Source organism: Acinetobacter sp. 1130196 (assembly GCF_000588095.1).
GTDB lineage: Bacteria > Pseudomonadota > Gammaproteobacteria > Pseudomonadales > Moraxellaceae > Acinetobacter > Acinetobacter nosocomialis.
In genome coordinates this window covers 1-57,671 of record NZ_JFWX01000003.1, presented here as the reverse complement: position 1 = coordinate 57,671, position 57,671 = coordinate 1, and the positions used below count along the sequence as shown (strand labels likewise).

50 protein-coding genes, 1 pseudogene and 1 riboswitch (1 of these 52 running past the window's edge) are annotated in these 57,671 nt (G+C 40.3%); of the genes and pseudogenes, 26 read left to right on the top strand and 25 right to left on the bottom strand.

The window, feature by feature from the left end; genetic code table 11:
• The 5 genes from J671_RS07630 to J671_RS07610 form a co-directional block, all read right to left on the bottom strand.
• On the bottom strand, window positions 1-427 hold the start of the coding sequence (locus J671_RS07630; protein ID WP_031981880.1) for an FAD-dependent oxidoreductase. 887 nt of this gene lie to the left of the window's left edge; the window shows 427 of its 1,314 coding nt (coding positions 1-427); it begins with the start codon at window positions 425-427; the stop codon falls past the left edge of the window.
• A 121-nt stretch (window positions 428-548) separates the two neighbouring features.
• Entirely contained in the window at window positions 549-2,168 is a 1,620-nt protein-coding gene (locus tag J671_RS07625; protein WP_031981879.1) for an ABC1 kinase family protein, read from the bottom strand.
• A gap of 12 nt (window positions 2,169-2,180) precedes the next feature.
• The gene (locus J671_RS07620; protein ID WP_016803966.1) at window positions 2,181-2,849 is read right to left on the bottom strand and encodes a ubiquinone biosynthesis accessory factor UbiJ; all 669 of its coding nucleotides are present in this window, start codon (window positions 2,847-2,849) and stop codon (window positions 2,181-2,183) included.
• 11 nt (window positions 2,850-2,860) lie between these two features.
• Window positions 2,861-3,808, bottom strand: a complete 948-nt coding sequence (ubiE, locus tag J671_RS07615; protein ID WP_031981876.1) for a bifunctional demethylmenaquinone methyltransferase/2-methoxy-6-polyprenyl-1,4-benzoquinol methylase UbiE — start codon at window positions 3,806-3,808, stop codon at window positions 2,861-2,863.
• Between the two features lie 148 nt (window positions 3,809-3,956).
• The gene (locus tag J671_RS07610) at window positions 3,957-4,664 is read right to left on the bottom strand and encodes an FFLEELY motif protein (RefSeq protein WP_002157018.1); all 708 of its coding nucleotides are present in this window, start codon (window positions 4,662-4,664) and stop codon (window positions 3,957-3,959) included.
• Between the two features lie 209 nt (window positions 4,665-4,873).
• On the opposite strand from J671_RS07610, the gene J671_RS07605 reads away from it, so the two are divergent.
• On the top strand, window positions 4,874-6,292 hold the full coding sequence (locus J671_RS07605) for a phosphate--AMP phosphotransferase (RefSeq protein WP_031981875.1): 1,419 nt from the start codon (window positions 4,874-4,876) through the stop codon (window positions 6,290-6,292).
• Between the two features lie 23 nt (window positions 6,293-6,315).
• On the opposite strand, the gene J671_RS07600 is transcribed toward J671_RS07605, so the two are convergent.
• Both J671_RS07600 and J671_RS07595 read right to left on the bottom strand, forming a co-directional pair.
• Window positions 6,316-7,635: an MFS transporter gene (locus tag J671_RS07600; protein ID WP_031981874.1), complete on the bottom strand. Its 1,320-nt coding sequence runs from the start codon at window positions 7,633-7,635 to the stop codon at window positions 6,316-6,318.
• Window positions 7,636-7,814: 179 nt separating this feature from the next.
• The gene (locus J671_RS07595) at window positions 7,815-8,327 is read right to left on the bottom strand and encodes a hypothetical protein (RefSeq protein WP_004710796.1); all 513 of its coding nucleotides are present in this window, start codon (window positions 8,325-8,327) and stop codon (window positions 7,815-7,817) included.
• 171 nt (window positions 8,328-8,498) lie between these two features.
• Between J671_RS07595 and J671_RS07590 the strand changes: the two genes are divergently transcribed.
• The 3 genes from J671_RS07590 (at window position 8,499) to recD (ending at window position 17,696) form a co-directional block, all read left to right on the top strand.
• Window positions 8,499-12,134 (top strand): exodeoxyribonuclease V subunit gamma, encoded by a 3,636-nt coding sequence (locus tag J671_RS07590; RefSeq protein ID WP_031981872.1) that lies wholly within the window; start codon window positions 8,499-8,501, stop codon window positions 12,132-12,134.
• 3 nt (window positions 12,135-12,137) lie between these two features.
• Window positions 12,138-15,836, top strand: coding sequence for a UvrD-helicase domain-containing protein (locus J671_RS07585; RefSeq protein WP_031981871.1), 3,699 nt, complete (start codon window positions 12,138-12,140; stop codon window positions 15,834-15,836).
• Between the two features lie 108 nt (window positions 15,837-15,944).
• Window positions 15,945-17,696: an exodeoxyribonuclease V subunit alpha gene (gene recD / locus J671_RS07580; RefSeq protein WP_031981870.1), complete on the top strand. Its 1,752-nt coding sequence runs from the start codon at window positions 15,945-15,947 to the stop codon at window positions 17,694-17,696.
• 717 nt (window positions 17,697-18,413) lie between these two features.
• Here the strand turns inward: recD and J671_RS07575 are convergent.
• Window positions 18,414-19,712 carry an EstA family serine hydrolase gene (locus J671_RS07575; RefSeq protein ID WP_031981869.1) on the bottom strand — a complete coding sequence of 433 codons (1,299 nt, stop codon included), beginning with the start codon at window positions 19,710-19,712 and terminating at the stop codon, window positions 18,414-18,416.
• A gap of 212 nt (window positions 19,713-19,924) precedes the next feature.
• Between J671_RS07575 and rpsO the strand changes: the two genes are divergently transcribed.
• The 3 genes from rpsO to J671_RS07560 all read left to right on the top strand — a co-directional run bounded on the left by rpsO (window position 19,925) and on the right by J671_RS07560 (window position 23,835).
• Window positions 19,925-20,194 (top strand): 30S ribosomal protein S15, encoded by a 270-nt coding sequence (gene rpsO / locus J671_RS07570; RefSeq protein ID WP_001229357.1) that lies wholly within the window; start codon window positions 19,925-19,927, stop codon window positions 20,192-20,194.
• Between the two features lie 257 nt (window positions 20,195-20,451).
• On the top strand, window positions 20,452-22,539 hold the full coding sequence (gene pnp / locus J671_RS07565; protein WP_170318156.1) for a polyribonucleotide nucleotidyltransferase: 2,088 nt from the start codon (window positions 20,452-20,454) through the stop codon (window positions 22,537-22,539).
• 84 nt (window positions 22,540-22,623) lie between these two features.
• The gene (locus J671_RS07560; RefSeq protein WP_031981868.1) at window positions 22,624-23,835 is read left to right on the top strand and encodes a magnesium transporter CorA family protein; all 1,212 of its coding nucleotides are present in this window, start codon (window positions 22,624-22,626) and stop codon (window positions 23,833-23,835) included.
• A 230-nt stretch (window positions 23,836-24,065) separates the two neighbouring features.
• Here the strand turns inward: J671_RS07560 and J671_RS07555 are convergent, their stop codons facing one another.
• From J671_RS07555 to J671_RS07530, 6 genes are all read right to left on the bottom strand, one after another.
• Window positions 24,066-24,395 carry a chaperone modulator CbpM gene (locus tag J671_RS07555; protein WP_002157040.1) on the bottom strand — a complete coding sequence of 110 codons (330 nt, stop codon included), beginning with the start codon at window positions 24,393-24,395 and terminating at the stop codon, window positions 24,066-24,068.
• Between the two features lie 11 nt (window positions 24,396-24,406).
• Window positions 24,407-25,369, bottom strand: coding sequence for a DnaJ C-terminal domain-containing protein (locus J671_RS07550; RefSeq protein ID WP_031981866.1), 963 nt, complete (start codon window positions 25,367-25,369; stop codon window positions 24,407-24,409).
• Between the two features lie 149 nt (window positions 25,370-25,518).
• The gene (locus J671_RS07545) at window positions 25,519-26,130 is read right to left on the bottom strand and encodes a LysE family translocator (RefSeq protein ID WP_031981865.1); all 612 of its coding nucleotides are present in this window, start codon (window positions 26,128-26,130) and stop codon (window positions 25,519-25,521) included.
• A 136-nt stretch (window positions 26,131-26,266) separates the two neighbouring features.
• Window positions 26,267-27,142, bottom strand: a complete 876-nt coding sequence (locus J671_RS07540) for an Hsp33 family molecular chaperone HslO (protein WP_004710781.1) — start codon at window positions 27,140-27,142, stop codon at window positions 26,267-26,269.
• 165 nt (window positions 27,143-27,307) lie between these two features.
• Complete coding sequence (locus J671_RS07535; RefSeq protein ID WP_004710778.1) at window positions 27,308-29,149, bottom strand: monovalent cation:proton antiporter-2 (CPA2) family protein; 1,842 nt, start codon at window positions 29,147-29,149, stop codon at window positions 27,308-27,310.
• 75 nt (window positions 29,150-29,224) lie between these two features.
• A complete protein-coding gene (locus J671_RS07530) occupies window positions 29,225-31,453 on the bottom strand; it encodes a primosomal protein N' (protein WP_031981864.1) in 2,229 nt (742 codons plus the stop codon).
• Window positions 31,454-31,601: 148 nt separating this feature from the next.
• On the opposite strand from J671_RS07530, the gene gspF reads away from it, so the two are divergent.
• The 3 genes from gspF to J671_RS07515 all read left to right on the top strand — a co-directional run bounded on the left by gspF (window position 31,602) and on the right by J671_RS07515 (window position 33,956).
• A complete protein-coding gene (gene gspF, locus J671_RS07525) occupies window positions 31,602-32,807 on the top strand; it encodes a type II secretion system inner membrane protein GspF (protein ID WP_004699003.1) in 1,206 nt (401 codons plus the stop codon).
• A gap of 23 nt (window positions 32,808-32,830) precedes the next feature.
• Window positions 32,831-33,346 carry a type II secretion system major pseudopilin GspG gene (gspG, locus tag J671_RS07520; protein ID WP_017393987.1) on the top strand — a complete coding sequence of 172 codons (516 nt, stop codon included), beginning with the start codon at window positions 32,831-32,833 and terminating at the stop codon, window positions 33,344-33,346.
• Window positions 33,347-33,611: 265 nt separating this feature from the next.
• The gene (locus J671_RS07515) at window positions 33,612-33,956 is read left to right on the top strand and encodes a hypothetical protein (RefSeq protein WP_016803955.1); all 345 of its coding nucleotides are present in this window, start codon (window positions 33,612-33,614) and stop codon (window positions 33,954-33,956) included.
• Window positions 33,957-34,016: 60 nt separating this feature from the next.
• On the opposite strand, the gene J671_RS07510 is transcribed toward J671_RS07515, so the two are convergent.
• The gene (locus tag J671_RS07510; RefSeq protein WP_004710772.1) at window positions 34,017-34,277 is read right to left on the bottom strand and encodes a DUF2798 domain-containing protein; all 261 of its coding nucleotides are present in this window, start codon (window positions 34,275-34,277) and stop codon (window positions 34,017-34,019) included.
• Window positions 34,278-34,517: 240 nt separating this feature from the next.
• Between J671_RS07510 and J671_RS07505 the strand changes: the two genes are divergently transcribed.
• On the top strand, window positions 34,518-34,856 hold the full coding sequence (locus tag J671_RS07505) for a tRNA-binding protein (RefSeq protein WP_000434938.1): 339 nt from the start codon (window positions 34,518-34,520) through the stop codon (window positions 34,854-34,856).
• 1 nt (window position 34,857) lies between these two features.
• Here the strand turns inward: J671_RS07505 and lnt are convergent, their stop codons facing one another.
• Window positions 34,858-36,417 (bottom strand): apolipoprotein N-acyltransferase, encoded by a 1,560-nt coding sequence (gene lnt, locus J671_RS07500; protein WP_002156963.1) that lies wholly within the window; start codon window positions 36,415-36,417, stop codon window positions 34,858-34,860.
• Window positions 36,414-37,253, bottom strand: coding sequence for an HlyC/CorC family transporter (locus tag J671_RS07495; protein WP_004883488.1), 840 nt, complete (start codon window positions 37,251-37,253; stop codon window positions 36,414-36,416). The genes lnt and J671_RS07495 overlap by 4 nt, the downstream gene beginning before the upstream one ends.
• 184 nt (window positions 37,254-37,437) lie before the next feature.
• Between J671_RS07495 and tusA the strand changes: the two genes are divergently transcribed.
• Together tusA and J671_RS26055 are read left to right on the top strand one after the other, a co-directional pair.
• The gene (gene tusA / locus J671_RS07490; protein WP_002053527.1) at window positions 37,438-37,695 is read left to right on the top strand and encodes a sulfurtransferase TusA; all 258 of its coding nucleotides are present in this window, start codon (window positions 37,438-37,440) and stop codon (window positions 37,693-37,695) included.
• 132 nt (window positions 37,696-37,827) lie between these two features.
• Window positions 37,828-38,208 (top strand): hypothetical protein, encoded by a 381-nt coding sequence (locus J671_RS26055; protein WP_004710769.1) that lies wholly within the window; start codon window positions 37,828-37,830, stop codon window positions 38,206-38,208.
• Between the two features lie 43 nt (window positions 38,209-38,251).
• Here the strand turns inward: J671_RS26055 and J671_RS07485 are convergent, their stop codons facing one another.
• Entirely contained in the window at window positions 38,252-39,964 is a 1,713-nt protein-coding gene (locus tag J671_RS07485) for an electron transfer flavoprotein-ubiquinone oxidoreductase (protein WP_002053275.1), read from the bottom strand.
• 184 nt (window positions 39,965-40,148) lie between these two features.
• On the opposite strand from J671_RS07485, the gene J671_RS07480 reads away from it, so the two are divergent.
• The 5 genes and pseudogenes from J671_RS07480 (at window position 40,149) to J671_RS07465 (ending at window position 44,557) form a co-directional block, all read left to right on the top strand.
• The gene (locus J671_RS07480; protein WP_031981861.1) at window positions 40,149-40,760 is read left to right on the top strand and encodes a DUF1285 domain-containing protein; all 612 of its coding nucleotides are present in this window, start codon (window positions 40,149-40,151) and stop codon (window positions 40,758-40,760) included.
• A 48-nt stretch (window positions 40,761-40,808) separates the two neighbouring features.
• Window positions 40,809-41,675, top strand: a complete 867-nt coding sequence (gene murI / locus J671_RS07475) for a glutamate racemase (RefSeq protein WP_031959255.1) — start codon at window positions 40,809-40,811, stop codon at window positions 41,673-41,675.
• 119 nt (window positions 41,676-41,794) lie between these two features.
• A pseudogene (locus tag J671_RS0104240) lies at window positions 41,795-42,799 on the top strand (DUF4062 domain-containing protein).
• Window positions 42,800-42,872: 73 nt separating this feature from the next.
• A complete protein-coding gene (gene hemH / locus J671_RS07470; protein WP_031981860.1) occupies window positions 42,873-43,889 on the top strand; it encodes a ferrochelatase in 1,017 nt (338 codons plus the stop codon).
• Between the two features lie 23 nt (window positions 43,890-43,912).
• Complete coding sequence (locus J671_RS07465; RefSeq protein WP_031981859.1) at window positions 43,913-44,557, top strand: MBL fold metallo-hydrolase; 645 nt, start codon at window positions 43,913-43,915, stop codon at window positions 44,555-44,557.
• On the opposite strand, the gene J671_RS07460 is transcribed toward J671_RS07465, so the two are convergent.
• Window positions 44,554-44,748, bottom strand: a complete 195-nt coding sequence (locus J671_RS07460; RefSeq protein WP_001138289.1) for a DNA gyrase inhibitor YacG — start codon at window positions 44,746-44,748, stop codon at window positions 44,554-44,556. The two genes, J671_RS07465 and J671_RS07460, sit on opposite strands and share 4 nt — an antisense overlap.
• A gap of 87 nt (window positions 44,749-44,835) precedes the next feature.
• Between J671_RS07460 and J671_RS07455 the strand changes: the two genes are divergently transcribed.
• From J671_RS07455 to crcB, 4 genes are all read left to right on the top strand, one after another.
• Window positions 44,836-45,474, top strand: coding sequence for an SAM-dependent methyltransferase (locus J671_RS07455; RefSeq protein WP_081404840.1), 639 nt, complete (start codon window positions 44,836-44,838; stop codon window positions 45,472-45,474).
• On the top strand, window positions 45,464-46,669 hold the full coding sequence (locus J671_RS07450; RefSeq protein WP_031981855.1) for a TIGR03862 family flavoprotein: 1,206 nt from the start codon (window positions 45,464-45,466) through the stop codon (window positions 46,667-46,669). The genes J671_RS07455 and J671_RS07450 overlap by 11 nt, the downstream gene beginning before the upstream one ends.
• Window positions 46,670-46,746: 77 nt before the next feature.
• Complete coding sequence (locus J671_RS07445; RefSeq protein ID WP_004883467.1) at window positions 46,747-47,157, top strand: GFA family protein; 411 nt, start codon at window positions 46,747-46,749, stop codon at window positions 47,155-47,157.
• Window positions 47,158-47,201: 44 nt separating this feature from the next.
• A riboswitch (Fluoride riboswitch) is annotated at window positions 47,202-47,268 on the top strand.
• Window positions 47,269-47,392: 124 nt separating this feature from the next.
• Window positions 47,393-47,773 carry a fluoride efflux transporter CrcB gene (crcB, locus tag J671_RS07440; protein ID WP_031981854.1) on the top strand — a complete coding sequence of 127 codons (381 nt, stop codon included), beginning with the start codon at window positions 47,393-47,395 and terminating at the stop codon, window positions 47,771-47,773.
• 456 nt (window positions 47,774-48,229) lie between these two features.
• Here the strand turns inward: crcB and J671_RS07435 are convergent, their stop codons facing one another.
• The 3 genes from J671_RS07435 to J671_RS07425 all read right to left on the bottom strand — a co-directional run bounded on the left by J671_RS07435 (window position 48,230) and on the right by J671_RS07425 (window position 50,470).
• Complete coding sequence (locus J671_RS07435; protein ID WP_002114866.1) at window positions 48,230-48,562, bottom strand: HopJ type III effector protein; 333 nt, start codon at window positions 48,560-48,562, stop codon at window positions 48,230-48,232.
• 253 nt (window positions 48,563-48,815) lie between these two features.
• Window positions 48,816-49,070, bottom strand: a complete 255-nt coding sequence (locus tag J671_RS07430) for a type B 50S ribosomal protein L31 (protein ID WP_001224256.1) — start codon at window positions 49,068-49,070, stop codon at window positions 48,816-48,818.
• 101 nt (window positions 49,071-49,171) lie between these two features.
• Complete coding sequence (locus tag J671_RS07425; protein ID WP_002053487.1) at window positions 49,172-50,470, bottom strand: ABC1 kinase family protein; 1,299 nt, start codon at window positions 50,468-50,470, stop codon at window positions 49,172-49,174.
• 257 nt (window positions 50,471-50,727) lie between these two features.
• On the opposite strand from J671_RS07425, the gene J671_RS07420 reads away from it, so the two are divergent.
• Entirely contained in the window at window positions 50,728-51,975 is a 1,248-nt protein-coding gene (locus J671_RS07420) for an SfnB family sulfur acquisition oxidoreductase (protein WP_002053477.1), read from the top strand.
• Between the two features lie 32 nt (window positions 51,976-52,007).
• Entirely contained in the window at window positions 52,008-53,258 is a 1,251-nt protein-coding gene (locus J671_RS07415) for an acyl-CoA dehydrogenase family protein (RefSeq protein WP_002053386.1), read from the top strand.
• 33 nt (window positions 53,259-53,291) lie between these two features.
• Here J671_RS07415 and abeM read toward each other — a convergent pair whose 3' ends face one another.
• Window positions 53,292-54,638: a multidrug efflux MATE transporter AbeM gene (gene abeM / locus J671_RS07410; RefSeq protein WP_004710751.1), complete on the bottom strand. Its 1,347-nt coding sequence runs from the start codon at window positions 54,636-54,638 to the stop codon at window positions 53,292-53,294.
• A 32-nt stretch (window positions 54,639-54,670) separates the two neighbouring features.
• Window positions 54,671-55,132: a DMT family transporter gene (locus tag J671_RS07405; RefSeq protein ID WP_001984522.1), complete on the bottom strand. Its 462-nt coding sequence runs from the start codon at window positions 55,130-55,132 to the stop codon at window positions 54,671-54,673.
• A gap of 117 nt (window positions 55,133-55,249) precedes the next feature.
• Here J671_RS07405 and hemW point away from each other — a divergent pair, with 117 nt between their 5' ends.
• Entirely contained in the window at window positions 55,250-56,404 is a 1,155-nt protein-coding gene (hemW, locus tag J671_RS07400; protein WP_031981852.1) for a radical SAM family heme chaperone HemW, read from the top strand.
• 51 nt (window positions 56,405-56,455) lie between these two features.
• On the opposite strand, the gene J671_RS07395 is transcribed toward hemW, so the two are convergent.
• The gene (locus J671_RS07395) at window positions 56,456-57,211 is read right to left on the bottom strand and encodes an SDR family oxidoreductase (RefSeq protein ID WP_031981851.1); all 756 of its coding nucleotides are present in this window, start codon (window positions 57,209-57,211) and stop codon (window positions 56,456-56,458) included.
• A 112-nt stretch (window positions 57,212-57,323) separates the two neighbouring features.
• Between J671_RS07395 and J671_RS07390 the strand changes: the two genes are divergently transcribed.
• A partial coding sequence (locus J671_RS07390) for a LysR family transcriptional regulator (RefSeq protein ID WP_031981850.1) occupies window positions 57,324-57,671 on the top strand: 348 nt, incomplete at its 3' end.

Below are 57,671 nucleotides of genomic sequence, written 5' to 3'. Positions count from 1 at the left end.
CGAATATCCGAACTTCATCGTTATGTTCTTCAAATCTTTCAACAGAATGGTTCATATACCAAGTAATCTGGCTTGAATACTCGTTAAGTTTTTGAGTGAGAACGTGACACAAAGTGGCTCGGGGTATACCTAAACCATAAAGATCTGCTGATGCTTCGTGATAGTGACTGTTAACTAAAAGACGCTTGTCCGGAAGTTGCCCTTCTAGGCCTGTGACTCTCGCACCTAAGGTTAAGGCTTTGTCGAGTACACCTAAATGTTGAAATACAGCTAAGCCCGCGGGTTGTAGTAATAACCCAGCACCTACTGGCGATAACTCATCAACTTGTTCAAAAATAGTAACGTGGTTGCCTTCACGGGCAAGCAAAATTGCGGTGGCTAAACCTGCTGTACCTGCACCAACAATGGCAAAATGAGGTGTTTTCATTGTTTGTTCTTTTCAAGCATTTACAGCTTCAATTTAGCAATGAACGAATAAACGATCTATATTTTTTTAAATTAAAGTTTAGGCATAAAAAAATCCCTTGCGAGGGCAAGGGACTTGGAAGTTATTTCAACACACGCCAAAGCGCTAGTAAACTACTCAGCACAATTAAAATAATGGAAACAAACCAAGGGCTAATAATGGCAATGGTTAGTAAAATCAGCATAGTACTGCCAAACATCCAGCTACGACGCTGTTGATGTTCCATTTGCAAACGAAGTTGCTGAATTTCACGTAACTGACGGTCCTGCCAAGCAGATTGGTTCTTTAAACCATTTAAGCTATCAATAATTAAGCTTGGGAAATCTTGAGCGCCTAAAAGCAGGTCAGGTAATTGCTGGCCAAGTTCTTTTACATTTTTGACTGGGTTCATGTTGGACTTAACCCATTCTGTCAAAATAGGTTTTGCCAATTTCCATATGTCGAGCTGCGGATAAAGGTCCGTACCTAGGCCTTCTACATGCACCAGAGTTTTGAGTAGTAGCATGAGCTGTGGCGGGATTTCTAAATGGAAGCGACGGGCAATATCCATCACTTGAATTAAGATACCCGCAAAATCAAGTTGATCCATTGGTTTAGACACCATTGGCCCAACAGTACGGCGCATCTCACGTGCTAAAGCATCTTGATCGGTACCCGGTGGAATCCAGCCAGCTTGATGCACAATTTGAATAAGCTGCATAAAGTTGCTATTCATTACGGCAAGCAACATGCGGGCAACCGTCATCTGGTCGTGCTTAGAGAGCTCACCCATGATCGCACAATCCAGTGCAATAAAGCGTGGATTGCTTGGGTTGATGGTTTCTACAAAGACATTGCCGGGGTGCATGTCGGCATGGAAAAAGTTATCGCGGAATACTTGCGTAAAGAAAATCGTTAAGCCTTTTTCTGCAAGTTGTGCGCGGTCCATGCCTAAACGGTCAAAGGTTGCGGTGTCTGAAATAGGCACACCAGTAATACGTTCAGCCACCATAACATCTTTGGTGTCCATGTAGACTTCTGGCACATACATCATGGTTGAGCCAGTAAAGTAATGGCGCATACGACGAGTGTTATCTGCCTCAATACTCAAGTCCAGCTCATTTAAAATGATCTGGCGGTAGTCTTGAATAATTTCAGATAAATGTAATGCACGAGCAGCTTCAAGGCGGCTTTCTAGTGTATTCCCTAGCCATGCCAAAATTTCAAAGTCTTGTAAAATCTGGCTACGAATATCTGGACGAGTGACTTTTACAACAACTTCTCGGCCATCATGTAGTGCTGCTGTATGAACTTGTGCAATTGAGGCAGCAGCAAGGGGTTGGTCATCAAAGCGAGCAAATAGTGTATTTACGTCTGCTTTTAAAGAGTCTTGAATACGTTGTTTGGCAACATTGCTATCAAAAGGTTTCACCTGATCTTGAAGTAAAACCAATTGAGCGAGTATTTCAGGTGGAATTATGTCGCGTCGAGTTGACAGTAACTGCCCAAGCTTAATTGCAAGTGGTCCCATGTCTTCTAAAGCTTCTTTAAGCTTTAAAGGATTCTTGCGCTCACGACTCGACCATGCTGCCGGATGCATTTTAATAATATTTAATGCATGTTTAGCTTTAACTGGTAGTTCATCCGCAGGGAACAACGTATCGAGTCTATAGTGCGCTGCAATACGCCAAAGTTCGAGTAAACGTGAAACGTGCGGAATCATATACGGTCTTACCTAGTCTTGAGTGGGTTGTAGTTGTGCATTGAGCTGCTGTAATTTAGCTTCTAGACGGTCAATATCTTGATTAAGCTTACGCGTAGCTTGATTTAAATCGTCCATTTCCCAACGTGGGGCAAATAAACCACTGTCTTCTTTTAAAGCATCTTCAGCGAAAAATAGATGGCTTTGAAGAGAGCGTTTTAGATGCTTGGGTGCAAGTTGAATCTTGCCAATTTCATGAGCGAGTTGAGGACCAACCCATTTTGATAAATGCGCAGCTAAATCAGGTTCAGCCTGCTGCATAATTTTTTGAATATCCTGTAATAGATGATAGTCACCTTGTAGCGGGATATTACCAATCTGGTCGGGATCGCTCACCAATAGTTTGATGAGTTCAACAACATCTTTGACATGTAAAGTAGCTGTTGCTTCAGAAATTTTAAATTGCGGATCAAAAGGGCGTTGTTCAAAAATAGAAGGTTTTTCGCTGTGCCCAGTTGCAGTAGGTTCAAGACGTACTTTTTCTTGGTCAAAGAATACATCGACAGAAAGCTGCGGGCTATCGATGACAACACGCAACATTTTGCCCTGTAACTGATTGAGCTGAATGCGGGTTAATGCATCCAGATCGATCAGATGATGAATGATACGTTCGACTGCACCGAGTGCTAGAATCGACCACATATCGCTATCCCTTACAGTTTGAAACCGCGGTGAACAGCAACAATACCGCCAGTCAGGTTGTGATAGTCACAGTTCTGGAAGCCAGCATTTTCCATCATGCCTTTTAAGGTGCGTTGGTCTGGATGCATACGAATTGATTCAGCCAAATACTTATAACTTTCTGAGTCATTGGCAACTAATTTACCCATAATCGGTAAAGCGGTGAACGAGTAGAGATCATAAAGTTTTGAAAAAGGCTCAAATACTGGTTTAGAAAACTCAAGAATCAGTAAACGACCACCTGGTTTAAGTACACGGAACATAGAAGCAAGCGCAGCATCTTTATCCGTTACGTTGCGTAGACCAAAGCTAATGGTAACAAGGTCAAAGCTGTTATCTGCAAAAGGTTCTAAAGTTTCAGCATTGGCAAGTACGAAATCGACATTGGTACAGCCTGCATCAATCAGACGGTCACGGCCAACATTCAGCATAGATTCGTTAATGTCTGAAAGTACCACATGACCTTGAGGACCAACTTCACGGCTAAATACTTTTGCTAAGTCGCCTGTACCACCAGCAATGTCTAACACGTGTTGACCACGGCGAACACCAGACATGTTAATTGCAAAGCGTTTCCATAAACGGTGAATACCAAATGACATCAAGTCATTCATAAGGTCATATTTGCTTGCAACCGAGTGAAAAACTTCAGCAACTTTTTGAGCTTTATCTTCGGTTCGAACTGTTGAATAACCAAAGTGAGTTGTTTCACCAACGTTGCCAGTGTTGCCTGCACCACGTGGTAAATTATATTTTGGTACAGAACCGCTAGCAGGCGTATCTGTTAAGGTTTGCTGTAAAGTTTGTTGTTGCCCTTGAGGGGTACCTTGCGGTAAAGGTGAGCTTAGGAATGGGCTAACTTTGTCTGAACTTTGTGCCTGCTCAGTTGGAGATGTTGGCTTTTGGTTTTCGTTAGACATATTGTCTCTCCTAGACTCAAACTCAAGTGAAACGGAATAAGTTCTGCATGATGACAGATTTTGTCTATTTTTACAGGCATCATCATGCAAATATAATGAATAAAATCTCAACTTCGCGAGGTTGAGTTTTTTCTATGTGCCGACCTTATCACACTCTAAACGGATTCGGATGTCCTGAATGTACTTTTTCAACAATCTGACGTTCTTTTTCCGTAAAAGTCTTAATAAAAGCCTCTGCTGATTTTAATGGTTTCATTGCGGTAAAACCATCTTGAATAAAATCATACATCAATTCGAAGTGATATTTTTGTGCAATACCTTTACACATTTTAAAAGCAGTGAACATCATAAATGAACGCATGTATTTATCGAGTGCTATCCCTAAGTCATCAAGAAGGGCAAGCTGTTGGTAACGGGCTTCGGCCTGATCAAGCTTGATTAAGGTTAAACGCATGATCTCATCAGTGAGTACTGTATCTGCTGGGTAGTCTTCAAGAAGCTGCATAGCCACTTGTTCATCAAGTTGCGTGGCAAGTACAGCCAAACTTACCGACTTTGTTCCTGTTTTAATTGCGTTTTCAGGTAGGACTTTTTCTGCTTTATGGGCATATTTCAATAATCGTTCAATTTGTGCAGCAAGCGCATCAAACTCTGGGCCACCATATAAACGGTTTAAAAAATACTCTGACATGAGCTTGTGCTCTGGCAGATTAAAAAAGTCGTGATGCGTTTCTTTCATCCGCTCTTTTAACCATGTTTGTACATCTTGCAAACGCTGGGCAAGCACTGGATTATCGTGATAATTAAATGTTTTATATTGTTGTAAAAGATCATCAAAAGCAGCGAGTTTAGACATTTAAGGCTCTAATATTGGGCTATTTGCAAAAAATCATAAAAGGCATTGTAACCTTCTACTATGGCGAGTAGATGTAAAAAAAATGATTTATGCGTCAATTTTTAGACAGAATTTTGCTGCAATGACATAATTTGTATAGCAATTCATCATCTAAGCGCATAAGTTAAATAACAACGAAATTAAACAATAAAAGATTAGAGCAGTGGACTATGAGTGAACAACAACCAAAATTTGAAATTCGAGACGAAGAACAGCTTTCGGTCGACTTGATTGAAGCACAATATGCTTTAAAAGATAGTCGCGGTAAAAAAAATGCTAAAAGTACGCTCATTTTAATGAGTGGTATCGAACTGGCCGGAAAAGGTGAGGCTGTTAAACAGCTTCGAGAATGGTTAGATCCGAGATATTTAAGGGTAAAAGCAGATGCATCGCGTGTGCTGACAGATACAGAAGCTTTTTGGCAGTCATATTCAGAGTTTATTCCGACTGAAGGCCAAATTGTGGTGATGTTTGGCAATTGGTATAGCGACTTGTTGGTTACCGCGACGCATGTGTCAGAGCCTTTGGATGAGGCCCGTTTTGATGCATATGTGGAAAATATGCGTTCATTTGAACAAGACTTAAAAAATAATTATGTCGATGTGATTAAAGTTTGGTTTGATCTTTCTTGGAAATCATTGCAAAAACGTTTAGATAAAATAGACCCTTCTGAACAACATTGGCATAAACTCCACGGCCTAGACTGGCGTAATAAAAAACAATATGACACTTTGCAAAAGTTACGCCGCCGCTTCACTGACGATTGGTACATTATTGATGGGGAAGATGAAAAACAGCGCGATCAATTTTTTGCTCAGTATCTTTTACAACATATGCGTCAGCTACCTGAACATGAAAGTGAAGTCAAAGGGAAATGGCAGCAGGCCAAGATTCCCGAGAGTTTATTAAAACCTGCTCAAGAACAGCTTGATAAAGCTGAGTACAAAAAAGAGCTCGATAAACTCAGCAAAAAAATTGCCGATACCATGCGTTTTGATAAACGTAATTTTGTGATTGCTTTTGAAGGAATGGATGCTTCGGGCAAAGGGGGTGCCATTAAGCGAATTGTGAAAAACTTAGACCCACGTGAATATGATATTCATTGTATTGGAGCACCTGAACGTTTCGAAGCAAGGCATCCTTATTTGTGGCGTTTTTGGAACCGCATTAATGAAGCCGAAAAAATTACGATTTTTGACCGTACTTGGTATGGCCGAGTGCTAGTAGAACGTGTTGAAGGTTTTGCGTCACCTTTGGAATGGCAAAGGGCGTACGACGAAATTAATCGCTTTGAAAAAGATTTATTTGATAGCCAAACGATTGTGGTAAAAATTTGGCTAGCGATTAGTAAAGATGAGCAAGAACAACGTTTTAAAGCCAGAGAAGAGACACCGCATAAACGCTTTAAAATTACCGCAGAAGACTGGCGTAATCGTGACAAATGGGATGATTATTTAAAAGCAGCAGCAGATATGTTTGAACGAACCAGTACCGAATATGCTCCTTGGCATATTGTTGCCACTGATGATAAATATACTGCGCGTTTAGAAGTGTTAAGAGCGATTTTAAAACAGTTAAAGGCAGACTAACGTCTCCTTTAACTGTTTGAATATTATTGAACTGTTGGTTGTACAAATTGATCCTCAATTGAAGAGGATTTTGTAGCAAGAGTTTGTCGATTGCGAAATACAATAAGCGTTGCAATCAAACTGATGATTGCGGCAAACATTAACCAGAAAGCAGGCATACTTTTGCTGCCAGATTCTTGTACAAGATATGTGGCAATCATAGGTGTTAACCCACCAAATATAGAAGTGGCAAGACTATACGCTACAGAAAAACCAGCAATTCTTACGGAGCTTGGCATCATTTCAGTTAGGGAAACAACCAATGCGCCGTTATAGAAACTATAGAGCAGAGATAGCCATAGTAGTGAAAGTAACATGTGTGCCAAACTAATGTTTTGAGTTAGCCAACTTAATAAAGGATAAGCACTTACAAAAATTAAAATGGTTGTGGTGATTAATAATGGCTTTCGGCCAATTTTATCTGATAAATAACCACCTATAGGTAATAAAATAAAATTACTTGCTCCCACCATCACTGTTGCAAATAAGCTTTCTGTGCTTGTTAAGTGTAGGACTTCTTTTCCATAAGTTGGGGTATAAACTGTAATGAAATAGAACATGGTTGTGGTTGTTGCAACCATACACATTCCAACAACTACAATTTTCCAATTCGCTGCAAGCGTTGACATAATTTGTCTAGTAGTTGGATCCTCTTTTCGAGATGAAAAAGCTTCAGTTTCGGCTAAGGATTTACGTAACCAGAATATAAACGGAATAATTGCACAGCCGACAAAAAATGGAATACGCCAAGCCCAAGCATCAACTTGAGCTTTTGTAAAGGCTAGACTGACTAAATAGCCTAATGTAGCAGCAAAAATTACAGCAACTTGTTGGCTGGCAGATTGCCAACTGGTAATAAAACCACGGTTATGTGGTTCCGCAATTTCAGATAAGTAAACCGAAACACCACCTAACTCAACGCCAGCTGAGAAACCTTGGGCTAAACGGCCAACAAATATTAAGACAGTGGCTGCAAAGCCGATAGTGGCATATCCTGGTGTTAGTGCAATTAACAATGAGCCAATTGCCATAATACTTAAGGTGACCATCAATCCTTTCCGGCGTCCAATACGATCGACATATGGACCTAAGACGAGTGCACCAATTGGACGCATTAAAAAACTAACGGCAAATACCAAAAAAGTTTTCATTAGCGCGGCATAGCTGCTATCAGAATGGAAAAAAGTTTCACCTATGGCTTTTGCATATAGACCGAAGAGAAAAAAGTCATATTGTTCTAGGAAGTTGCCACTGGTCACATTAAAAATGGCACGTAAACGGGATGTTGATTGTCCATATTCCACAATGGCTCTCCGTATTTCATTTGGCATTGTAAACTGAATAATAGACTTTTAAACTTTAGTAAAACTTAAAAAAATAAGTGAAGATTAAAGTTTTTAATATATCTTTTGTTTTATTGTGTAAATTTTAAAAGTAAAAAATAAGGCACAGTCATGTGCCTTAAAATTATGATAGGACTATATTAATGCTCAAGTACTGTTGAGTTGCGTCCTTTTTGTTGGATACGTTTAGCAAGATTGTAGCTGTCATTTAAGTGAGTTTGGGCTATTTTTTTCATCATAAAATAACCTAAACTTGCTGCAACAATTTGTCCGCCTAACGGAATAAATTTCGTCACTTGTTTCGTTACGATTTTGCCAAAGAAACCGTTAAAGGTTTTTTTAACGGTTGTACGCGCGACCACAAAACCTGAAAATTGAAAGCCACGTTTACGCAATTCATCCCAATGAATGGTTTTTGTTTTTGGATCATAGACGCTGACATGTTCAGGCGCTAAACCAAAACGGGAATTAATATCGGGAATAAGCTGTGACAAAATTCCCAAATCTACTACCACGTCAAAAAAAGGAATGGGTACAATTGCTGCACCAGCAGAGACGTAAGCTCTTTTTTGAATGAGATCGTGGCACTCATCGCGAATTTGTTCCAGATTTAGGCTAGGATCAATATAGTCAGGAATGTTATCAATTTTCATAATGTTTTACCTGTAATGTGTTCCTTAAAGGTGTCTTGCCAACATAAGGTAAGTGACACCTAAAATGAGATTATGCTGTGTTTAAACCAACGTGACATAGTCAGATTCAGTTGTATAGTAATGAATGTTTATGATTTTGTGCATAAATTATGCGAGTAGGATATGAAATAAATGGGCATCCATGTTATTCAAAGTCAACGTATTGATGTGTTGTTGCAGGGCGTACTAGCGTCTACGTCCCAACCTTCAACGCATCCTTTACAGGTTTTGAAAGCCCAGCATTTTATTGTGCCAAGTCCTGCCATCGAGCAATGGCTGATACAAAAACTTGCAGAACAACAAGGAATGAGCGCCAACTACCAGTTCCACCAACGTGTGCGCGGGTTTCAGTGGTATGCCTATCAACAGGTCCTCACGGCGCATAAGGAACAGGTTCGTAAGGCCAATATTCCACGCTTGATTTTTAAATGGCGTGTACATCAAGCCTTACAAGAATTTATTCAGCCTGATGAAATGAGTATAGATAGCTCTCATCCACTACATTCTATTGTTCAACGTATTTATGACAGCGCAGATCGGCTTGAACAAGGGATTGAAAAGCAGCTAAAAAAACAAAAAATGTTGTATTGGGTTGCCGAGCAGGTTGCCGATTTATTTAGTAACTACATGGTCTATCGGGGACAGTGCCAGCGTGGTTGTGAAAATACCTGTACTTGTCCAAATAACTGGTTAGCAGCGTGGGGACAAGGTCGAGCGCTGGATATCGAAAAGTATATTGCGCAGAAAGATAAAGAAATTTCTGCTTTTACTTTACAGCAAACACAAGAGTTAGAGCGTTGGCAGCGCTGGTTATGGCAGCAGCATTTTCATGATGATTTTATGCAAATGCAGCAAATTGATGAGTTGTTTTGGCAAGAGTTAGAGCATCCTGAGCGCCAGAAGAAGGCACTGTCTCGTTTGCCGGAGCAAATAGTCATTTTTACTTTGCTAGACTTACCGCCTAGCCAGCTTCAGTTTTTGCGCCGTTTAGGGCAATACATTGATGTGTTGATTTTGCACTATAACCCTTCGCAAGAATATTGGGCCGATAGTGTCGACCCACTCTGGAAACAGCGCTATGACTTAGGGGTAAAAGAGCGTTTTATAGCAAAGAATCCCCAAGCGACCGATGCGGAAATTGCCGATTTCTTTAATAAATTTACGCTTAACTTTAATGCTGAGGCGCGTGAGTCAAGACATCCCCTTTTAACCAGATTAGGGAAACAAGCCCGCGACCACTTCTCATTACTCTCAAACTTGTCTACAGGTGAGGAAGGTAAGTGGGTGGATGCCTTTGTAGATGATTTTCCTGAAAGTTTACTTGGTAAAGTTCAGTCAGATATTTTGCACTTGGTGGAACCCCAAGCCAAGCAATATGAACTTGCCCCTAATGATGATTCAATCCAAATTCATGTTTGCCACTCGACACTACGGCAACTTGAAGTATTGAAAGAACAATTGATTGGCTGGTTGGCGAAACCGTATGAACAGCCACGTCGTCCAAATGATATTTTGGTTTTAGTTCCTAATTTGGCTGAGGTAGAACCTTTAATACGAAGTGTTTTCCCTGCTACAGCGACTGAGCAAGGCGTGCATTTGCCTGTCAAAATAGCAGGAATTGCCTCACTCGATGCACTTAATGCATGGCGTGCCGTGATTGGGCGTATTCACCTTATGCAAGGACGATTTAGCTTTGATGAGTTTGCTGACTGGCTTGGTTTACACGCGACTCAACAGCGTTATGCACTTGAATATGCTCAAGTAGAGCGAATTTTAAACTTACTTGCCGATGCAGGGTTTAAACGTGGGCTTGATGCAGAGCATCTGAAACGTAGCTTATGTGACGGCGATGATGATTATCGATATAGCTTTAAATTTGCTTTAGAGCGGTTAGCACTCGGCATAGCAATTCCTGAACATGCTACATTTAATCAGGTGCTGAGTTACGCTAAGGTTCAACCAGGCGATTTTGAGCTTATTGGTACGCTCATTCAGATTTATCAAGATTTAAATGAACGCCGTGACTGGCTCATTATGCATGAGCAGAAAAAAAGTCATACGGTGGAATACTGGCTGCAAATACTCTCGCAAGATATTATCGAGTTTGAGCAGGCCGGTGTGGCCGCTTTAAAAACTGCGCGAGAAATTGTAAAAAAACAAGAGCGTATGTTAACGCTTGCAAGCTACTATGCCGAGACAGAAACAGGCGCCTTACGTAAAATCACCTTGCCTTTGCCTTATATTCTGGATGAGATTCAGCGAACTTTAGAAAATCAGACCGCCCAAGCTGAACCGACCGGACAGATTACCTTTGCCCAGATTGGACAAATTCGTCCCTTACCTTATCGCTTAATTGTGATGTTGAACGTTGATGCAGGGCAGTTTCCAAACCGTGATACCCACGTGCCATTTGATTTGATGGATGCATTACGTCAACAACTAGGTGACCGTTCCCGTCTTGAGGATGATCAAGGCGCTTTCTTAGACGCCTTGCTTTTAGCCCAAGAAAACTTATGGCTGTTTTATAACGGTTTTGATGTTAATGACGGTGAGGTGAGAGATCCTTCTAGTATTCTTCAAGAGTTCCGTGAGCATCTTGCGCTTATTGTAAAACTGGAACCAAATGCCCCCGATCGAGAAGTGATTGAAGGCATTGAAATTCCGTCTCAATTAAAACAGCTCTATCATTTACATTATTTACAGCCGTTTGACCCGAAGGGTTTTATGGCCGAGAAAAGTTATATTCGCTACCAAGATCACTGGTTTAACGTGGCGATGCAAATTCAGCAAGCTTCCGGTGTTCTTAAGCCTTGGGCAAATATATCTTATCCTTTAGAAATACCTGACATGTTGGTTTTAGACAGTCATCAGTGGATACAAGATGTGACTTTCCCCGCACGCCTATATTTAAAAACTTTAGGCGTAGAAAACTTGGGAAGTGTTGGGGAGCTAGATCAGAATGAACCTCTGCTTTTAGATGGTTTGGGCCGCTATACCATTCGACATTTTTTACAACAAAATGAACAGCAGGCACAGCCAGAAGCTCTACTTGATCAGTTGCCTGTAGGCAAAGTTCAATACAGCGCATGGCAACAGGGCATTTTTGAGCAGGAATGTTTGCTTGAGCGCCTTCATCATTACGCGCCAGCTGTGACACAAACGACTCAGCGTGTGTGGCGAATTGCTAAACAGCTACATATGAATATTACGGTGCCAAAATCTGAAACTCAGGATTGGGTCAGTATGGAAGCATCAAGTGCTCGCGCAAAAAGACGTGCAAAAGTCTGGTTAGAGTACCTGCTTTGGTTGGCCTATTTAAATGAAGGAAGTGCAGGAACTGAAAGACGCCGTATTGTGGTTTTTAGTGACCAAACCGTCATCTGTAAAGGTATTAGTTCGGAACAAGCTCGGCAGTATTTACAGCCGTGGTTTAAAATCTGGCGTTATGCTCAACAGCAGCCACTCGTGTTACCAGCAGCTTTATTATTAAAGCCACTTGAAAAAGCTAAGGCATATCAGTGGGAAACAACAAATCCGACAGAAAAAATAAAACTCGATGAGAAGAGCTATGCGGAGCTGTTAAAATACTGGAATGAAACAGGGTCATTTACTTCTATCGATATGACACAAAATGAAGCGTGCAAGTTACATCAAGACTGGCGTTTCATTTTGCAAGAACAAGATGCACAAACATTACTTCAACATGCTTGTGATGAGTTTGCCTATGACCTGTATCATCCGGTTTTTCAATTTCAACATTCGGAGTAAGACATGAACTCAAGAGTACAGGTGTCTTATCAACCTATTATTGATATTGAATTTAGTGGACTGCATTTAATTGAGGCTTCGGCGGGTACTGGAAAAACCTATACACTGTCGAGTTTAATGGTCCGTATTTTTCTTGAGAAATATTTACCGGGCCAAGTCATTGCAACAACATTCACCCGTGCTGCCGCTGCCGAGTTAAAAAGCCGAATTCGTGCGCGTTTGGTCGAAATCTACCGTTACTTAGATGCCAAGCGGAGCTTGACTGAAAAAGAAATTCTTTTGCAGGCCGAGCAAGAATCTGACTTATTACTCCAACATGTTCTCAAGCATTTTGCGACACGTATTGCCTATGCCTGTGAGCGTTTAAAGCTCGTTATCGATCAGCTAGATGAGCTATTTGTCGGAACACTCGATAGCTTTAGCCAAAAACTATTACGTGAGTTTGCCTTTGAAAGTGGCAAAATTGAACGTGCTCAAATTACCGATGATGCCAAAACCTATAGCCGACAACTGATTCATGATGTTTTACGTGAATGGATACAGTCTCAGCCTCAAACTGTAATTGATGCATTGTATCTGGCAGGTGAGTTAAAAAGTGTCGACAGTTTTGTCAAACTGGTCGAAGACTCACTGAATTTTAGTTCGGCTCATTTTAAACTTCCCGAAAAGCCTACCATTCAGTTTGAACAGCTTGCTCAGCTCAAACAGTTGGCAGCAGAAATTGATATCAGTCTTCTAGAACCGTATTACTTGTTTGATGGCGAACACTATAAACATGTAAGCGGCACAATATTTCGTAATGGCGCATTTAATAAGTTATTTAGTGAATGTGTGCCACAGTTATTACAGGTTTTAAAGCAAAGCGACAGTATTTTAGTTTTTGATGGGTCTTTAGCGGTACAACGCGAACTCATTTTTAAGTTTTTAGGCCAACTTGCCGATCAGAAAGTTTTCAAGAAATGTCCCGCCGAAATTTCGGATGGATTTTATCAGCATCCTTGTATTCAGCAGATTCAGCAGTTATTTGGTGTGCTGAAAAACTACGCTGAACAGTTCGATCAGCTTCATATTTATTTAAAAGCTTATTTGTGTGTAGAGGTTAAAAAACGTTTACCACAGGTTTTACAAAACAAGGGCGAGACGACTTTTTCTCAGCAAATTCGCACTTTGTCAGAAGCTTTAAAGGGCGAGCAAGGGCAACGTTTCGCCGTATTTGTGCAGGCTCGATACCCCTTAATCTTGGTTGATGAGTTTCAAGACACCAACCAAGACCAAGATGACATGCTCGCCAGCATTTGGCGTCATCCAGAACGTTACCAAAAAGGTTGCATGATTATGGTGGGTGACCGTAAGCAGGCAATTTACGGTTTCCGTGGTGGGGATATGCTCACCTTTTTAAATGCCTACAAAGATATTCAGGCAAAGCATGGTCGCGAATATAAGTTAATTCATAACCACCGTTCAGTCGCTGACTTGGTTGAAGTGGTTGATGCCTTATTTCAAAGGCAAATCGACTTTGGTGAACAGGTTCAATATGACCCGATTCGGGCAGGGACTCGACCTCACCCGGTTTTAATCGATCAAAACCAGCCTAATCCGCATCCTTTACGTTGGCTCATGCTAAAAGACAAGGAAACGGAGGCACAGCAAGTTGCGTGGAAAATACGTGATTTACTCAATCAGTCACATGCTGGACAACTTTATTTTCAAAAAGATGCCCAGACTCAAACCTTAAATGAAGATGATATTGCGGTCTTGTCGCGTAATCATGATGGTCTTGATAAAGTTCAATTTGAATTAGAACGTTTAGGAATACGAGTTAACCGGCCATCAAAACGAAGTGTTTTTGATTGCACAATTGCTCAGGATGTTGGGGCCTTACTCACAGCGATACTCCATCCTTACGATGAGGCCAAAGTGAAACGAGCTTTGATTAGCCGTTTATTTGCTATGGACCTTAAACAGCTGTTGCAACTCGAACAAACGGCCGAAGGTTTAAGCCAGTTTATGACGGGTTTTGATGCTATTCGTGAGCTTTGGTCAGCTCAGGGCTTTTTAGTAGCATGGCAGCAATGTTTAAACCAATTTGATATTTGGAAAAATCTGGTTGCTGTCCAGAGTAAAGATAATGAGCGAGTTGTGGTGAACTTACGTCATTTGACCGAAATTTTGAGCCAACATAGCGAGAAATATCAGGGTGCGCAAAATCTCTATCATTGGTATCTCAAGCAACTACAGTCACCGCTTGATCGTGAATGGGAGTTAGAGCGTAGGTTGTCGAGTGAAGCTGGTGTGCAGCTCATGACTATTCACCAGTCAAAAGGTCTTGAGTTTAAAATTGTCTTTTTGCTCGGGGCCGACAAGCCATTTCGGGAAAATAACAAGACACTTAACTTCTCGACCCAAGATATAACGGTTCCGGAGTCGGCTCAAACTCTAACACAACGTGTTGTTGCGATTGCCGATAAAACATATTTAAACGAAACCGAGCTGAAGCAGCATGAAGAACGGGCTTTGGCGGAACAAAACCGTCTATGGTACGTGGCTTTAACTCGGGCAAGTCATCGTGTTTATGCGCTCTTACAAGATACGGATGGCAAGTCTGTTTCAGGTTTGGCATTTTGGAAAAATAGAACTGAACCTTTCCAGCACCGTTGTTGTACCGATGAAATAATTTTGGAGCAACCACCTGCTGCCATGCATTTAAATCAGCACATCAATATTATTGAGATACAGGCACAGCATTTTCCTGATCAGCGCTTTTATTCAAGAGGTAAAACCAGTTTTAGTTATCTCGCACAGCATTTAAGACATAAAGTAGGTACAGATTTACTCGCGAGCCAGAGCCATGAAGCTGTTTTAGCCGAAGATGAACTCGATCAGGTTATTTCTGTTGAGGCGGCCACAGCACAGCCGATTAGCTGGATCAAAAGCAATTTTCCGAGAGGCACACTCGCAGGTAATTTCTTACATGAAATTTTTGAACATATTGATTTTCAATGTTCAGATGAGTGGGTAAGTGAAATACGCCGTCGTTTTAAAAATGACTACAGTAGTTTGTGGCAAGATTTATTAATCAAATACCAAGAAAGCTTTCCCGAAGAACAAGAAGCGGAATATTCACTTTATCACGCTGTGGCCGAATGGTTGCAAGAGATTCTAAGCACGCCGTTATATCAAGGCTTTCGCTTAAATCAGTTACAGCCAGAGCACTATTTATCAGAGTGTCCTTTTTATTTGGCACTGTCAGATCGTGTGTTAGCCATGAAACGTATTCAGCAGTTGTTTGCTGAATATGGTATGGAAATGCCTGAGTTATTAGAGGCTCGTTCCGCACGCTATTTAAATGGTTCGATAGACTTGGTTTATTTTGATGGGCAGCGTTATCACATTGCTGACTATAAGAGTAACTATTTAGGTGAAAACCTTGTCGATTACAGTGTAGAAAGTATTGCTCAAAGTATGTCTTTAGCCAGTTATTGGTTGCAAGCAGGCTTATATTTGGTTGCGCTACATCGTTATTTAAAAGTCAAAATGCAGAATTATGATATTGAGCAACATTTAGGTGGGGCGACTTATCTTTATTTGCGTGGTATGAATGGCGAAGCTGAGCAGGGTTATTATTATTGGCAGCCAAGTACAGAATTTGTTCTACGACTCGATGCTATTTTAGGGTACTTTGCTGAGGATAAAATTGCATAAAAAATGCTGATAAATGATCTAATTTTAGAATTAACAAATACTTGGGGTGTGGATAAGCCTGTCTATAACCATGTGGACAAGCGTGTGGAAAACTAGGTGGATAAGTGTGTGGACAATCTAAACAGCCCTGAACAAAGCGATTTAAGCTGGTTAACGACTTGGAGTACCTTTTTAAATCAAGCCCCGTTTACTGCACAGACACAAGCTCCAGAGGCAGCTTATTTTTTGCAGCAGCTGATTGAAGCGAGCTTGCAGGGTGACAGTTGTATTGAGATTAGCCCAGAGCAAATAGAAACACTTGGTCAACTGGCGATATCTGCTGAACAAGCGATGTCTCAAGTTGCCCCTTGTGTCCACGACGGGCAGGGGTTGGCATTATACCGATATTGGAACCTAGAGCAACGTCTAGCTGAGCAAATTCGCCGATTAAAGCAACAACCAATTCAACCTGTTTCATGTGAAGAGCATTTAGACTTATTAACTGATCCTCATCAGCAAGCTGCTTTGCAAATGGTGACTCGGCAGAGCTTAAGTATTATTACAGGTGGACCGGGTACAGGTAAGACTTATACGCTGGCTCGTATTATTGCTGTGCTTAGTCAGGCAATTCCGCATATTCGTGTGGCAATGGCTGCTCCGACGGGTAAAGCTGCACAGCGTATGCAAGAAGCCTTACAAAACTCGTTTAATGATCCCAAACTGCTTGAGTCGGGGCTAATGAGTGATGAGCTAAGAAACCAAAGTACCCAAACTATCCATCGGTTATTAGGTATGGGGCATAGTCAAACTCCACGGTTTAATCAAAAACAGCCGTTGCCTTATGACGTTATTGTGGTGGATGAAGCCTCTATGCTGGATTTAAATCTGGCAACGTTATTATTTGAAGCTGTCCCTGAGTCTTGTCGAATTATTTTATTAGGCGATGCCAACCAGCTTGCTTCAGTAGATGTTGGAGCAGTACTTGCAGATTTACAGCAAATCGAGGCGTTGTCTGAAAACCGTGTTCACCTTCAAACCAGCCGTCGTTTTGCGGAAGGGGCTTTGATTGGTCAGGTTGCCCGATTTATTCAAATGCAAACCAGTCAAATCAACCATGAGCAAGTTTTACAACAATTTGAAGTCGATATTGTTCAAGTTTCAGAGTTACGTTCAATACCTTTAGAAGCCGACATGCCCGATGTGGTTCAGCTTGAATACTTACCCGCAGAGTCATCTCTAGCAATAGAAACTTACTACCAAAAATTGATGGCGGGTTTTCAAGGTTATGCGCAAAGCTTAAAAGCTTATTTACAAGATGATCGATCACTTGAGCATATTGAAAATATCGTTAAGTCATTCGATGACTACCGTATTTTAACGGCAGTTCGTCATGGGCCATTTGGCTTGCAGCAACTTAATCAATATGCCGAACGCTGGTTACAACAACAGCTAGGTATTGTGACTTTAGGAGGATGGTATGTAGGCCGTCCGGTCATGATGACTTATAACGATTACCAGCTTGGTATTTCAAATGGTGACATTGGTTTATGTTTTGAGCATAGAACCCAGCCTCAACAGTTTGAAGTCTATTTCCCAAGTTTAAATAAGTGGGTTGCTGCAAACCGATTACCTAAAAGTATTCAAAGTGCATTTGCTTTAACCATTCACAAATCGCAAGGGTCTGAATTTACACATACTGCTGTTGTTCTCGATCAGGCCGCTAAGAATTTGTTAAGCCAAGAGTTAATTTACACTGCGATTACACGAGCGAAAAAAGTGGTCAGTCTGTTGGTTCACCCAGAGGCTTTATTACAATCTTTTACAGTTCGTACGACCAGAAAAAGCGGTTTAGTTGAAAAAGTTAATCGGTTAGTTCGTTAAGGCAAACTTAATATTTTTACCCTTGTAAGAAAAAGCTTACATGGATTCGAGATATTTGCTGCTAGAGAACATACCCTGTTTTTGAGATTATAAACGCACAACGAGCTTGGCAAGGAATGTCGGGCAAAATCGCACAATAATAACAACTTAAGTCGAGAGACTGCGAACTTACAATGAAGTAGGTGAATAAAGAGGAAACTTACAGCCGCTAAGCCTTGTAGTTTTGGGAGAGACTACAGGGCTTTTTTATATTCTGAGTTTTTATCACGTTAAATAAATTAAATAACCCCTGGTTTGCGTCGTGCTATTTCTTATTCTGATTATCAATAATTTAACTCAAGCATATCAATATATTTATTTGTAATATGATTCTTAAATGGGCATTTTTCGCGTGAATTGTTAAGTTAAATGTTATACAGAACCGTACGTTATTTAGCTGTTACAGATAAACGCTAAATATTAGACAGACCTGTACGTTTTCGCTTACATGATGATAAGAAAAATACTACTTTTCTTCATAATTGGATATGACAAAATACATCACATAAGGAAATAGAAATAAAAACAACGGAAGTGAGTAAAACGAGAAGAAGGATGTGGAAAGCATCTCACACATAACAATAAGAACAGCGATAAACACGATAAACAAGAACTACAGCGCCAAAAACCCAAGCAGAAATGCTTGGGTTTTTTATTTTAGCGCTAAGTTATTACGATTTAGACTAGATCTGTTTCATGTGAATCGCTACCAAACAATGAGCGACGCTGATCTCTAGGAATTCGTGGGCATTGGCTAGAAATTTGATAGAGCAAGCTGGCTAGAGCCGGAAGGTGAGTGCCTACTACGGACTTTCCAGTGGTTAACAGTGAAACGCTAATATCTCGCTCTGGGTCGGCCCAACATAAAATATTAGAAAAGCCGAGATGATCAAAAGCTTGTCCAGTCATTGGACCAAATAAACCTACTGGATTGCTACCGAGCATGGGACCTAGTGCATAACGCATCGGTATTAATAAGGTTCGGTCAATGTTAACTCCTGTGGTCGGTAGAGTTGCTCTAAAAATTGTTTTCTCACTTAAAATTTGTTTGCCTTGGTAACTTCCTCCACTTAAAAGCATTTCAAAGAAGCGTCCAGCTTGTTCGGCACTGGTATAAATGTTGCCAGCAGGGCAGATGGTATCCATAAAGCGGCTATCATTGGTCACATCTACAGCGAGTTGTAAGCCGCCACCTAGTACATGATTTAAATAATGATCTGTTCCTAAGCGAGGATGTAAACCTGTTGCACAATTGAGTGCAACTTTGGAGCGATACTCTGGCTTCAAACCATAGTTGAAATAAGGCATGTCCATCGGCTTCTCGGTGGTCTCCTGCACAAATTGGCGAAGGTCTTGCCCTGTGACTCGCTCAATAATTTCACCTAAAATATACCCTGCCGTTACTGCATGATAGGCGAGGTGATTTCCTGCTGGAGAAACAGGTCTTGCTGCATATAGGCGCTTTAAAATTTCATCTTTATCAAAAAGCAGTTCAGGAGTGACTTCTCCATCAACATAAGGAATGCCTCCCCGATGTGCTAACAAATGAAAGATGGTCGCACGGCGCTTCCCATTTACACCATATTCAGGAATGTAATAACTGACGGGGTCAAGTAAGTTGATTTCACCTTTTTCATCTAAAAGATGAATCAACATAGCAGTAATCATTTTGGATGCTGAAAATAAGCAAACAGGAGTATCCGGCGTTGCGATGAGGGCATTATTTTGCAAACCTTCTGGAGAGTTCCCTTGAGCATAGCCAATGCTTCGATTTAATAAAATTTTCCCTTGTCTACGTAAACAAAAAGTAATGAGCGGATAGTTCCCGGTTTTATAGAGCGACTCAATACTCTTCCAGATCTTTTGAACCTGACGTTCACTCATTCCACCTTGTTCAGCAGGTACCTCATCTTTGTGATGAATGACCGATCCAATATCGTCTGGTACTGGACAGGTGTTGGTCGAAAATATTTTCACACGTCCCTCGCGTTTCTTTCTTTTTATTGACGGTCAAGTGTGCAGGGTTCGGATGCGTATGTCAGTGTCTAAAATGACAGGTAACTGAAAACAATTTTGCAATCCATATATAGATACCTTAAAATAGGCAACTTGCTGTAGTGATGCACGGCAGTCAGTTGCGCTCAACTGATTCATATCATTTTATTTTTTAAGCATCTCGGAGAAATCGAATGGCTTTAACTAATGCAGACCGCGCAGAGATCATTGCTAAATTTGCTCGCGCTGAAAACGACACTGGTTCACCAGAAGTACAAGTAGCTTTATTGACTGCTCAAATCAATGATTTACAAGGTCACTTTAAAGCTCACAAACACGACCACCATAGCCGTCGCGGTTTGATCCGTATGGTTAACCAACGTCGTAAATTACTTGACTACTTAAATGGTAAAGACCACGAGCGTTACACTGCTTTGATCGGTGCTTTAGGTCTACGTCGTTAATTCGATTTTGCTTTGTTTTCGGTTTATCGCATGTTGCTATGCTTTGTTTCTGGAAAGAAAGTTTCGCCTAATCAACCGTTAGGCGATTTATAGAAGGGGCGCTTGTGCGCTCCTTCTTTGCGTTTAATATTATTTAAAATTTTTGGTCTAGTGTGATGGCTTCTAAGCTTTGTCATTTATCTACCAATAGTTGTAGTCTGAATGCCAAACCTTAGGGGTCTCACTAGAATAAAATTAGGAAAATACAATACATGTCAATGTTTAACATCGTTCGTAAAGAATTCCAGTTCGGTCAACATCAAGTCGTTTTAGAAACGGGTCGCGTTGCACGTCAAGCAAATACAGTTTTAATTACAATGGGCGGCGTAACTGTTTTAGTTGCGGTTGTTGCTCAATCTAAAGCAAAAGCGGGTCAAGACTTTTTCCCGTTAACAGTTAACTATCAAGAAAAACAATATGCAGCTGGTCGTATCCCTGGTGGTTACGGTAAGCGTGAAGGTCGTGCTTCTGAAGCTGAAACTTTAATTTCACGTCTTATTGACCGTCCAATTCGTCCATTGTTCCCAGAAGGTTACTTCAACGAAATTCAAGTAACAGCAACAGTTGTTTCTTCTGACAAAACTATGGAAGCTGATATTGCTGCAATGTTAGGTACTTCTGCTGCATTAGCAATTGCAGGTACACCATTCCGTGGCCCAATCGGTGCAGCTCGTGTTGGTTTAATTAACGGCGAATATGTTTTAAACCCGAATTTTGAACAAATGGCTCAGTCTGACCTTGACCTTGTGGTTGCTGGTACAGAAGCGGCTGTATTAATGGTTGAATCTGAAGCAAAAGAACTTTCAGAAGACCAAATGCTTGGTGCAGTGCTTTTCGGTCATGACGAAATGCAAATCGCGATTCAAGCAATTAAAGAATTTGCTGCTGCTGCCGGTGCAGTGGAATCAACTTGGGTTGCTCCAGCTAAAAATGAAACACTTCGTGAGCAATTAAAAGCAGCTTTCGAAGCTAAAATTTCTGAAGCGTATACGATTGCGGTTAAACAAGATCGTTATGCAGCATTAGATGCACTTTATGCAGAAGCTGTAGCTCAGTTCGTTCCTGAAAATGACGAAACAGGTCTTGCTGACGAAGTAAACGAATTATTTGAAGACCTTAAATACCGTACAGTACGTGACAACATCTTGTCTGGTAAGCCACGTATTGATGGTCGTGATACTAAAACTGTTCGTGCGATCGACGTTCAAGTTGGCGTATTAGACCGTGCACACGGTTCTGCATTATTTACACGTGGTGAAACTCAGGCGTTAGTAACAACAACATTGGGTAATACTCGTGATGCGTTAATGGTTGATACGCTTTCTGGCACTAAAACTGACAACTTCATGTTGCACTACAACTTCCCTGCATACTCTGTAGGTGAAACAGGTCGTGAGTCTGGTCCTAAACGTCGTGAAATTGGTCATGGTCGTTTAGCACGTCGTGGTGTTCAAGCTGTTCTTCCTGCTGCTGACCGCTTCCCATACGTTATTCGTATTGTATCTGACATTACTGAATCTAACGGTTCATCTTCAATGGCTTCTGTATGTGGTGCGTCATTATCTCTTATGGATGCAGGTGTTCCACTTAAAGCGCCAGTTGCGGGTATCGCAATGGGCTTAGTGAAAGAAGGCGATCGTTTTGCGGTACTTTCAGACATCTTAGGTGATGAAGACCACCTTGGTGACATGGACTTTAAAGTAGCAGGTTCTGCAAACGGTATTACTGCACTTCAAATGGACATCAAGATCGAAGGTATTACTGAAGAAATTATGGAAGTTGCGTTAAACCAAGCATTTGCTGGTCGTATGCACATCCTTAATGAAATGAACAAAGTAATTTCACGCGCTCGTCCTGAAATTTCAATGCATGCTCCAACATTTGAAGTAATTACTATTAATCCGGACAAAATCCGTGACGTAATTGGTAAAGGTGGTGCAACTATCCGTCAAATTACTGAAGAAACTAAAGCTGCTATTGATATTGAAGATAACGGTACAGTTCGCGTATTTGGTGAAACTAAAGCTGCTGCTAAAGCTGCAATTGCAAAAATCCAAGCGATTACTGCTGAAGTTGAACCAGGTAAAATCTACGACGGTAAAGTTATCCGTATTGTAGAATTTGGTGCATTCGTAAACATTATGCCAGGTACTGATGGTCTTCTTCATATTTCGCAAATCTCTAATGAGCGTATTGCGAACGTAACTGATGTTCTTAAAGAAGGTCAGGAAGTGAAAGTACAAGTTGCTGATGTTGACAACCGTGGTCGTATCAAATTGACTATGAAAGATATTGAGCAAGCATAATTGCTTAACTCACTAAAAAAGTCCGCTTGATGCGGGCTTTTTTTATGGCATGATGCAAGTAACACACAAATAGATCGACGTGGTATGCAGGTTTATTATTTTTATCGTCATCAAAAGGATGGCTATGTTTTTTTGAGCCGAGAAAAGCACACTGAACATGTTCTGGAATTTTTCTGGATTGATAGTGTGAGATCTGACGTTGTTAACCATAATGAAGAGTGGCAACAAAAAATTCAGCAGCTTTCAGATGTCGCAATTAATGAATTTCATATGCGAGATATTGCCAATATCGAGCCCCCCTGTGCCTTTGATACACTTGAAGAATATGACCTGCTCATTTTCAAAAAGCTTGTTACACCTGATGATGAAATTAAAAATGGAGAAACACATGAGAGTGTGTTTGGCTTAGCTACCACACCAATTAGTTTTATTTTTACCCCTAAAGTTCTGATTAGTGTACGTGAGCAGGGCAACAAGTCGATTGAAAATTATATTCAGCGTCTTGAAAATATTTTATGTAAAACCTTAGAAGAACAAAATAAAACCCGTAAGTTGCCTAATTCGCCTGTAGATTTATGTTTACGTCTGCTCAATAGCATGGTGGATGGTTATCTTGATATTCGTTCGCCTTTAACCAGAAGGGTCGAGCACTGGCAACAACAACTATTACAGGGCAATCGTCGTTTTAAACAATGGCATCAACTGTTTCATGAAAACATGGCCTTTCAGCAGGTCGAAAACTTGTGTGAAGAACAAATCGAAACCCTACAAGAGTTTCGGGATGAAATTGTAGAAAATTATCATCATGTGATTGGTGAGCGTACGCATAGTTCTCAAGATCTTCTGTTAGTTCGTTTGAATGATTTAATGAGTCATGTAGAACGTATTCAAAAACATACTTTACGCTTACGGAGTGCGATTCAATCGGCAATAGATTTGCATTTCTCAGCGATTGCAAACCAGACCAATGAAAATATGCGTATTCTTGCCATTATTACCGCTGTATTTGCACCACTTACGCTTTTAACTGGTATTTACGGAATGAACTTTGAGTTTATTCCGGGGCTTAAGTCGCCAGTGGGTTTCTGGATTATGCTCGGTGTCATGTTGCTCAGTACGGTTTTATTGTTGTACTACTTCTATAGACAGCATTTAGTGGGGCGTGGTGAGAAAAGCGTTATTGATTTATTGGCTCAGCAGCACCGCCAAGAGCGTATGAATTTGTTCTGGTTTTTGGAATATGAACCGATTAAGCAGACTTTGAAGGAAGTGGAGAAGATTACTCGGTTGAAGTAATAGGAATTTTCAAAGATCAGTAAAGTTGATTTGTTAGTACTGCCTCAAATATATGGATTAATTAGATATTTTTTGTATAGGCATATCCTTACTTTTGACTGGGCAAAAGTAACAAAACCCCTTTATTGGACTGACGGTACATCCATGTTACCGCAGTCCAAAAGGCGGCATCCATGCCGCCCATCACGTTAGTTCATACCTACTTTAAAGATTATTTAGAAGAAAAAATCTTAATGAAAATGCTTCAACTGTTTTCTAAGTTGTTGCACTTCATCAATCAAATCTAACATCACCGCAACTGCTGCCAAACTTGCATCAAAGTCACGTTGTAAACGATACGCTTTACGAGCACGAATAACATCTTCACCCAAAAACTGATGTTTTTCAGGCGGAGTATCAATCGCTAAAATATCGTACTCAATGAGCTCTAGAATCCAGTCCGGGCTTTGACCACAGGCTTGAGCAAATTGTTGCAGATCAAATGTACATTGTTCATCAACGACTTCAGCACTAAAGGTGTGGCCGTCACATACAATTTCTCGATAATGGATGGTTGTCATGATCTTGCTCCCTAATGAGATGAACGAGGTTCGAATGAAGCAAAGGCTTCTGCCAATTGCTGATAGGCTTCTTTTTCTTTTTCAGAATGCACAGGTGGGAATACAATATTTAAAATTAAATAAAGATGGCCTGGCGTTTTATTTGGTATCCCTTTGTCTTTTAAACGTAGCTGTTGTCCCTGTTTTGCATTTTTTGGTAAATTGACATGTAAAGGTCCTGCAGGTGTTTTTACTTCAATACCTTGACCTAATGCGGCCTCCCAAGGCGCTACATCTACAGTTAAATATACATCACTGCCTTCTACATGAACACGATCTGTATCTTTATATTGAATCTCGATATAAAGATCGCCGTTGGCACCACCATTGATGCCACTTTGTCCTTGTCCGCTTAGACGAATTTGTTGGCCTTCCTTCATCCCTTTAGGTATTTTCACCTGTAGGGTTTTGCGTTGTACCTCAGGCTCACCATAAACATTCACAGTCGGAATTTGCAAGGTAATCTGTTGTGTTGACCCATGATAGGCAATATCAAGATCGACCTCTATGCTGGCATGTTGATCTTCACCTCGGTAACTACGTTGTTGTCTTTGGTATTGTTGCTGTCCACCACCAAAGCCTGCACCAAAACGACCAAATAAGTCTTCAAAACCGCTAAAGTCAGCTTGTTCACCACCGCCGCCTGTAAAGCCTTGTCGATAAAAGCGTGCACCATCAAATCCACCTTGAGCTGCACCTTGACCGAAGCCATTGAAGCCTTGTGGGTGGTCTAACATTTGGTCATATTCAGCCTTTTTTTCGGCATTGCTTAAGGTGTCGTAGGCAACATTAATCGCCTGCATCTTTTCTTCTGCATCTTTTTCTTTGCTGATATCAGGATGATATTTACGAGCTAATTTGCGATATGCTTTTTTAATTTCATCAGCAGAGGCATCTCGTTTAACCCCTAATTCTTCATAATAATTTTTTGCCATAATGTTTTATCACGATGGTGTTGTTTATTTCATTATGAAACAATTTTTAAGGCTTTCAATGAGCTAGATTGTATAAGAGTTGTTCTCTTACAAAAATGGGAGACTAGGTGGAAGAGACATAAGTCAATTAGGACTATGCCTCTAATTCTTTATATGAAAGTTTGATATAAACCGTATAGGGCAATTAATAAAAGCAATAGGCCGCATAAGCCGAGTATTTTAGGGTATAAGTGGCTGTTAGAAAGGCGACGGAAGAATACATAAACTAAAGATAGGGTTAAAAAATCTAAAACAATCCATGTCAGTGTAAGAAGGGTCAAACTGAAATTTAGGTTAGGTGAAATAGAGACAAATTGAGGAAAGAAAGCCGAAAAGAAAATAATATCTTTAGGGTTTGAAATACCCACTAAAAAGCCTTTTTTAAAACCACCATTTTGGGCAGAAACGGTTTGTATTGCTTCCGGATGAGGGGCTTGGATGACTTCTTTGAGAATATTAAATCCTAAATAGCCAATATAGAGACAACCTAAAACACGAATAATATTTAAATAGCTTTCATTAATACCGAGTACTCCTTTAAGTACGAGTACCGAAATAAAAATTAAAACCAGTGAGGCGAGATTTGTACCAAAAATGGTTTCCAGTGCTTTTTTATATCCGCCTTTTAGTCCGGCGCTTGCCACCAAAATCATGACAGGGCCAGGGGTCGCAATCATAATAATGACACTGAAAATAAAGAGAAAATAATCAAAATAATTCATGAAATATAAGCATCTTATTTATTGGGTTATAAAGTAAGCTCATATTAACTGATTTAAAATAACATGCTGAAAATTCTCATCAAAAATTATAGATAAATAAAAAGGCGGTTTGACCGCCTTTTTATAAATTAAGGGATTAACTCAAGTGTTCACCAAATAAACCCAATGCTTCTTCGGCAGTGAATTCATAACGAGTATTACAGAACTGGCAATCCATTTGAATCGGGTTTTGTGCTTCCAGTGTTTCATGAACAGCATCAACACCAATTTGAATGAGTGCTTTAGCACAGCGCTCTTTAGAGCAAGTACAGCCAAATTTTAAGTGTTCAACTTCTGGCAAGCGTACTTCTTCTTCATTATAAAGACGATACAAAATTTCATTCGCTGAAAGCTCAGTTAGTTCTTCAGGCTTGAGCGTTTCAGTCAGCATGGTTAAACGTGGCCATAGGTCTTCATCAACCAGTTTTTGCTCTTCTTCATCATGACGAGGTAATAACTGAATGAGTAAACCACCAGAACGTTTAGCTGTACTTGCCAATACAATACGAGTTGGAATTTGAGCAGATAAATCATAATACTGCATCAAACAACCCGCTAGATTTGTTTGGTCAAGAGGTACGATCCCTTGATAACGCTCACCATGCTCAGGTTCGATGTTAATAAATAAAATTGGATTAACTAAAGCACCAAGGACTGTACTGCTGTCAGTTGCTTCAACAAAACGTGGATCTGTTTCGTAGTCTGCTAAAGCGCGAACTTCGCCTAAATGGTTACATTCAGCCATAGCCCATTTAAAAGAGCCGCTAGCCTGGATTTGCAAGCTGATACGGCCTTTGATTTTTAAAGTACTTGCAAGTAATGCAGTCGCACTCAACATCTCGCCTAGTAGAATTTTAACCGCAGGCATGTAGTCGCGTTGAGCTAAAATAGTTTGTAATGCTTCTTCTAGATGAACTACTTCACCGCGAACAGGAAAGTCCTCTATATAAAAGCGTTGGCGTAAATCAGACATAATATTCTCCAGGGCCCTAAGCAGATTATAACAACTTCGGTTTAATCAAGCTTAGGGAATGCAGCGTGGCTGCAAGCAGGACATCGGTAACTCTTGTACCGATTGTCGCAATCATTTAGGCAATGTGAATAAGTCCTTAATATAGCCATTTTACGAAATCTCAAGTTATTCTTCGTGATCTCGTGTAATGTCGATACGATTTGGTTGTAAATGACGCTTTAAATTCACGTCATGTCTTGATGTGGCTTGCTGTGCATCGCTTTCAAAGAGATGTTCAAGTTCAGCCAGCGCATTACGATGAGTTTCAAAAACCTTTTGTTCATCGGTATAAATGCTTTGCTGCTGAATGAGTAATTTCTCATCATAATCTCGAAAGATTTCGATATTGTTATAGGCTTGTTCATCGGAAATACCAAGTTCGCGTAAAGCGCGATAAGCCATACCTAATGATGATAAATAGGTTTCACGCCAAATATGTTCAACACCTAAGTCTCTTAATAGATGTACATGATGTCGGTCACGTGCACGTGCTAGTAACTTTATGTGTGGATAGTTCAATCTTAGATGCCGTGCAACGTTCATAGAGTCTTCGACATCGTCTATTGCGAGAATAAATACTTGGGCTTTTTCAATGCCTGCCGAGCGAAGTAAGTCAGGTTGGGTGACATCTCCATAGTAGAGTTTACCGCCGTATCGACGCACAAAGTCCACTTGGTGAAGGTTGTTGTCGATGGCAGTAAAGCCTAAGTGCTGCAAACGGGCAATACGCGCAATAATTTGTCCAAAGCGACCAAACCCAGCAATGATAATTGGATTATCTTGTTGCGGAATTTCATCATATTCAGGTGGGCGTTCTTTATTAAACAAAGGAATGATTTTAGTTGCCATAATCCAGTAAATGACTGGGGTAAGGACCATCGACAACGTCACAATCAGGGTAACAGGTTCTAATAAAGCATCAGTCAAAACTTTTTCACTTTTGGCAAGGCTTAAAATGACAAATGCAAATTCACCACCTTGCGCTAAACATGTTCCAAGCAGCAGGCTATTGTTCCAACTATATTTTTTATAGCGGGCAATAGCGGTCAACACGAGGGTTTTTATAACGAGTAAGCCAATCGCTCCGCCAATAATGAGCCAAGGCATTTCAATAAATAAAGACAGTTGTGTGGTCATGCCCACAGTCATAAAGAACAAACCAAGTAATAGCCCTTTAAACGGAGCAATACTTGCTTCAAGTTCATGACGAAATTCTGAGTCGGCTAAAAGCACCCCAGTAAGAAAAGCGCCTAGTGTCGTGCTAATTCCTAAAGTGTCCATAAGTAGCACAACAGCGAGAATAATAAATAACCCCACTGCGGTAATCAGTTCGGTCGCACCACTTTTTGCGACAAAACGAAAAAATGGACGCATCACATAGCGACTAAATAGGAATAGTCCACTAAATGTTGCGATGATGGCAGCAAAATAAGCAATACCATGATGGGTAGATTCGGTTCCTGCCAAGAGGGGAATGACTGCTAGTAAAGGTATTGCTGCAATATCTTGGAACAGTAAAATTGAAAATGATTGCTGGCCATAAGTCGTATTGAGCTGTTGTTTTTCAGACAGAAGCTGTAATACAAAAGCCGTAGAAGATAGCGCAAGCGCAAAACCAATCACAAAGCTCGCAGCGAGGTGTTGTTGAAATAGCAGGAATATGGTGAGCATGAGAATTATGCCCGTAATCACCACTTGCAAACTCCCCATCACGAAAATAGAGTCACGCATTTCCCATAAGCGCTGTGGACGTAACTCTAAGCCAATCAGGAACATAAGTAAGATGACCCCAAACTCAGCCAATTCCATAATGGCTTCAGGGTCATGGGCAATATTTAAAACACTTGGGCCAAGAAGTATGCCCGTAAATAAATAACCTAAAACTGTTGCAATCCCTAAGCGTTTACCCAAAGGGACTAAAATCAGAGAAGCTCCAAGAAAAATAGTTGCTTGCAGTAGGAATGACATTCATTACCCCGAATGTATTGATCTTTTTAAGTGTAAAGCCAAAAAGGTTTCTTCACACCATGATATTCAAGTCATCTAACTAAATTCTTGCGGGTCAACATCAATAGAGAGTCTGAGTTGATGCTGTCTTTGCGCATGGACCAACTGAGCCCACCATTGTCTTAAGTAAAAATGCAGACGAGCGCGGTCAGCAGACAAAATCACCATATGGGCGCGGTAACGTCCCGCTTTACGTTCCATTGGCGCGGGAATTGGCCCCCAGATATCAACAATATCACCTGCAATTTGACGAAGTTGCTCGGCAGCTTCATTTAAAAAATGCAAGGTATAATCGCGATCTTTCGATTCAGCGCGTATTAGTACGGCATAGCGATAAGGCGGCAGTAATGCAACTTTACGTTCAGCCAATGTTTGCTTTGCGACTGCCCGATAATCTTTTTCAATAAGCGTGGTCAATAAAGGGTGATCTGGCCTTAAAGTCTGTAAATAAACATGACCTTTATGTTCTCCACGACCTGCACGACCAGCCACTTGTACAATCAATTGAGCAGTACGCTCTGGCGCTCGTATATCGACACTCAATAAACCTGCATCAATATCTAAAATAGCAACCAAGGTCACATGCGGAAAATGGTGACCTTTTGCCAACATTTGCGTACCAAGCAAAATCGAAGGTTTATTTTGCTGAATGCGATCATAAATTTTTTGCCAGCTACCGACTCGGCTGGTGCTGTCACGATCGACCCGAATCACATCATGATCTGGAAATAATTCTTGTAAATGCTCTTCAACCTTGGCTGTGCCAGCACCTAAAGTTTTTAAACTCTTCTGCTGACATTCAGGGCAGTGGTCTGGCAAGCGATGAACCGTGCCGCAGTGGTGACAATGTAAATAAGAATAAGGCTGAGTGTGCAACGTAAAATGCGCATCACAATGCGGACAATTCGCTTGCCAACCACAACTTTCACAGACCAGAACAGGTGCATAACCACGTCGGTTTAAAAAAATTAAAACCTGTTCTTTTCTTGCTAGGGTATTTTTAATTTGCTCGATTAAAGGCTGGCTAATTCCATGCTGTTTTTTGACAATTTTAAGATCAATCAAATGCATTTTTGGTAAAAGCGCATGGCCTGCACGTTGGTTCAGCTGAAGTGCAGTTAACTTGCCAGTTTCGACTAAGTGATAGCTATCAATGCTTGGGGTTGCTGAACCTAAAAGAACAGGACAGCCTTGTAAATGTCCGCGGTAAAGCGCGACATCACGCGCATGGTAACGAAAGCCTTCTTGTTGTTTATAAGACAGATCGTGCTCTTCATCTAAAATGATAAGGCCCAAACGTGGCAGCGGGGTATAAATGGCTGAACGTGTTCCTAAAATAATAGAGGCTTTTCCAGTCTGTGCCTGTTGCCATGCTTGTAAGCGCTTCGAGTCATTTAAGCCCGAATGTAATAAAGCAATGTCGCAGTTAAAACGAGACTTAAAGCGCGAAATGGTTTGAGGGGTTAAACCAATTTCAGGAACTAACACTAATACTTGCTTACCTTGCTTTAGCACTTCATGCATGATGTGCAGGTAAACTTCAGTTTTACCACTTCCCGTTAAACCATCTAACAAAAACGCTTGATATTGATGCTGTGCATTAAGGACGTGCTGAGTTGCTTTCTTTTGGTCTTCATTAAGCGTGAGTGGCATTTGAGCCAATTGTACGGGTGCTGGGCTAAAGTCATGAGGCTCAAGCGTACAGTCTACCAGTCCTTTCTTTTGAAGTGCTTTAAGTGTCGCAGTTTCTACACCACTCAAATTAAGAATATTTTCTGTAGTTCCGGCAGGGTGTAATTTTAAAATTTGATAAGCGTCTTGTTGTTTGATTGAGCGTTTTAGCAGAGCTTCAACATTGTCACATGGAATGATTTTCCATAGATGAAATAAAACATCCATGGGTTTACCCTGACGTAATAACGCAGGTAAAGCAGTTTGCATGACCTCACCAATCGGAAATTGGTAATATTGTGCTGACCATGTCAATAAATTTAAAACTTGTTCATCTAAAATAGGTTCATTATCTAAAAGTTCAGAAATGGCTTTAAGCTGAAAGTTACCTGTAAATGATTCTTGTGGGTCAACTTTTTCAGTAATGATACCAATCAGGTTTTGCCGTCCAAATGAAATTGCGACGCGTGAACCTACTTGAGCCCGTTCATATTGTGCTTTGGTGAGTGTATAGTCAAAAGTGTCGTACAGATGCACAGGTACGGCAACACGCACACGATAAACAACTGAATCAGGCTTTGGCGTTATGGTCATAGAGGCTCATTTCGTCAATTTTAAAAAACGGCATAGCGTCGTGAAGAGGACTTGGGTATTCTACACAGGCTATAGAATGAATATGAATGATTGCGTAGCATAGATGCAACAGCAGCGACTATTATTTTTGGAAAATTAGAACATTACCATGCCTGCATATCAATTTACTGCTATTGATGCTTCAGGGAAGCAGCAAAAGGGGGTGCTTGAAGGAGACTCAGCACGTCAGATTCGCCAACAATTACGCGATAAAGCATGGACTCCGATTAGCGTTGACCCTGTTGAACAAAAAGATAAGCATCAAAGCCACGGGTTATTCCAGAAAAAGTTTAGTGCTTATGATTTAGCACTGATGACCAGACAACTCTCCGTTTTGGTTGCTGCTGCAATTCCTCTAGAAGAAGCTTTACGCGCCGTGAGCAGACAAAGTGAAAAAGCACATGTACAAAATCTTTTACTCTCGGTTCGTTCAAGAGTATTAGAAGGGCACTCACTTGCGCAAGGCATGCAACAGTCAGGTCGTTTTCCTGACCTTTATATTGCAACAGTTGCAGCAGGTGAGCGTTCAGGTCATTTAGATCTCATTTTAGATCAGCTATCAGACTACACTGAGAACCGTTTTGCCATGCAAAAGAAAGTTCAAGGTGCCATGATTTACCCGATCATTTTAATGCTGATGTCATTTGGTATTGTGATGGGATTAATGACCTATGTGGTTCCAGAGATTGTAAAAACCTTCGATCAAAGCAAAGATGCCTTACCATGGATTACAGTCGCTTTAATGAAAGCGAGTGATTTTATTCGCCATGCGTGGGTCTTTATCATCCTTTTTGCTGTGATAGGCGTTGTTGCCTTTGTGCGGTTTTTAAAAACAACGGCTGGTCATTATGCTTTTGATCGCTTAACACTCAAATTGCCATTATTCGGTAAACTGTCCCGTGGTATTAATGCTGCACGCTTTGCCAGTACCTTGTCTATTTTGACTCGTTCGGGTGTGCCGTTGGTGGATGCTCTAAAAATTGGTGCTGCTGTGACCAATAACTGGGTGATCCGTGACTCTATTGCCCATGCTGCTGAGCGTGTTACCGAAGGTGGTAACTTGGGTACGCAATTGGAGCGCAGTGGTTATTTCCCACCAATGATGGTACAAATGATTCGAAGTGGTGAGGCATCAGGTGAGCTTGACCGTATGCTGGAACGTGCATCAACTATGCAAGACCGTGAGGTGACGACATTTATTTCAACCTTATTGGCATTACTTGAACCGCTTATGCTGGTATTAATGGCAAGCATTGTGTTGGTTATTGTAATTGCGGTTATGCTGCCAATCGTAAATATGAACAATATGATTTAATAACTTTGATATTAGAGATAATGATGAAGATGGTCATGAAACAAAAAGAGCACGTTAAGGATGCTCAAAAAACCTCAAGCGTAGCTTTCAGACTTTCGGCACGTTCGAGCGGTGCTCGAATGAAACGTGCCTCAGGCTTTACCCTTATTGAAGTCATGGTCGTGATTGTTATTTTAGGTGTGTTGGCGGCTTTAATTGTGCCGAACGTCATGGGTCGTAGTGAAAAAGCTAAAATCGATACCACTCAAATTACCTTGAAGGGGGTAGCGGGTGCTTTAGATCAGTACAAGCTCGATAACGGACATTTCCCAACTATGCAAGAAGGCGGACTAGATGCACTTATTAATCAACCTGCTACAGCAAAAAACTGGATGCCAGGTGGTTATGTGAAAGGTGGTTATCCTAAAGACAGTTGGAAAAATGATATTCAATATGTCATTCCAGGAAAAGACGGTCATCCTTTTGACTTATATTCATTTGGTGCAGACGGTAAAGAAGGTGGTGAAGGCAACGATGCCGATATTTACTACCAACCTTAATTAAAATGTAAGAGAGATTATCGATTCGGTTAATAAGATAAAACGATAATCCGAATTGATAATCTTTCTTAATCACAAAAATATAATAAATAATTGAAAATAAGGTAAAAAAGTTAATATCTAATTTTGAGATTTAAAATAAGAATTATTCCCATATTTAATAGTTACAAGAAAGTTAAAATATGAGAGAAAATAAGCTATATATTTAAATAAAAGCTTTGCATAATAAATAAAAACCACTTTATAAAACTATGGGAGAGATTAAATGAAAGCATTTCTCGTACTTGATGAACTGAATCAGTTTCATTGGGCGATGCTTAAGTCTGTCCTATTGATTTTAGCATTATTACCAATTTCTGAAGTTTCATTAAAACTATGGCTGAGTACAGAAGGTAGCAGCCAAATCATGATTGGTTTCTTCGCATTAAGTATTGTCAGTGCATGGTTAATGGTGAGCTTTTTCACTGCATTAAAAGCGAGCGTATGGCAAGCGAAACAAATATCATCTAAATATGAGCAATTAGTTTTTAAAGCTTATCGCTATGTACCAATGGTTTTTTTATCAAGTCTAGTTGCTTATTTATCTTTGCAGTTATCTATCGCTTTTTAATACTGATAGCTAACTTCATTTTTGAAAAAGACGTAGATATTAAATCTACGTCTTTTTTGTTTAAGCAGGCTGTACCAATAGTGTCGTGATTTTACGGACGATCGGTAAGACTAAAAGTAATGTTGGAAAAGCGATTATCCAAGAAATTGCCCATGCAGACATCCATACATATAGGGAAAATTCTTCTAATCCCAAACTTCGTAATGTACTAATCATTGAAACCACAAAAGTCATAATGATCGATAAAAGAAATGGTAAAACGATAGAGGTATAGCGATTTGGAAGTTTTCTAAAACTAGATAAAGATTTTGAGTTTTTCATTTTAACTCCGTAAACCAACAAACGCCCGTGCCATTCAAAATATAAAAATATTTTGAATAAATAGCTCCAAGCATTGTTGGAGGTATGTTGGCACGTTGATTGACGTAAACGTTTACGGCTTTTGAGTCAGCAGATTTAATTTAACATGAATTTTGAGAGCTGAAAATAAAAAGAGGGTGTTTCTTTATTTGTACATATTATATGCTTCAAATCAGATATTTAAGAATATGAGAAAAGTAAATGGAACAAATCGAGTGGAATGATTTTTTAAAAGTAGAGCTTCGTGTAGGTAAAATTATTCAAGCTGAGGTTTTTGAAAAGGCGCGTAAACCTGCTTATATTCTGCATGTAGATTTTGGTGAAGAATTGGGTGTACGTAAATCGAGTGCTCAGATTACTAAACTTTATCAACCGCAGGACTTGATTGGTAAATTAGTGGTTGCGGTCGTGAATTTCCCTAAAAAGCAAATAGGGCCTATTCAATCAGAATGTTTAGTGACAGGGTTTCATAACGCAGATGGGGATGTAGCACTTTGTATCCCAGAGTTTGAAGTTCCTCTGGGTACAAAGCTATTATAATTTAGCGACGTGATTTATAAGACACATCAACTTTACGCGGGCGATAGATCCAACCTAAAACCAGCAGTAATACCGCAAATCCTAAAATTGGATAATCACCTAAACGGTTATAGAGAGTTTGGCCTTGCATAGCCGGTAAATCACCTCTCAAGACAAACTCTTTATCAATCGGTGCTTGTTCAGTGATATGACCATTTTGATCAATAAATGCTGTTACACCTGTGTTGGTTGCACGAATAAACCAGCGACCATTTTCTTTCGCGCGCATTTGTACCATTTGTAAATGTTGCCATGGGCCAGCAGTACCCGTAAACCAAGCATCATTAGATACAGTCACCAAGAAGTCGCTATCTTCTGCATTACGTCGTGTCAGGTTTGGATATGCCACTTCATAACAAATTGCAGCAGCAAGCGCATGCCCTTTAATTAAGAGTGGTTTCTGGTTGCTCTCACCACGTGTAAAACCGCTCATGCTAATATCATTTTGCATGGCTGGTAACACCCAAGAGAGTAAACCTGAAAGCGGAATATATTCACCAAACGGCACAAGACGCTGCTTTTTATAAAGGCCGCTTGAATCGCTGCCAGACGCCATAATACTGTTGTAATACAGAGGACTGCCGACTTGATGTGATTTTGCAACATCCCAATAAGGAATACCGGTTACCCAAGCAGTATGGTTCTTTTTCGCTTGTGCATCCATGGCATCCAAAAACGGTTCAATATCGGTTTGGAAGAGTGGAATTGAAGACTCAGGCCATACAATGAGGTCACGGCCCCATTCAGATTGAGTTAAACCTGCATAAATTTCTAATGTTCTAACTTGATATTCAGTTAGCCATTTTAAATCTTGTGGAATGTTACCTTGAATAAGCGAAACGCTCAGTGGTTTAGCCGCTTTAGGTTGTACAAACTGAATATATGATGCTCCCCATGCACCTAAAACTAATAGGGCAGAAGGAATAACCCAGAAAATACGCTTACGCAGAACTTCAACTAAAGCACACGCCAATACAATTGCCACGAAAGAAATTGCATAAATACCAAATAGCGGTGCATAGCCATCGAGTAGGCGTTCGGTAAAAGCGTAACCTACAAATAGCCATGGGAAACCTGTAAACACCCAAGTTTTAGCCCACTCAAAAACAATCCAGAGAGGGGCGAAAGTCAGCGGTGTTTCAGGGAAGAAGCGTCGATAAACCCAAGTTTGGAATGCTGTAAATAACCCCATCACAAGAGCCATAACAGCAATCATACATACGCTTAAAAAGGCATTGGTATCGCCGTATACATGGATAGATGTATAGAGCCAGAAAGCCCCTACAAACCATAAACCAAAACCATAACTCCAACCAATCGCAAATGCTTGTTTGGCTGAGCGTTTATGTAATGTTGCATAGAGTAGGGCAGGAGACAAAATTGCCAGCCACCACCAATAATAAGGTGCCAGTGCAAAACTAAACACGGCACCTGAAAATAAAGCAATGAGCAATGGAAAAATTAATGGAAGCTGTTTTTGTTGTTGCGAAGAATCTAACAGCTTTTCAAAGTATGCTCTCATTGACGTACAGCTCGAATCAGATGAATAGTGCGGGCATCTGCTTCAACAATCGTAAATAACCACTTTCCAAGTTCAACAGTCTGACCTTGTAAATCACTGACTAAACCAATTTCTTGAAGCAATAAACCGCCGACAGTTTCTACTTCATCGTCAGAAAAATCAGCATCTAATACAGTGTTGAAGTGTTCAATTGGTGTAAGTGCCTGCACCATCCATGCATTCGCTACAGTGTGGTCACTATCTGGAACAATGTACTGTGCATCTTCATCAGCAGTATCATGTTCGTCTTCAATTTCACCCACGATCTCTTCAAGAATATCTTCAAGCGTAACAAGCCCTGCCGTTGAACCATATTCATCAATGACAATTGCAATATGGGTCTGGGTATGCTTAAGCATACGAAGAACTTGATCTGAACGTGCACTTTCAGGCACAAATAATGGCTGACGCATGAGCGAGCCAATATCTAATTTGGTATTTGGCTCAGTCAAAAATGGTAGTAAATCTTTTGCCAGTAAAATACCAACAACATTATCAGGTTGGTCAGCTGAGAAAACTGGAAAACGTGAGTGAGCAGACTCAACCAATACGTGAAGAATATCAAGTAACTGATCATCTTCTTGCATACTGATCATTGCTGTTCGTGGCGTCATGACTTCACGAATTTTTGTAGCAGGAAGGTCAAGAACACCTTCAAGCATGGCAACAGTATCAGGTTCTAAAAAACGACGTGAATTTTGGACTAGTTTTAATAATTCATCTCGGGTTTCGGGCGCTGTACCTAACCACTTTCGTAAGCCTCGCATTCCCCACGACGGACTCGGTTCCTCTTGCATGATCTTTCCTAAAGACTCAATGTATCAAATGAATACATTGATCATACCGAAGAAAAGGCCCTTATGCATCTATAAAACAAAGTAAAAGACAAAACACATATTGTTATGTAAACACCAGTTACAGTTCATAAGTCAGTGATCGGTTTATGCTAAAATGTGAAAATTCTATTTGTTCGAGTTAGTTATGTCAGAACAACCTATTTCACCTACTGTACAACTCAATACACGTGGTTTACGTTGTCCGGAACCTGTCATGATGTTGCATCAAGCCATTCGTAAATCTAAATCTGGAGACGTGGTTGAGGTCTTCGCAACAGACAATTCGACTTCGTGGGATATTCCTAAATTTTGTATGCATTTAGGTCATGAGTTGCTTTTGCAAGAAGAACGCTTAGATGAAAATGGTCATAAAGAATTTCATTACTTGGTGAAAAAGGGCTAATAGAATAAATAAGGCTTCTAATGAATAGTGTTGGGAGCCATTAAATATTTAATTTATTTTAAAATGATAATTTTTTACAAATAAGAATCATTATATAATCTATAAAATTAAGTATATAAATGACATATAAAAATGAAAGATTATTTTCTAAAACGAAGCTTATTTATTTTCCTTTGGTTCGCATGTCTTGCTGGTTTGTTAAGTATAAAAGTTTCTTGGTTAACTGAGACTATGGCTACAATAATTTTATTCACTTTTATAATTCTCGGTTCAATTATATTAGGTTATAGAAATACATCTTTTGCTCCAGAATCAAAAATTAATAATAGCCTCATCTTACATACAGGATTCATGGGATTTATGCTAATGATTGATTTATTGTTTGGAAAATCAGCTTGGTATATTGATCTAGCACGGAATTTTGGTTTTCTTAGCTTATTTTTATTAGGCACATTTATTTTCTATAAAAAGAATTTTAATCTAAAAGTATCAAAAATACCGCCTTTTCAATAAGTGGATACTAATAAAAAAGCCCCGATTATTCGGGGCTTTTTTATTACATATTAGGGTAATTCGGACCACCGCCGCCTTCAGGCGTTACCCATGTAATGTTTTGAGATGGGTCTTTAATATCACAAGTCTTACAGTGAACACAGTTTGCTGCGTTAATCTGGAAGCGTTTAGAACCATCATCATTTTCCATGATTTCATAAACACCAGCAGGGCAGTAGCGCTGAGCAGGCTCATCCCATTTTGGTAAGTTCACATTCACTGGAATTGAAGGATCAGTAAGCTTCAAGTGAGCTGGCTGATTTTCTTCATGTACAGTGTTTGAGATAAACACCGAAGACAAACGATCAAATGTAAGCTTGCCATCTGGTTTTGGATAGTTTGGCTTAAAGCTCGTTGCATCAACAGTTTTCAATGCAGCGAAGTCTTGTTTCAAATCATGCAAAGTGAATGGAACTTTAAAGACGTTCTGGTCGATAAAGTTAAATGCACCACCAATCCATTGACCAAATTTATGCATTGCTGGGCCAAAGTTACGAGAGTTATAAAGCTCTTCTTTTAACCAGCTGTTGTTAAATTTGTCAGTGTATGAAGTCAATTCTTTAACGAATAAATCTTCACCTTCAGTAACACGAGCAATCGCAAGGTCACCGCCTTTTTCTACACCAGCAGCAATCGCTTCAAATACAGCTTCACCACATAACATGCCTGATTTCATAGCAGTGTGTGAGCCTTTGATTTTTGCAAAGTTTAAGAAACCTGCGTCATCACCAATTAAGCAACCACCTGGGAAAGTTAATTTAGGCAATGAGTTGAAGCCGCCTTTCACTACAGCACGTGCGCCGTAAGAAATACGTTTACCACCTTCTAAGTATTGTTTAATGAGTGGATGAGTTTTCCAGCGCTGCATTTCCATAAATGGATACATGTGTGGATTTTCATAAGACAAGTCCACAATCATACCCAAAGTCACTTGGTTGTTTTCAGCGTGATACAACCACCAACCACCAGACGAACCAGTTTCAGATAATGGCCAACCAGCGCCGTGCATGACTAAGCCCGGCTTATGTTTTGCTGGGTCAATTTCCCAAAGTTCTTTAATCCCGATACCGTAGTGCTGAGGGTCAGCATCTTTATCAAGATTGTATTTTGCAATGAGGCGTTTACCTAAGTGACCACGGCAACCTTCGGCAAAGAGGGTGTATTTAGCGTGAAGCTCATAACCCGGAGTAAAGTTATGCGTTGGTTCGCCATCTTTACCAATACCCATGTCACCAGTTTGAATACCTTTTACAGTACCGTCTTCATGGTAAAGCACTTCAGATGCAGCAAAACCAGGGAAAATAGAAACTTCTAATTCTTCAGCTTTTTGACCTAACCAGCGAACAACGTTACCTAGCGAGATAACATAGTTACCGTCATTGTGCATGGTTTTTGGAACCATCCAGTGAGGTGCTTCTTTAGACGTAGTTTCTGAAAGCAAGAAGAAAGTTTTGTCTTCAGTTACAGGCACGTTAAGAGGCGCACCTTCTTCTTTCCAGTTTGGGAAAAGTTCATTAATAGCACGCGGTTCAAGTACAGCACCAGATAAGATATGCGCACCTACTTCAGAGCCTTTTTCAACTACACAAACTGAAAGATCGGGTAAGTTATTCTCAATCGCTAATTGACGGATCTTAATCGCAGCAGATAGACCTGCAGGTCCTGCACCTACGATGACAACGTCAAACTCCATCGATTCGCGTTCGATGTGTTCCATGTAGGACTCCTCAATACTTAAAGGTGGCAACCGTAATGTCAGATCATCCGGTGCTGCCGTGAGTTTTAATCCATAGGCGCAAATATGCTATTGTGCCTTTTATCGTTTTGGCTAGTATAGTTTTAAACCATGATCTAGCCAATTGGCTGAGTCGTCATATTTTCTCGTCAGCAAGGCATAAACTATGGTAAATCAAAATAATTCCCCATCGGATATGGGAAAAATACCGTTATCTGATGATAAAAACTTAATGAGCATTGCACAATACTTAAAAGGTGTACAGCAAAGTCACAAAAGGTCAATCCCACCTTTAGAGCAATGGCATCCAAAGCATTGCGGTAAAATGGATTTAACGGTTAAAGCCAATGGAGAATGGTGGCACGAAGGTCAATTAATCAAGCGCCAAGCTCTATTGGATTTGTTTACCAAAGTCCTATGGAAAGAAGAGGGTAAATTCTACCTGAAAACCCCTGTAGAACAAATTGAAATCGAAGTTGAAGATGAACCTTTATTGGTCAATCAGGTCGATCAGGTTGAAATTTCAGGTGATCAGTTTTTGCAACTGACTACCACCAATCAAGATGTGATTTTAGTTGATGCAGAACACCCGATTTTTATGCGCGAATATGCAGGAGAATTACGCCCATACGTGCATGTCCGATTTGGTATTAATGCGCTTATTCAACGTCAGGCTTTCTATCATCTCGTGAACTACGGAACATTGGTCGAAAATGATAAAGGCGAAACCATTTTGCAGTTAAAAAGTGGTAATTTGCACTTGCAATTAGGCACTTGAGGTTTAAGCTTTATAGAGTGAAATTTTCCGACACTCTCTAGTACTGCCATGACAGCCATACAGCCTTTATTTACCGAATTAGAATCTATGCCTAAAGCATCGGCAGATGCCCCAATTGGTATTTTTGATTCGGGAATTGGTGGAATGTCGGTTGCAGCAGAAATTGCCAGATATTTGCCAAACGAACATATTGTCTATTATGCCGATACAGCCTATGTTCCTTATGGCCCTCGTTCTGATGAAGAAATTAGAGAGCTTACCGCTCGCGCTGTCGACTGGTTATACCGCCAAGGTTGTAAAATTGCAGTCGTGGCATGTAATACTGCCTCAGCATTTAGTCTTGACCATTTACGTGAACATTATGGCGAGCACTTTCCCATTGTTGGTTTAGTACCGGCATTAAACCCTGCCGTATTACAAACCCGTTCTAAAGTAGTTGCAGTATTGGCAACGCCTGCTACTTTTCGTGGGCAACTTATTAAAGATGTCGTGGAAAAATTTGCTGTTCCAGCGGGTGTTAAAGTCATGACTTTAACCAATCTGGAGCTTGTTCCTTGTGTCGAAGCAGGCCAGCAAATGAGTCCTGTTTGTTTGAATGCATTAAAAGAGGTTTTACAGCCTGCAGCCGATCAAGGGGCTGACTATTTAGTGCTCGGTTGTACACATTATCCGTTCTTAAATGAAGCAATTCATCATCTTTTTGATAACCAATTCACACTGGTTGATTCGGGATTGGCAGTTGCCCGACAAACAGCCCGTATTTTAATAAAAAATGAGTTATTATGTGACCAAATACGTCAGAATGTTGCACGTATTGAATGTTATGTAAGTGGTAATAATGCCGAAGCATTGCAACCTGTTTTACAGAATATGATTCCACAAGAATTGACATGGACGCTACACAATCTGAGTTGAGCTCTGTTGTAGGCATTCAGAAGAAAGCGTTTTTTATATTTATTTTTCTTATTTGGGGCGGTTCATAATCTTGGCTTATTTGGGCCATATTAAGATTATGGGGCGATAAGGGTATTGTTATGCTCGATACACGCTATCAGATTTTTATTTCAACGTCAGGTCGCGAGATGCAACCTGAACGTATGGTTCTCTCTCAAACTTTAGTCAGTATGGGTTTTTTTGCTTGGGGTTTAGAGTATAGAAGTCCTTTAACTACAACACTTGCCCGTCGGCAAATTGATGAATCGGATTATATTGTTTTGTTGCTAGGTAGCCAGTATGGTGAACAATCTATTTCTGGTGCTAGTTACTTTGCTCTAGAGTATGAATACGCTTTAAGTCGAGCTAAACCGATTGTTGTATTTATGCATGAACAGCCGGAAAGCCGCGAGATGCATTTACAAGAGGCTCATCCACAGCTTAAAGAAAAATTTCTCGCATTTAGAAAAAAACTATTACATGAAGCTCACCACATATTTTACTTTAAAAGCCCTCGTGACTTAGAGTTAGCGGTCCGTTTAAATATGCCTCTAATAGTTGAACAGCATGTGGGGCAAGGCTGGGTACCTGCACACCAAGCACATCAATTAGAAGATGAAATTAATCGATTAAAAAGTAAAATTTCACAATTAGAGCAACAGTTAGTAGAGTCATCAACTCAAACCAATGAAGTGGCTCCACATGATGTTTTTGCGTTTGAATATCAGATTCAAGCTTTTCAAGATGGCAACTTTAGAGAGCTTAAGCGTTAGAGACAAATGACTTGGTCACAGCTCTTAAGTATATTGGCTAAACATTTTGAGACAGCCATGCCAGAAGAAAACTTTGGAACTTGTCTCAATGAATATCTCAATCATGCAGGACTAGAGGATGCCCGTCAGGAGTTGCCAAGAGCACATGCGGTGGCTGGCGCACAGATTAATCATAAGGCACTATTCCGTATTAAAAATCAGATGCAATCACAGGGTTGGATTGTTCCAACCAAGATTGATCAGCAGCATAGTTTATGGAAGGTGACGACAAAAGCGCAAAAGCTCTTGCTCAGTTATAAATGGAACCATCGGGTGACTCGATTAAAAGCTTAGAGCAATTCAATTTAGATATGACCATGAAAACTGTTACATTAGTGTCATAAGATGAACTGAAAGGCATTTGCGCATGTCGTTTGAACAAAAACCGAAAGTTACTGTCATTTTAGCGAATTTAGGCACACCGGATGAGGCAACTGTCCCAGCGGTGCGCCGTTTTTTAAAGCAGTTTTTATCTGATTCACGTGTGATTGAAATACCAAAATTCATCTGGTGGATTATCTTAAATCTGTTTGTTTTGCCTTTTCGCCCAAAAAGAGTAGCGCATGCCTATGCTTCGGTATGGTCTACCGATTCGCCCATGCGTGAAATTGTATTTGAGCAAACTCAACGTGTGCAGGCTTATTTAGAGCGTGAAAATAAACAGTTTGACTTAACTGTGTTGCCCGCCATGACTTATGGTAATCCGGGTATTGATGCAGTTTTAGAAAAGTTGGCAGCTCATCCACAAGAGCATGTCATTTTATTGCCTTTATTTCCTCAGTATTCTGCCACATCGACAGCACCGTTATATGACGCATTTGCTAAGTGGATTCCTACTCAGCGCAATTTGCCGGGTTTGACCATTATTAAAGACTACTATCAGCACCCAATGTTTATTCAAGCACTGGCAGAAAGTGTTTTAGCTTATCAAGCACAGCATGGTAAGCCTGAAAAACTATTGATGTCATTTCATGGTATTCCACAGCCTTATGCAGACAAAGGTGATCCTTATGCAGACCGTTGTCGCATTACTGCAAAGTTAGTCGCTGAAGCTTTGCATTTAAAAGATGATGAATGGGCAATTAGCTTCCAATCACGTTTTGGAAAACAAGAATGGGTGAAACCTTATACCGACCAGCTTTTACAAGATTGGGCAAAGCAAGGTGTTAAGTCAGTTCAGGTTTTAAGTCCTGCTTTTTCTGCTGACTGTTTAGAAACGCTTGAAGAGCTCGCTATACAAAACGCTGAGTTGTTTCAAGAGGCAGGTGGCGGAAGCTATGCTTACATTCCTGCTTTAAATAGCGATCAAGCTCATATTAATTTGCTTGCAGGTTTAGTTCAGGCTAATCTTGATGCCCTTACCCATACCTTAGCCCACCGTTAATTGCGTTTTAGCCAGAGGTTCTTATGCTGCAAGTCAAAATTGTTCCAGTTACTGCTTTTGCTCAAAATTGTTCTTTAGTTTGGGACAGTGAAACAAAAGAAGCAGTTTTGATTGATGCAGGCGGTGACGCTGCTGTTTTAAAGAAAGAAGTAGAAGCTTTAGGTTTAAAAGTAAAGGCGCTATGGCTCACTCATGGGCATTTAGATCACGCAGGGGCAGTGGGTGAACTCGCAAAAGAGTGGAGTGTTCCTGTTGTTGGTCCGCATAAAGAAGATCAGTTTTGGCTAGATATGATTCAGGAAGTTTCGGCACGTTATGGTTTTCCAATCCCACAGCCTGTAAAAGTCGATCAATGGCTTGAAGGCGGTGAAGTGCTAAAACTCGGTGAAGATGAGTTTGAAGTGCGTTTTGCACCAGGACATACACCAGGTCACGTCATGTTCTATAACAAGAATCATGGTTTACTCTGGACTGGCGATGTCCTGTTTAAAGGCTCAATAGGCAGAACAGACTTTCCACGTGGTAACCATGAGCAACTCATTGAATCGATTCAACGTGAATGCTTTAGCTTGCCAGATCAAACCCAATTTATTTCAGGTCATGGTCCAATGAGTACCATTGGCTATGAAAAACAATTTAACCCTTTTGTCGCAGGTAAAGCGGGTTAATCTTCATAATCATCTTCATGCTGACTACCCTTGTCTTGCTGAGGAGCATCTTGGGTAGGCAGTCTATATTCATCGTTTGCCCAAGCGCCTAAATCAATGAGTTTACAACGTTCAGAACAAAACGGACGAAATTCATTGCCTTCCCAAACACTTGGTTCACCACAACGTGGGCAGGGGAATGTACGTGGCATAAAGCGATATCCTCAAAGTGAAGAGAAATAGATTAGGCAAAAGTCAGGTGACTTGTTAGACTTGTGCCGATTTTTATTTAGTTTGATGTGATTATGCAGATTCGTCAATTTCAAGCACAACGTATGCAAGCGCCTCGTGATTTTACCCCAATTGAAAATACTCCGATTTGTGTAGAAATTGGGGCAGGCAAAGGTAAACATGCTTTGCTATTTAGTGGGCAAAATCCTCAGCACACGTTATATGCAATTGAACGAACTAGAGAAAAATTCTTAGCCATGCAAAAGCAGCATGGTTTGGAACCAAGAGACAACTTGGTACCTGTACATGCAGATGCTTTACCTTGGGTTGTACATGCTTTATACCCTGCTCAAGTTGAACATTTTTTTATTCTATATCCCAACCCAGAACCTCATAATCCAGCACAACGCTGGTTGAACATGCCATTTTTTGAGTTTTTATTATCACGCCTGAAAACAGGTGGAACTATTACTTTAGCAAGTAATATTCCTGAATATATTGAAGAAGCTGAACAACAGTTATTAAACGTGTGGAAGCTGCCTTACCAAAAAGAAAAAATTGCGCAAACCTCTGCACGCACTCATTTTGAAATTAAATATTTAGAGCGTGGCGAGCCTTGTCAACAGCTCATTATGACCAAGCCGGAAGGTTATCAAACTCGATTTGATGAGTTTACGCCAATGCAAGGGCAAACACATGGCGAATAAGCGGATTGCCATTATTGGTGCGGGTCCGGCTGGTTTAATGGCAGCTGAGGGACTGAGTCAGTATGCTTATGAAATTGATGTGTTTGAGCAAAAACCTTCGGCTGCGCGTAAGTTTTTGATGGCAGGCAAAACGGGCTTAAATATTTCGCATGCTGAACCATTAGCCCAGTTCATTGAACGTTATGATCATGCAGAATGGCTCAAGCCGTGGGTTGAAAAATGGGATGCAGTCTGGATTCAGAACTGGATGAAAAGTCTGGGAATAGACTCGTATGTAGGTAGTTCCGGTCGTATTTTCCCTGTTGAAATGAAAGCGGCTCCTTTACTTCGTGCTTGGTTAAAACGTTTAGCAGAACAGCAAGTTAAATTCTTTTATCGTCATCGTTGTATTAATTTGCAAGGTACAAAAGTGACTTTAGAAAACCAAAATAATCAAAGCACTGAAACTTTTACCCAACAATATGATGCAGTGGTATTAGCATGCGGGGCGGTGTCTTGGTCTCAATTGGGTAGTGATGGCGCTTGGCAAAAATGGATGGATCAATCCAGTATCGAACCTTTTCAAGCGAGTAACGCAGGGGTATTGCACACTTGGTCAGCTTTTATGGAAAGTTGTTTTGGGGAACCTTTAAAACGTATCAATGCGTGGGTTGAAGCTAACCAATTTACTCATGGTGATATTGTGATTACTCACTACGGTTTAGAAAGTGGTGTCATTTATAAACTTGGACGAGCTTTAAGAGAACAACAAAAACAAGGAAAAAGTTTAAATCTATTTTTAGATTTATTGCCTGATGTAGAGCTTACACAGTTAGTTAAAAAGTTACAGGCTAGCAAAAAACAATCGCTTACTAATATCTGGCGTAAAGCAGGCTTAGACACGGCCAAAATTAACTTAATTAGAGAAGTGGTTGATAAAACGCTATGGAATCAACCAGAGACTATGGCTCAGCAAATTAAAGCACTTCAAATTAAGTTAGATGGTTTTAGACCGATTGAAGAAGCAATTAGTTGTGCTGGTGGTATCAAGCAAGATGCATTAACTGAAAGCTTAGAGCTTAAGCAAACCTCAGGTGTTTTTTGCTGTGGCGAAATGCTGGATTGGGATGCTCCTACAGGCGGATATTTGCTTACAGCATGTTTTGCTACGGGCCGAGCAGCTGGTGAAGGTGTGCATTCATTTTTAGAAAAATAACAGCGAATTTGGTGCTATGTTTGATATGTGAAAAGTGTTATTTTTGAGCGATCAATAATAATAGGATTTATGAGAACATGTCTCAGACATCACCAGTTTATCAAGGAAGTTGTTTATGTCAGGGTATCCGCTATGAAATTAAAGGCGGTATCGGAGATATTATTCAGTGTCATTGCCAACGCTGTCGGAAAGCCAATGGAACAGCATTTGCAACGAATGCTCCTGTCAACAGTGCAGATTTTAAAATTACACAAGGTGAAGACCTCGTCAAAAAATTTGCTGTGAACGGTGTGTACCGTTGGTTTTGTAGTGAATGTGGTTCACCGCTTATTAGCTCGCGTGATGCCCAACCTGAACTGTATCGTTTAAGAATTGGGACACTAGATACACCATTAGACCAAAAGCCGACAATGCATATTTTTGCTGCTTCAAAAGCAGAGTGGGAAAGCATTTGTGACGATTTACCGCAATACGATGAACGTCCATGATTTAAAAAGTATGTTTTAATCAACTTTTAGATGATTTAATATACTTAAAACAGGGAGATGGCATTCCTCTCTTGAAAAACCGCCGTATTGGCTAATGATGCCTACGTTACCCTCATGTATTTATATCGCTGGGTACGTAGGTTATTGCGTACTCTGCTTATTTTTGGAGTACGCCATGTCATATTTTCCTTCATTATTTTTTGCTCTTTTAGCATCTCACTAAAGGGGTGGTTCTATGTATTATCCTTTACTTTCAATTGCTTTAGGCTCAGTTCTGGGGGCGTGGTTGCGTTGGTTTTTAGGTTTAAAACTCAACCCAATTTATCCGCAAATTCCACTGGGTACTGTTACTGTTAATTTGGTCGGTGGTTGTATTATTGGTTTTGCGATGGCTTATTTTGCTCATAGTGATTTGAGTCCGAACTATAAACTTTTTGTGATTACCGGTTTTTGTGGTGCTTTAACTACATTCTCAACTTTCTCAATTGAGATCGTCACCTTATTGCAAAGTGGTAAGTGGGGAATGGCGATGTTGGCTATTTCTATTCATTTAATTGGGTCTTTAATTTTTACGTGTTTGGGATTGGCGACTTATTATTGGGTAGCGGGACATTGAGTATTTGTTCTGGCTGAAATGTTTACTGCGGAGTCTTTTCAATAAAGTTTTATGTCTGGATTAGCCGTCGGCTCGACCTACTTTTATTTCGGCAAAAGTAGGCAAAACCATTTTCATCAACAGAACCTGTTATCTGTTTACAATTATCCAATATGTCGCAGAAACATTATATTGCTGATTTGAGTCAGGCTGTTGATGATTTTCCGAGTATCCAATGTAAGAGATTAATCAAATAGTTTAATTAATAATTAGTCATTTACTATCGTGACAGACGGCAGGGATTCCGTCGTTTCGCTGTGCTACAGGGAGGTAGCATCAGCGTAACAAAGGATTTTTGTTACTTTTCATCCTTGAAAAGTAAGGTTAGCCTATACAATCCATCATTTGGATATCACTTCCATTTAAGGCAGTGCTCATAATAAAAATTAAGACGTTTCTATTATTTATTTAAATCTATTATTTTTCAGTTAAAGCCTGACCTTCAAACTTCACCCCATCCCAACCATTTTGCATAAACTGACGAATATTTTGGTGGTCAGTTCCCTCTGGGGTAGCCAATACAGATGCATAGTGCTCTGCAAATAAACTTAAAGTTTGTGCTTGGTCTAAACCTTGTAACTTGGCAAAAGAGAAAACTTTTGCACTGCCTTGATTTTCAGTCGCAGCGTTATGCTGTGCGCCATTTTGAAAAGCTGTTGGAGTATGTTGGTAACGTGCTTCAATATGAGCTAAAACATCTGAAAATTTTGCTGTGCCTGCTTGTAATTGGGCAAGTAACTCTTGTGCCATAATCTTAAACTTCCTATCAAATGGGGCTTAAGCATAGCATTGAATACACGTTTTGAAAGCTTGAGAGCTATAAAAAATGATGGGTTGTTGAAAATAATAAGAAGCGTTTTTAGCCAAATTGTGGATAAGTTTTGGTTTATACACACCTTAAAAAATCATTGAAAAAATGTACATAAAAAAAGAAGCCTAAGTGGAGGAGATGAGTCTTAGGCTTCCAATGATTTTAGTGTATTGGTCAAAACTTAACGTAAGATTAACTCTTACGATTGAAGCGAGCAAAGCGTTTGTTAAAGCTTGCAACACGGCCTTCATTACTTGCTTGACGTACTTCACCTGTATAGAACGGATGTGAAGCACTTGAAATATCAAGAGTCACATAAGGATAGACTTGTCCTTGATATTCCTTAGTTTGTTTAGTTTGAATGGTACTACCAATTAAAAAGTACACGTCTGCATTGGTGTCATGAAATAACACTTGTTGATAAGCAGGATGAATATCTTTACGCATGAGAGATTGTCCTAAATTATTTTTGATTAAAGAAATGTTATAACATAACAATAAATAAGTCAATGTAACCTCCGAAAGGTTACATTGATCAGTTCATTGAATTAGTTAGAAGGCGGAACAAGTTCTTCAAATAAATCATTCAGGTTGTCATGTACTTTTAAGTGAATGAGGTTCCAGTAGTGTCCTGAAATGGTTCTATTAACCATTAATGTATCTGGTGAAGGTTTAAAGACATCCCAATATTTTAAAGACTTTTTCACGAGTAACATGCCATCATGATGGGATGAATTCTCTGCAAAATCATAGGTTGTGGTAAGCGGACGCAACAACACTTCAATCCAGAGTTTATAAAGATCGCTCGGGAATTTACCTTTTTCGGTCAAAGAGTGCAGAGCAAGTAATTCGGTTTCAATAAGATCAATATCTTCATGACGAGCTGCATTCACCAGTCGTTTGAAACTGTAAACAATTTCATTGGAAAGTGTTTTAACACTGCCATAGTCATAAATAATGACACTGCCATCTTGGCGGAAGGCAAAGTTACCCGGATGTGGGTCACAGTGAAAACGTTTTAAAAAGAACATTTCCTGACCTAAAGCGCGGATTAAACGTCGGCCAATTGTATTTCGAATTTCGATAGGCCAAGAACTAGCAGTTTCAATGCTGTCACCTTGTTCAAGGCTTAAGGTCAAAATACGTCTTGAAGAGTAATCTTTATAAACAGTCGGTATGATGATTTTGTCATCTAACTTGCTATGAAAAGTTTTAAAGACTTCAAGATTTTGAGCTTCGATTTCATAGTTAAGCTCTGCTGATAGACTATCTTGAATCTCTGCAAAAAGCTGATCTTGCAGTTTTTTATCAATCTTAAGTACACCCATTAAGCGTAGTGCTAAACGTACTTGTTTTAAGTCACTTTCGCAGGCTTCATCAACACCGGGATATTGAACCTTAACCACAACTTGTTCACCATTTGGCAAAACTGCTTTGTGAACTTGTCCAATCGAGGCAGCAGCAAAAGGCTGTTCATCAAAAGATTTAAAGGCAGCGTTGAGCGGTTTTCCAAGCTCACGTTCAACTTGTTGTTGAATTGCTGCAAAAGGCATGGCTGGAGCTTGGCGTTGTAGTTTTGATATTGCTTTAGCAACTTCTGGTGGGAAGATATCTTTATACTGCGATGCAATTTGCCCAACTTTCATGACAGCACCTTTCATTTCGCCTAAGGTGTCTGCAATCTGTAGACCGATATCTTGAAACAATTTAGTTTTTGCAGCCAGTTTCTGTTCTTCATCCGCAGTCAGGTTTCGAATCGAGTTAGAAACGGTTTTTGTTGCAATGCTCGCGGTCATTCCTGCAAGTTTCATAAATCGTTTGCCAGGTGAACTTGCATTCTTTGCCATATCTTCGATACCTCGTTGACTACAACATAATATTGTCTAGTTTTGATCATAGGTGACAAAACTTAAAAAGCCTATATGAAATTGTTTATCGCATGTAAGAAAATTTTCGAAAAACAAAACGTTATTTTTAAAGTAAAAAATGTGAAAAGCTTTTCAAAATTCATTTCATAAACAAAGCTTTAATATCTATAAAGTCGCTGTTTTTTTAGTGCTAAGGTGAAGGACATGTTAAATAAGAAATAGAGACAATAAAAGTTATGACCAGTCTAAATTCGTCCTATGGGCGCTCTCAAGCGGTTCCTTTATCTGTATTCGAGCAGTCGAAAGATGCACATATTATTCGTTCTGATGAAGAAGCAATTGAGATTGCCAAGCAACTTGCTCAAGAGTTTGCCCAAGAAGCATCAGATCGTGATAGAGAACGCCGTTTACCCTTAAATGAAATTCAGCAGTTCTCACAAAGCGGCCTGTGGGCCATTACAGTACCTAAGCAATTTGGTGGCGCACAAGTCAAGTATCGAACTTTAGCAGAAGTGATCAAAACAATTGCAAGTGTCGATCCTTCCCTTGCTCAGTTGCCTCAAAATCACTTGGCTTTTATTGAACATTTAAGACTAGATGCGAAACCTGAACAGCAACAGTTCTTCTTTAATTTGGTGCTAAGAGGAATTCGTTTTGGCAATGCATTTTCGGAAAAACACAGTAAGACAGTCGCGGACCTCACGACTAAACTTGAAAAGACCGAACATGGTTATGAAATTAATGGCAAAAAATTCTTTGCAACGGGTGCTTTGCTTGCCCACTGGATTCCAATTGTTGCTGTAAATGAACAGGGGCAACCTTATGCTGCACTGGTGCCACGTGAAACATCTGGGGTCAATATTATTAATGACTGGTCTGGTTTTGGACAACGTACCACGGCTAGCGGTACGGTAGAGCTGAATCAGGTGCCAGTACGTGAAGAATATCTAGTTCCGATTTACCAAGCATTTGAACGCCCAACACCAGCAGGTGCTATTTCTCAGTTTATTCAGGCTGCAGTCGATGCAGGTATTGCGCGTGGTGCAATTGAAGAAACGATTCAATACGTCAAAAATCACAGCCGTGCATGGATTGATTCAGGTCTGGAAAAAGCCAGTGATGACCCTTACACCATTGCAAATATTGGTGACTTAAAAATCAAACTGCGTGCAGCAGAAGCGGTCCTTGACTTGGCTGGAGATGCAATTGATCAGGCGATTGCTGACACCACCGAAGAACATGTAAACCAAGCAACACTATTGGTTGCCGAGGCAAAAGTACTCACCACAGAAATTGCTATTTTGGCTGCCAATAAACTTTTTGAGTTATCGGGTACGCGTTCTACTTTATCTGAACTCAACCTTGACCGTCACTGGCGCAATGCCCGTACCCATACCTTGCATGACCCTGTGCGTTGGAAATATCACATTGTCGGTAACTACTACCTCAATGGAGTTCAACCACCTCGTCATGCATGGAGTTAAATTGAAGAAAAAACAAAATTAGGAGAATAACGATGACAACAGCTCAAATTGAATTAGAAGAACTATCGGTAGGCGCGGATTATGAAAAGGTTGCAAACAGATTTCGTCCTATTTTTGAGAAAATTGCGCAAGGTGCAATTCAACGGGAAAAAGAGCGAATCTTACCTTTTGAACCGATTCAGTGGTTAAAAGAAGCTAAGTTGGGTGCTGTACGAGTACCCCGTAAATATGGTGGAGATGGGGTTTCATTACCTCAACTGTTCCAGCTTTTAGCAGAGTTAGCAGAAGCTGATTCCAATATTGTACAAGCTTTACGTGGTCATTTTGCATTTGTTGAAGACCGCTTGGTTGCTCATAAAGAGCATTCGCAAGAAGTCTGGTTTCAGCGTTTTATACAAGGCGATTTAGTCGGAAATGCATGGACAGAAGTTGGAAATGTACAGATTGGTGATGTCGTTACACGTGTCACCAAAGACGCTTCGGGTAACTTGGTGGTAAATGGTGAAAAGTACTATTCAACTGGCAGTATCTTTGCAGACTGGATTGATTTATTTGCTTACGATGAGGTAAATGACCGTCATGTGATTGCTGCTATTTACCGTCATGAAACAGGTGTAAGTGTGCTTGATGATTGGGATGGCTTTGGTCAAAAGACAACCGGCAGTGGTACTTTAAAAGTACATCAAGTTCATTTGCCAGCTTCAAACCTCATTCCATTTGACCAACGTTTTAAGTATCAAACCGCTTTTTATCAGGTGGTGCATCTTGCAACATTAACAGGTATTGCGCGCGCTGCAGTCGAGACGTTCAGTCAGGAAATTCGTGAACGCAAACGTATTTTTAGTCATGGTAATGGTGACTTGGTTCGTCACGACCCACAAGTTTTACAAGTGGTCGGTAAGGCCTCAGCTCAAGCTTATGCAAGTGAAGCAATCACCTTGAAAACGGCCGAGGCATTACAAAAGGCTTATGAAAGCCATTTTGCCGAGTCTGAAGTGAAAGAGCATCAGTTTAATGTAGATGCCGAGCTTGAGTCGGCACAAGGGCAGGTCGTGATTTCCAATTTAGTGCTTGATTTAACAAGTCAGTTATTTAATGCATTAGGTGCATCAGCAAGTAGCCAAGCGAAACAACTTGATCGTTTCTGGCGTAATGCGCGTACTGTGTCTTCACATAATCCGCTTATTTATAAAGAAAAAGTGATTGGAGATTGGGAAGTAAACCGTACGGATTTACCTTTTGTCTGGCAAATTGGAGCAAGCCCGCGGGCAAAGTCTGCATAAAATAAAAAAGCCGATATTTCATCGGCTTTTTTATTAGGTTTGACTTAGGCGCTTTGTATTTAGGTAGAGCCGTGAGAGCAGTAAAACACAGGCGATACTTAAACCAATAATTAAACCAAGCCATACGCCAGCTACGCCCCAATGGGTATAACGTGCCAAATAAAGCCCGATTGGGAAAGCGATCACCCAATAAGCCATTAGGGTAATCCACATTGGTGCTTGAGTGTCTTGCATACCTCTTAAACAGCCGGCAGCGCTGACTTGTAGAGCATCCATCAACTGATACCCCATTGCAAACCAGAGTAAATACATGGCAACAGGTACAACGTCTATATCTTGAGTATAAACCGAGACAATTTGTTCACGGCCTAAGGCAATAAACGACATGGTCAATAGAGCAAAAAATACTGCTGTGCTTAGACCAATCTTTTGTACTTGGTACATGGAAGCCCAGTTCTTTTCACCATAATACGTCCCCACGCGAATGGTTAAGGCAATTGCAAGTGATAGCGGAATCATAAACAACACAGAAGTAACTGAAATAGCCACTTGGTGTGCAGCAATAAACACTTCACCTAATGGGCTAAGGACTAATGCACCTGTACTAAAAATACTCACTTCAAAGAACACTGCTAAACCAATTGGCAAGCCAAGCTTTAAAATTCTTTTAACCCAAGTCAGGTTAATTTTGTCAAATCTACTAAAAATAGAGGTATTTCGATAAGCAGAAGCTTTATAGATATAGCCTGCTAAAGTGATCAGCATCAGCCATTGTAAAATGGAGGTTGCAAAGCCACAGCCTGCACTACCTAAGGCTGGAATTGGTCCTAAGCCATGCATAAAAATCATGTTAAGCGGGATTAAAACCACTAAGGCCAATAAGCTAATCGCGGTTACAGGACGTGGGTGGCCTAAAGCTTCTGAATAGCCACGTAGCGCTGCGTACATAGTTACAGCAGGCATACCCAAACCAATAGCATGCAAGAATAAACTTGCTTTAGGTCTTAAGCTTTCTGGAACACCGAATACGTGTAAGAAAAAAGGCATAAGCTGCAAAATGAGCATAGCCATTACACCTAAAATGATGGCAACCCATAATGACTGACGAACAATCACAGGAATTTGTTCTGTATTTCTAGCGCCTTTTGCCTCTGCAACTAACGGCGTAGTTGCAATCATGATGCCGCTAAACAGAAGCATAATGGGAACCCATAACCCTACACCTACCGCAATAGCGGCTAAGTCTGCGGCAGATAAATGCCCAGCCATAATGGTATCAATTAACCCGAACCCTGCTTGAGCAAACTGCGTAATTAAAATAGGTAACATTAAATGGAAGAGTTGTTTTAATTCAGCCCGAAACGACGTGACATTCGACACAAAAGGTACTCTTTATAAATATAAAAATGAAACTAGCGCTGCAAGGTGAGTAACACACCAACAAAGATGACCACTCCACCAAGAAACCGTTGCCATGTAACAGGTGTCTTTTCGGTGCCTAACCAGCCAAAATGATCAAGTAACATAGAAATGACCAATTGTCCAAAAACGACTAACCCTGTAAAGGTTAAAAAACCAAGCTTAGGTGCAGTATAAATGCTCATGCTAATTGCATAAACCCCAAGAAATCCTCCGGTCCAAAGAAGCCAAGGAATATTAGATATTTCACTTAAAGAGGGTTTTTCAGCACTTTGGAAGAACACCATAATGGCCAAGACAATAGTGCCTATGAAAAATGATAACAATGCCGCTTGTAATGGTGAGTGTAATTGCTCACGAAGCTGAGCATTGATTGCAGTCTGAAAAGCCATGGCAACACCGATTCCCATAGCTAAGGGTAAGATCAGGAAAAGTTGACTAGAGAATTTCATCATTTTTATCAATATTTAAGTATGTTTAAAAACAGTCTAAAGCAATTAAGGTATGTTTTCATAAGCCCATTGATGCAGTCATGTTAAAATAGAAATATTGTGTAAATTGGACCTTGTTCCTTGGCTGTATTAAACCCTGCTTCTGTTCCGTTATCTTTATATATCCACATGCCTTGGTGCGTGCGTAAATGTCCATATTGTGACTTTAACTCGCATGCGGTGCCTGATGGTGCGCTTTCGTCAGAACTCGAGCAAATCTATTTAAAAGCCTTAGTGGCCGACTTTGAAACTCAAGTTGAGATGGCCCAAGGGCGTTCAATTCACAGTGTATTTATTGGAGGGGGAACGCCTTCACTCATTTCTGCTAAAGGTTATGCATGGCTGTTTGAGCAGCTTAAGTCATTACTTAACTTTGAAGATGACTGTGAAATTACTTTAGAAGCTAATCCGGGAACACTAGAACATGACCCGTTTGCAGGCTATTTAGAGGCGGGTATTAACCGGTTGTCGATTGGTGTACAGACTTTTAATACAGATCACTTGCAAAAGCTTGGACGTATTCATTCAGCAAATAATGCTATGGATGCAATAGAGCAAGCAAGACAAGCAGGCTTTAACCGAGTTAATGTCGATTTAATGCATGGACTGCCTGAACAAACACTAGAGCAAGCACTTTATGATTTAAAGATGGCTGTAGAGCACGGTGCTACACATATCAGTTGGTATCAGCTTACTATTGAGCCAAATACCGTGTTTTTCCGAACGCAGCCTGTTCTACCTCAAGATGAAGTGTTAGAAGATATTCAAGAGCAAGGCGAAGCATATCTAAAAGCAAATGGCTTTATCAATTATGAAGTGTCAGCTTGGCGTAAAGAGGAGCCTTCTGCTCATAATTTAAATTACTGGGAGTTTGGTGATTATCTTGCAATTGGTGCAGGTGCACATGGCAAAGTAACACAGCCAGATGGCGTCTATCGTTTCCAAAAGACTCGTTTGCCGAAAGACTATTTAGCTAAAGTTCCAGCAGAACATTTGCAAATGAAAAAGATTGAAGCAGATGAACTACCTTTTGAATTTATGATGAATGCTTTACGCTTAAATGATGGGGTAAAAGCCGATTTATATAAACAGCGTACAGGCTTAAGTTTAGATGATTTAAATGATGTGCTTACTTCATTACGGGCAAGGAAACTTCTGGTAGAGGACAGCACTCGTTTGGCCTGTACAGAGCAAGGGCATATTTTCTTAAATTCGGTACTGGAAGAGTTTTTATAATTAAATAGTCCTAAAGAAAAAGCCGCACGATGAGATGCGGCTTTTTTAATTTTAGCGAGTGGTATAACCACCATTTGCGAAAATTGTCTGGCCCGTAATCCACCAACCATCAGTGACTAAAAAGCGAACGAGAGGCTCAATATCTTCAATTTTAGTAAGTCCACCTAAAGCTGAAGCTGATTTATGATAAGCGACTGCTTCAGCAGACTCTTGGCCATAAAAGAAGGGTGTGTCCATTGGACCTGGTGCAACAGCAGTCACAGAAATTTGGCGATCACCAAATTCTTTCGATGCAGCGCGGGTGTAATGCTCAACAGGTGCTTTTAAACCTTCATAGGTTGAATAGAACCCAGTATAGGCTGCAAGAAGAGAAGTCACGATTGAACAAATCTTGCCGCCATCATTTAAATGACGCCCCGCCGATTGAATAAAGAAATAGGCAATTTTTGAGTTGATATCACTCATGCTATCAAACTCTTGTTCTGTCGTTTCTAAAAATGACTTCTTTAAGACCTTTCCAACTGTATTAATCGCAATATCTATTCCACCAAAATGCTGCTTAGTGTCTAAGAATAGCTTCTCGATGTTATCGATATCTGTTAGATCTGACTGAATTAGAATTGCATCTGCACCCAAGGCTTTTACGTCTGCGAGTGTTTGCTCGGCATCTACTTGAGTTTCTGAACTATTATAGTGAATTGCGAGTTTTGCTCCTTGTTCTGCAAATTTTCGGCTAATGAGTCCGCCGAGGTTTTTAGCACCGCCAGTAATCAATACAACTTTATCTTTGAGGCTATGAGTTGTCATGATGATTGTTCCTATGATGACTTGTTTTAATGTATTTTTAGTCTAGATTGGCGGTAATTTTTGATCAATTGTGTTAGTTTGGTTTAACTATTCAGAAAAAACGAACAATTAAATGGATCGTTTACAGCAATTTTTTATTTTTACAGAAGTCGCTAAACGACAAAGCTTTAGTGAGGTTGCACATCGACTCGATTTACCGCGCTCAACAGTAACGAGTGCTATTCAACAGCTTGAGACTCACTATGGCGTACGCTTATTTCATCGAACTACACGTAAAGTCAGTCTTACGCAAGATGGACAGCGAATATTGCCAGAATGCCAAAATCTTTTATTGGACTATGAACAATTAGAACAACTCATTCAGACCCAAAAACAGCATTACCGAGGTACATTAAAAATTTCGATGCCCAGTCGGATTGTGCATCAAGTAATTATTCCTGAACTGTCAGATTTTTATCAT

What these genes read in the sequence shown, in the direction of transcription:
- J671_RS26055 (WP_004710769.1), top strand. Translation starts at nt 37,828, where the DNA reads ATGAAAGATTATTTTCTAAAACGAAGCTTATTTATTTTCCTTTGGTTC.
- J671_RS07560 (WP_031981868.1), top strand. Translation starts at nt 22,624, where the DNA reads ATGCAGGTTTATTATTTTTATCGTCATCAAAAGGATGGCTATGTTTTT.
- J671_RS07415 (WP_002053386.1), top strand. Translation starts at nt 52,008, where the DNA reads ATGACAACAGCTCAAATTGAATTAGAAGAACTATCGGTAGGCGCGGAT.
- J671_RS07535 (WP_004710778.1), bottom strand. Translation starts at nt 29,149, where the DNA reads ATGTCATTCCTACTGCAAGCAACTATTTTTCTTGGAGCTTCTCTGATT.
- J671_RS07495 (WP_004883488.1), bottom strand. Translation starts at nt 37,253, where the DNA reads ATGCAAGAGGAACCGAGTCCGTCGTGGGGAATGCGAGGCTTACGAAAG.
- J671_RS07430 (WP_001224256.1), bottom strand. Translation starts at nt 49,070, where the DNA reads ATGCGTAAAGATATTCATCCTGCTTATCAACAAGTGTTATTTCATGAC.
- J671_RS07620 (WP_016803966.1), bottom strand. Translation starts at nt 2,849, where the DNA reads ATGTGGTCGATTCTAGCACTCGGTGCAGTCGAACGTATCATTCATCAT.
- J671_RS07460 (WP_001138289.1), bottom strand. Translation starts at nt 44,748, where the DNA reads ATGCCACGTACATTCCCCTGCCCACGTTGTGGTGAACCAAGTGTTTGG.
- J671_RS07405 (WP_001984522.1), bottom strand. Translation starts at nt 55,132, where the DNA reads ATGATGAAATTCTCTAGTCAACTTTTCCTGATCTTACCCTTAGCTATG.
- J671_RS07625 (WP_031981879.1), bottom strand. Translation starts at nt 2,168, where the DNA reads ATGATTCCGCACGTTTCACGTTTACTCGAACTTTGGCGTATTGCAGCG.
- J671_RS07395 (WP_031981851.1), bottom strand. Translation starts at nt 57,211, where the DNA reads ATGACAACTCATAGCCTCAAAGATAAAGTTGTATTGATTACTGGCGGT.
- J671_RS07590 (WP_031981872.1), top strand. Translation starts at nt 8,499, where the DNA reads ATGGGCATCCATGTTATTCAAAGTCAACGTATTGATGTGTTGTTGCAG.
- J671_RS07530 (WP_031981864.1), bottom strand. Translation starts at nt 31,453, where the DNA reads ATGACCATAACGCCAAAGCCTGATTCAGTTGTTTATCGTGTGCGTGTT.
- J671_RS07465 (WP_031981859.1), top strand. Translation starts at nt 43,913, where the DNA reads ATGCTGCAAGTCAAAATTGTTCCAGTTACTGCTTTTGCTCAAAATTGT.
- gspG (WP_017393987.1), top strand. Translation starts at nt 32,831, where the DNA reads ATGAAGATGGTCATGAAACAAAAAGAGCACGTTAAGGATGCTCAAAAA.
- J671_RS07505 (WP_000434938.1), top strand. Translation starts at nt 34,518, where the DNA reads ATGGAACAAATCGAGTGGAATGATTTTTTAAAAGTAGAGCTTCGTGTA.
- tusA (WP_002053527.1), top strand. Translation starts at nt 37,438, where the DNA reads ATGTCAGAACAACCTATTTCACCTACTGTACAACTCAATACACGTGGT.
- J671_RS07480 (WP_031981861.1), top strand. Translation starts at nt 40,149, where the DNA reads ATGGTAAATCAAAATAATTCCCCATCGGATATGGGAAAAATACCGTTA.
- hemH (WP_031981860.1), top strand. Translation starts at nt 42,873, where the DNA reads ATGTCGTTTGAACAAAAACCGAAAGTTACTGTCATTTTAGCGAATTTA.
- J671_RS07515 (WP_016803955.1), top strand. Translation starts at nt 33,612, where the DNA reads ATGAAAGCATTTCTCGTACTTGATGAACTGAATCAGTTTCATTGGGCG.
- J671_RS07540 (WP_004710781.1), bottom strand. Translation starts at nt 27,142, where the DNA reads ATGTCTGATTTACGCCAACGCTTTTATATAGAGGACTTTCCTGTTCGC.
- pnp (WP_170318156.1), top strand. Translation starts at nt 20,452, where the DNA reads ATGTTTAACATCGTTCGTAAAGAATTCCAGTTCGGTCAACATCAAGTC.
- J671_RS07420 (WP_002053477.1), top strand. Translation starts at nt 50,728, where the DNA reads ATGACCAGTCTAAATTCGTCCTATGGGCGCTCTCAAGCGGTTCCTTTA.
- J671_RS07425 (WP_002053487.1), bottom strand. Translation starts at nt 50,470, where the DNA reads ATGGCAAAGAATGCAAGTTCACCTGGCAAACGATTTATGAAACTTGCA.
- J671_RS07550 (WP_031981866.1), bottom strand. Translation starts at nt 25,369, where the DNA reads ATGGCAAAAAATTATTATGAAGAATTAGGGGTTAAACGAGATGCCTCT.
- J671_RS07485 (WP_002053275.1), bottom strand. Translation starts at nt 39,964, where the DNA reads ATGGAACACATCGAACGCGAATCGATGGAGTTTGACGTTGTCATCGTA.
- J671_RS07605 (WP_031981875.1), top strand. Translation starts at nt 4,874, where the DNA reads ATGAGTGAACAACAACCAAAATTTGAAATTCGAGACGAAGAACAGCTT.
- crcB (WP_031981854.1), top strand. Translation starts at nt 47,393, where the DNA reads ATGTATTATCCTTTACTTTCAATTGCTTTAGGCTCAGTTCTGGGGGCG.
- J671_RS07610 (WP_002157018.1), bottom strand. Translation starts at nt 4,664, where the DNA reads ATGTCTAAACTCGCTGCTTTTGATGATCTTTTACAACAATATAAAACA.
- lnt (WP_002156963.1), bottom strand. Translation starts at nt 36,417, where the DNA reads ATGAGAGCATACTTTGAAAAGCTGTTAGATTCTTCGCAACAACAAAAA.
- J671_RS07435 (WP_002114866.1), bottom strand. Translation starts at nt 48,562, where the DNA reads ATGGCACAAGAGTTACTTGCCCAATTACAAGCAGGCACAGCAAAATTT.
- J671_RS07555 (WP_002157040.1), bottom strand. Translation starts at nt 24,395, where the DNA reads ATGACAACCATCCATTATCGAGAAATTGTATGTGACGGCCACACCTTT.
- J671_RS07445 (WP_004883467.1), top strand. Translation starts at nt 46,747, where the DNA reads ATGTCTCAGACATCACCAGTTTATCAAGGAAGTTGTTTATGTCAGGGT.
- J671_RS07595 (WP_004710796.1), bottom strand. Translation starts at nt 8,327, where the DNA reads ATGAAAATTGATAACATTCCTGACTATATTGATCCTAGCCTAAATCTG.
- rpsO (WP_001229357.1), top strand. Translation starts at nt 19,925, where the DNA reads ATGGCTTTAACTAATGCAGACCGCGCAGAGATCATTGCTAAATTTGCT.
- J671_RS07450 (WP_031981855.1), top strand. Translation starts at nt 45,464, where the DNA reads ATGGCGAATAAGCGGATTGCCATTATTGGTGCGGGTCCGGCTGGTTTA.
- J671_RS07545 (WP_031981865.1), bottom strand. Translation starts at nt 26,130, where the DNA reads ATGAATTATTTTGATTATTTTCTCTTTATTTTCAGTGTCATTATTATG.
- gspF (WP_004699003.1), top strand. Translation starts at nt 31,602, where the DNA reads ATGCCTGCATATCAATTTACTGCTATTGATGCTTCAGGGAAGCAGCAA.
- ubiE (WP_031981876.1), bottom strand. Translation starts at nt 3,808, where the DNA reads ATGTCTAACGAAAACCAAAAGCCAACATCTCCAACTGAGCAGGCACAA.
- J671_RS07510 (WP_004710772.1), bottom strand. Translation starts at nt 34,277, where the DNA reads ATGAAAAACTCAAAATCTTTATCTAGTTTTAGAAAACTTCCAAATCGC.
- murI (WP_031959255.1), top strand. Translation starts at nt 40,809, where the DNA reads ATGACAGCCATACAGCCTTTATTTACCGAATTAGAATCTATGCCTAAA.
- J671_RS07585 (WP_031981871.1), top strand. Translation starts at nt 12,138, where the DNA reads ATGAACTCAAGAGTACAGGTGTCTTATCAACCTATTATTGATATTGAA.